The organism is Streptomyces sp. NPDC001889, from assembly GCF_053594535.1.
The window spans coordinates 224,952-281,022 of sequence record NZ_JBSFER010000003.1 but is presented as its reverse complement, the minus strand read 5'-3'; the positions used below and the strand labels follow the sequence as shown (position 1 = coordinate 281,022).

Annotated in this window: 51 protein-coding genes and 1 pseudogene (1 of these 52 running past the window's edge); 28 read left to right on the top strand and 24 right to left on the bottom strand. The window is 71.9% G+C overall.

The features are described from left to right. The 4 genes from ACWCRA_RS04770 to ACWCRA_RS04755 form a co-directional block, all read right to left on the bottom strand. Positions 1-163, bottom strand: the 5' portion of a protein-coding gene (locus ACWCRA_RS04770) for an O-antigen ligase family protein (protein ID WP_451066845.1). It extends 1,265 nt beyond the left edge of the window; 163 of the gene's 1,428 nt are visible here — the first part of the coding sequence; it begins with the start codon at positions 161-163; the stop codon falls past the left edge of the window. A 2-nt stretch (positions 164-165) separates the two neighbouring features. Next, positions 166-1,620 carry an exopolysaccharide biosynthesis polyprenyl glycosylphosphotransferase gene (locus tag ACWCRA_RS04765; protein ID WP_351546960.1) on the bottom strand — a complete coding sequence of 485 codons (1,455 nt, stop codon included), beginning with the start codon at positions 1,618-1,620 and terminating at the stop codon, positions 166-168. After that, a complete protein-coding gene (locus tag ACWCRA_RS04760) occupies positions 1,617-2,810 on the bottom strand; it encodes a glycosyltransferase (protein ID WP_351546957.1) in 1,194 nt (397 codons plus the stop codon). The genes ACWCRA_RS04765 and ACWCRA_RS04760 overlap by 4 nt, the downstream gene beginning before the upstream one ends. An 87-nt stretch (positions 2,811-2,897) precedes the next feature. After that, the gene (locus ACWCRA_RS04755) at positions 2,898-4,055 is read right to left on the bottom strand and encodes a DUF3344 domain-containing protein (RefSeq protein ID WP_351546954.1); all 1,158 of its coding nucleotides are present in this window, start codon (positions 4,053-4,055) and stop codon (positions 2,898-2,900) included. A gap of 485 nt (positions 4,056-4,540) precedes the next feature. Between ACWCRA_RS04755 and ACWCRA_RS04750 the strand changes: the two genes are divergently transcribed. The 6 genes from ACWCRA_RS04750 to ACWCRA_RS04725 all read left to right on the top strand — a co-directional run bounded on the left by ACWCRA_RS04750 (position 4,541) and on the right by ACWCRA_RS04725 (position 8,884). After that, on the top strand, positions 4,541-4,831 hold the full coding sequence (locus ACWCRA_RS04750; RefSeq protein WP_351546951.1) for a hypothetical protein: 291 nt from the start codon (positions 4,541-4,543) through the stop codon (positions 4,829-4,831). 319 nt (positions 4,832-5,150) lie between these two features. Continuing rightward, positions 5,151-5,561 carry a rodlin gene (locus ACWCRA_RS04745; protein WP_351546949.1) on the top strand — a complete coding sequence of 137 codons (411 nt, stop codon included), beginning with the start codon at positions 5,151-5,153 and terminating at the stop codon, positions 5,559-5,561. A 348-nt stretch (positions 5,562-5,909) separates the two neighbouring features. Then, positions 5,910-6,320 (top strand): rodlin, encoded by a 411-nt coding sequence (locus ACWCRA_RS04740; RefSeq protein ID WP_351546945.1) that lies wholly within the window; start codon positions 5,910-5,912, stop codon positions 6,318-6,320. A gap of 306 nt (positions 6,321-6,626) precedes the next feature. Beyond that, positions 6,627-6,818, top strand: coding sequence for a chaplin (locus tag ACWCRA_RS04735; RefSeq protein WP_351547132.1), 192 nt, complete (start codon positions 6,627-6,629; stop codon positions 6,816-6,818). 336 nt (positions 6,819-7,154) lie between these two features. Then, entirely contained in the window at positions 7,155-8,366 is a 1,212-nt protein-coding gene (locus tag ACWCRA_RS04730) for a pyridoxal phosphate-dependent aminotransferase (protein WP_351546942.1), read from the top strand. A 134-nt stretch (positions 8,367-8,500) separates the two neighbouring features. Beyond that, entirely contained in the window at positions 8,501-8,884 is a 384-nt protein-coding gene (locus tag ACWCRA_RS04725) for an SCO4983 family protein (RefSeq protein WP_351546939.1), read from the top strand. 330 nt (positions 8,885-9,214) lie between these two features. Here the strand turns inward: ACWCRA_RS04725 and ACWCRA_RS04720 are convergent, their stop codons facing one another. Continuing rightward, positions 9,215-11,059, bottom strand: a complete 1,845-nt coding sequence (locus tag ACWCRA_RS04720) for a phosphoenolpyruvate carboxykinase (GTP) (protein WP_351546936.1) — start codon at positions 11,057-11,059, stop codon at positions 9,215-9,217. A gap of 301 nt (positions 11,060-11,360) precedes the next feature. On the opposite strand from ACWCRA_RS04720, the gene trhA reads away from it, so the two are divergent. After that, positions 11,361-12,035 carry a PAQR family membrane homeostasis protein TrhA gene (gene trhA / locus ACWCRA_RS04715; RefSeq protein ID WP_351546933.1) on the top strand — a complete coding sequence of 225 codons (675 nt, stop codon included), beginning with the start codon at positions 11,361-11,363 and terminating at the stop codon, positions 12,033-12,035. 18 nt (positions 12,036-12,053) lie between these two features. After that, positions 12,054-12,665 carry a TetR/AcrR family transcriptional regulator gene (locus ACWCRA_RS04710; RefSeq protein WP_351546932.1) on the top strand — a complete coding sequence of 204 codons (612 nt, stop codon included), beginning with the start codon at positions 12,054-12,056 and terminating at the stop codon, positions 12,663-12,665. 67 nt (positions 12,666-12,732) lie between these two features. Here the strand turns inward: ACWCRA_RS04710 and ACWCRA_RS04705 are convergent, their stop codons facing one another. After that, positions 12,733-14,745: a thioredoxin domain-containing protein gene (locus ACWCRA_RS04705; RefSeq protein ID WP_351546930.1), complete on the bottom strand. Its 2,013-nt coding sequence runs from the start codon at positions 14,743-14,745 to the stop codon at positions 12,733-12,735. 180 nt (positions 14,746-14,925) lie between these two features. Here ACWCRA_RS04705 and ACWCRA_RS04700 point away from each other — a divergent pair, with 180 nt between their 5' ends. Continuing rightward, positions 14,926-15,492, top strand: coding sequence for a Uma2 family endonuclease (locus tag ACWCRA_RS04700; RefSeq protein ID WP_351546929.1), 567 nt, complete (start codon positions 14,926-14,928; stop codon positions 15,490-15,492). Positions 15,493-16,009: 517 nt separating this feature from the next. On the opposite strand, the gene ACWCRA_RS04695 is transcribed toward ACWCRA_RS04700, so the two are convergent. From ACWCRA_RS04695 to ACWCRA_RS04670, 6 genes and pseudogenes are all read right to left on the bottom strand, one after another. Beyond that, positions 16,010-17,686 carry a DUF262 domain-containing protein gene (locus tag ACWCRA_RS04695; RefSeq protein ID WP_351546927.1) on the bottom strand — a complete coding sequence of 559 codons (1,677 nt, stop codon included), beginning with the start codon at positions 17,684-17,686 and terminating at the stop codon, positions 16,010-16,012. Positions 17,687-17,688: 2 nt separating this feature from the next. Further along, entirely contained in the window at positions 17,689-18,714 is a 1,026-nt protein-coding gene (locus ACWCRA_RS04690; RefSeq protein ID WP_351546924.1) for a hypothetical protein, read from the bottom strand. After that, positions 18,704-19,966, bottom strand: coding sequence for an AAA family ATPase (locus ACWCRA_RS04685; RefSeq protein ID WP_351546922.1), 1,263 nt, complete (start codon positions 19,964-19,966; stop codon positions 18,704-18,706). Before ACWCRA_RS04685 ends, ACWCRA_RS04690 begins: the two co-directional genes overlap by 11 nt. Before the next feature lie 518 nt (positions 19,967-20,484). Continuing rightward, a pseudogene (locus ACWCRA_RS04680) lies at positions 20,485-20,601 on the bottom strand (DUF255 domain-containing protein); the annotation flags it as partial. A 250-nt stretch (positions 20,602-20,851) separates the two neighbouring features. Continuing rightward, entirely contained in the window at positions 20,852-21,286 is a 435-nt protein-coding gene (locus ACWCRA_RS04675) for a phosphatase domain-containing protein (protein ID WP_451066844.1), read from the bottom strand. 75 nt (positions 21,287-21,361) lie between these two features. Then, positions 21,362-22,741 (bottom strand): hypothetical protein, encoded by a 1,380-nt coding sequence (locus ACWCRA_RS04670; protein WP_351546917.1) that lies wholly within the window; start codon positions 22,739-22,741, stop codon positions 21,362-21,364. A 166-nt stretch (positions 22,742-22,907) separates the two neighbouring features. Between ACWCRA_RS04670 and ACWCRA_RS04665 the strand changes: the two genes are divergently transcribed. The 3 genes from ACWCRA_RS04665 (at position 22,908) to ACWCRA_RS04655 (ending at position 27,375) form a co-directional block, all read left to right on the top strand. Further along, positions 22,908-23,276 carry an ATP-binding protein gene (locus tag ACWCRA_RS04665; protein ID WP_351546914.1) on the top strand — a complete coding sequence of 123 codons (369 nt, stop codon included), beginning with the start codon at positions 22,908-22,910 and terminating at the stop codon, positions 23,274-23,276. A 104-nt stretch (positions 23,277-23,380) separates the two neighbouring features. Further along, on the top strand, positions 23,381-23,791 hold the full coding sequence (locus tag ACWCRA_RS04660; protein ID WP_351546911.1) for a hypothetical protein: 411 nt from the start codon (positions 23,381-23,383) through the stop codon (positions 23,789-23,791). 143 nt (positions 23,792-23,934) lie between these two features. Further along, positions 23,935-27,375 (top strand): tetratricopeptide repeat protein, encoded by a 3,441-nt coding sequence (locus tag ACWCRA_RS04655; protein WP_351546908.1) that lies wholly within the window; start codon positions 23,935-23,937, stop codon positions 27,373-27,375. A gap of 204 nt (positions 27,376-27,579) precedes the next feature. Here the strand turns inward: ACWCRA_RS04655 and ACWCRA_RS04650 are convergent, their stop codons facing one another. Then, positions 27,580-27,858, bottom strand: coding sequence for a hypothetical protein (locus ACWCRA_RS04650; RefSeq protein ID WP_351546905.1), 279 nt, complete (start codon positions 27,856-27,858; stop codon positions 27,580-27,582). Continuing rightward, entirely contained in the window at positions 27,851-28,732 is an 882-nt protein-coding gene (gene mca / locus ACWCRA_RS04645; RefSeq protein WP_351546902.1) for a mycothiol conjugate amidase Mca, read from the bottom strand. The genes ACWCRA_RS04650 and mca overlap by 8 nt, the downstream gene beginning before the upstream one ends. A 166-nt stretch (positions 28,733-28,898) precedes the next feature. Here mca and ACWCRA_RS04640 point away from each other — a divergent pair, with 166 nt between their 5' ends. After that, positions 28,899-29,303, top strand: coding sequence for a DUF4307 domain-containing protein (locus ACWCRA_RS04640; RefSeq protein WP_351546900.1), 405 nt, complete (start codon positions 28,899-28,901; stop codon positions 29,301-29,303). 352 nt (positions 29,304-29,655) lie between these two features. After that, on the top strand, positions 29,656-30,153 hold the full coding sequence (gene greA, locus ACWCRA_RS04635) for a transcription elongation factor GreA (protein ID WP_351546898.1): 498 nt from the start codon (positions 29,656-29,658) through the stop codon (positions 30,151-30,153). Positions 30,154-30,279: 126 nt separating this feature from the next. Here the strand turns inward: greA and ilvA are convergent, their stop codons facing one another. Further along, positions 30,280-31,515 (bottom strand): threonine ammonia-lyase, encoded by a 1,236-nt coding sequence (ilvA, locus tag ACWCRA_RS04630; RefSeq protein ID WP_451066843.1) that lies wholly within the window; start codon positions 31,513-31,515, stop codon positions 30,280-30,282. A gap of 154 nt (positions 31,516-31,669) precedes the next feature. Here ilvA and ACWCRA_RS04625 point away from each other — a divergent pair, with 154 nt between their 5' ends. Both ACWCRA_RS04625 and ACWCRA_RS04620 read left to right on the top strand, forming a co-directional pair. Then, positions 31,670-32,176, top strand: a complete 507-nt coding sequence (locus ACWCRA_RS04625) for a MarR family winged helix-turn-helix transcriptional regulator (protein WP_351546892.1) — start codon at positions 31,670-31,672, stop codon at positions 32,174-32,176. A 233-nt stretch (positions 32,177-32,409) separates the two neighbouring features. Beyond that, a complete protein-coding gene (locus ACWCRA_RS04620; protein WP_351546889.1) occupies positions 32,410-32,601 on the top strand; it encodes a DUF1059 domain-containing protein in 192 nt (63 codons plus the stop codon). A 198-nt stretch (positions 32,602-32,799) separates the two neighbouring features. Here the strand turns inward: ACWCRA_RS04620 and ACWCRA_RS04615 are convergent, their stop codons facing one another. Continuing rightward, positions 32,800-33,957 carry a cystathionine gamma-synthase gene (locus tag ACWCRA_RS04615; protein WP_351546886.1) on the bottom strand — a complete coding sequence of 386 codons (1,158 nt, stop codon included), beginning with the start codon at positions 33,955-33,957 and terminating at the stop codon, positions 32,800-32,802. Positions 33,958-34,193: 236 nt separating this feature from the next. On the opposite strand from ACWCRA_RS04615, the gene ACWCRA_RS04610 reads away from it, so the two are divergent. The 5 genes from ACWCRA_RS04610 (at position 34,194) to ACWCRA_RS04590 (ending at position 39,011) form a co-directional block, all read left to right on the top strand. After that, entirely contained in the window at positions 34,194-35,303 is a 1,110-nt protein-coding gene (locus tag ACWCRA_RS04610) for a hypothetical protein (protein WP_351546883.1), read from the top strand. Positions 35,304-35,584: 281 nt separating this feature from the next. Continuing rightward, the gene (locus tag ACWCRA_RS04605) at positions 35,585-36,673 is read left to right on the top strand and encodes a hypothetical protein (protein WP_351546880.1); all 1,089 of its coding nucleotides are present in this window, start codon (positions 35,585-35,587) and stop codon (positions 36,671-36,673) included. A 93-nt stretch (positions 36,674-36,766) separates the two neighbouring features. Beyond that, positions 36,767-37,435, top strand: a complete 669-nt coding sequence (gene msrA, locus ACWCRA_RS04600; protein ID WP_451066842.1) for a peptide-methionine (S)-S-oxide reductase MsrA — start codon at positions 36,767-36,769, stop codon at positions 37,433-37,435. Positions 37,436-37,717: 282 nt separating this feature from the next. Continuing rightward, the gene (locus ACWCRA_RS04595; RefSeq protein WP_451066841.1) at positions 37,718-38,398 is read left to right on the top strand and encodes a ClpP family protease; all 681 of its coding nucleotides are present in this window, start codon (positions 37,718-37,720) and stop codon (positions 38,396-38,398) included. Between the two features lies 1 nt (position 38,399). Then, a complete protein-coding gene (locus tag ACWCRA_RS04590; protein ID WP_351546871.1) occupies positions 38,400-39,011 on the top strand; it encodes a ClpP family protease in 612 nt (203 codons plus the stop codon). Positions 39,012-39,039: 28 nt separating this feature from the next. Here ACWCRA_RS04590 and ACWCRA_RS04585 read toward each other — a convergent pair whose 3' ends face one another. Beyond that, positions 39,040-39,387: a helix-turn-helix domain-containing protein gene (locus ACWCRA_RS04585; protein ID WP_451066840.1), complete on the bottom strand. Its 348-nt coding sequence runs from the start codon at positions 39,385-39,387 to the stop codon at positions 39,040-39,042. A gap of 531 nt (positions 39,388-39,918) precedes the next feature. Here ACWCRA_RS04585 and abc-f point away from each other — a divergent pair. Both abc-f and ACWCRA_RS04575 read left to right on the top strand, forming a co-directional pair. Continuing rightward, positions 39,919-41,547 carry a ribosomal protection-like ABC-F family protein gene (gene abc-f / locus ACWCRA_RS04580; RefSeq protein WP_351546868.1) on the top strand — a complete coding sequence of 543 codons (1,629 nt, stop codon included), beginning with the start codon at positions 39,919-39,921 and terminating at the stop codon, positions 41,545-41,547. 174 nt (positions 41,548-41,721) lie between these two features. After that, positions 41,722-43,233 (top strand): hypothetical protein, encoded by a 1,512-nt coding sequence (locus ACWCRA_RS04575; protein WP_351547126.1) that lies wholly within the window; start codon positions 41,722-41,724, stop codon positions 43,231-43,233. Positions 43,234-43,395: 162 nt separating this feature from the next. On the opposite strand, the gene ACWCRA_RS04570 is transcribed toward ACWCRA_RS04575, so the two are convergent. Beyond that, positions 43,396-44,658 carry a L,D-transpeptidase gene (locus ACWCRA_RS04570; RefSeq protein WP_351546865.1) on the bottom strand — a complete coding sequence of 421 codons (1,263 nt, stop codon included), beginning with the start codon at positions 44,656-44,658 and terminating at the stop codon, positions 43,396-43,398. Positions 44,659-44,922: 264 nt separating this feature from the next. Here ACWCRA_RS04570 and ACWCRA_RS04565 point away from each other — a divergent pair, with 264 nt between their 5' ends. Beyond that, positions 44,923-45,207, top strand: coding sequence for a hypothetical protein (locus tag ACWCRA_RS04565; RefSeq protein ID WP_351546862.1), 285 nt, complete (start codon positions 44,923-44,925; stop codon positions 45,205-45,207). 131 nt (positions 45,208-45,338) lie between these two features. On the opposite strand, the gene hutH is transcribed toward ACWCRA_RS04565, so the two are convergent. From hutH to ACWCRA_RS04540, 5 genes are all read right to left on the bottom strand, one after another. Then, the gene (gene hutH / locus ACWCRA_RS04560) at positions 45,339-46,883 is read right to left on the bottom strand and encodes a histidine ammonia-lyase (protein WP_451066879.1); all 1,545 of its coding nucleotides are present in this window, start codon (positions 46,881-46,883) and stop codon (positions 45,339-45,341) included. Between the two features lie 151 nt (positions 46,884-47,034). Continuing rightward, complete coding sequence (locus ACWCRA_RS04555) at positions 47,035-48,252, bottom strand: diguanylate cyclase domain-containing protein (RefSeq protein ID WP_451066839.1); 1,218 nt, start codon at positions 48,250-48,252, stop codon at positions 47,035-47,037. Between the two features lie 661 nt (positions 48,253-48,913). Next, complete coding sequence (locus ACWCRA_RS04550; RefSeq protein WP_451066838.1) at positions 48,914-49,777, bottom strand: enoyl-CoA hydratase/isomerase family protein; 864 nt, start codon at positions 49,775-49,777, stop codon at positions 48,914-48,916. Positions 49,778-49,837: 60 nt separating this feature from the next. After that, on the bottom strand, positions 49,838-50,929 hold the full coding sequence (locus ACWCRA_RS04545) for an adenylate/guanylate cyclase domain-containing protein (protein ID WP_451066878.1): 1,092 nt from the start codon (positions 50,927-50,929) through the stop codon (positions 49,838-49,840). Between the two features lie 296 nt (positions 50,930-51,225). Beyond that, positions 51,226-52,080, bottom strand: a complete 855-nt coding sequence (locus ACWCRA_RS04540) for a biotin--[acetyl-CoA-carboxylase] ligase (RefSeq protein ID WP_351558748.1) — start codon at positions 52,078-52,080, stop codon at positions 51,226-51,228. 253 nt (positions 52,081-52,333) lie between these two features. Here ACWCRA_RS04540 and ACWCRA_RS04535 point away from each other — a divergent pair, with 253 nt between their 5' ends. The 4 genes from ACWCRA_RS04535 to ACWCRA_RS04520 all read left to right on the top strand — a co-directional run bounded on the left by ACWCRA_RS04535 (position 52,334) and on the right by ACWCRA_RS04520 (position 55,234). Further along, positions 52,334-53,917 (top strand): acyl-CoA carboxylase subunit beta, encoded by a 1,584-nt coding sequence (locus ACWCRA_RS04535; protein ID WP_351558746.1) that lies wholly within the window; start codon positions 52,334-52,336, stop codon positions 53,915-53,917. A 47-nt stretch (positions 53,918-53,964) separates the two neighbouring features. Further along, positions 53,965-54,177 carry an acyl-CoA carboxylase epsilon subunit gene (locus tag ACWCRA_RS04530; protein ID WP_451066837.1) on the top strand — a complete coding sequence of 71 codons (213 nt, stop codon included), beginning with the start codon at positions 53,965-53,967 and terminating at the stop codon, positions 54,175-54,177. Between the two features lie 301 nt (positions 54,178-54,478). Beyond that, on the top strand, positions 54,479-54,607 hold the full coding sequence (mmpB, locus tag ACWCRA_RS04525) for a morphogenic membrane protein MmpB (RefSeq protein WP_351558743.1): 129 nt from the start codon (positions 54,479-54,481) through the stop codon (positions 54,605-54,607). Positions 54,608-54,619: 12 nt separating this feature from the next. Then, complete coding sequence (locus ACWCRA_RS04520) at positions 54,620-55,234, top strand: Maf family protein (protein WP_351558742.1); 615 nt, start codon at positions 54,620-54,622, stop codon at positions 55,232-55,234. Between the two features lie 50 nt (positions 55,235-55,284). Here the strand turns inward: ACWCRA_RS04520 and ACWCRA_RS04515 are convergent, their stop codons facing one another. After that, entirely contained in the window at positions 55,285-55,746 is a 462-nt protein-coding gene (locus ACWCRA_RS04515; protein ID WP_351558740.1) for a hypothetical protein, read from the bottom strand. Between the last annotated feature and the right edge of the window lie 325 nt (positions 55,747-56,071).

Here is a 56,071-nt window from a genome sequence, read left to right as displayed (position 1 = left end):
CGGCGGGCAGCGGGGCGGCCAGCAGCACCACCGTCGCGAGCAGCGGCAGCAGTTCCGCCCTCGGCAGCCACCGGCTCCGGACCGCACCGCTCCGGACTCCACCGCTCCGCGCGCCGGCGCCCGGCTCACCGGGAGCGAGGGGCGTCCCCCACAGCACCGTCATGCTCAACTGCCTCCGAGCCGGAAGAGCGAGGCCGCGGTCCGGGCGAGGATGCACAGGTCCTGCCAGGGCGACCAGGTCTCGATGTAGTGGTTGTCGAAGCGGGCGCGCTCCTCGATGGAGGTGTCGCCGCGCAGTCCGTGGATCTGGGCGAGGCCGGTGATGCCCGCGGGCATCCGGTGGCGGGCCCGGTAGCCGGGGTGGACACGGCTGAACCGGTCGACGAAGTAGGGCCGTTCGGGCCTCGGGCCCACCAGGCTCATATCGCCGCGCAGCACGTTCCACAGCTGGGGCAGCTCGTCGAGCGAGGTGCGGCGCAGCACGCTGCCGGTGGTGGACATCCGGCGGTCGAAGGCGACGTTCCAGAGGGTCGCCGACTCGTGTTCGTCCACGGGGCTGAGGGTGCGGAACTTCAGCAGGGTGAACCGCCTGCCGTGCAGCCCCACGCGCTCCTGCCGGAAGATGACCCCGGGCCCGTCGGCGATCCGCACGGCGAGCGCGCACCCCGCGATGACGGGCGCGGCGAAGAGCAGCGCGACGGCGGCGACGACCGTGTCGACGGCGCGTTTGACGGCCCGGGCCACGGGCCGGTCGAAGGGGTCGCGCAGGGGCCGTACGGAGAGTCCCCACAGGTGGTCGTGGCCCACGGCCCGCCGCCACGGATTCCCGCCGGCCGCGCCGGTCTCCACCAGCCAGAGCCGGCAGCCGTGCCGGGCGAACAGGCCGAGGAGCGCCTCGGTCCCGGTGTCGTCGCCGGGCGGGGCGGTGAGGAGGGCGTGCCGGACGGTGTTCCGGACGACCGCCCCGCGCACCTCCTGACGGGTGGTGAGCACGGGCAGCGGGCCGCCGTCGGCCGCAGGTTCGCCGAGCAGTCCGACGGGCCGCATGCCGTACTCGGGGTGGGCGAGCAGCGCCGCCGTCACCTGCCGGGCGAGGGCGCCCCGGCCGACGACGAGCACCGCGTCCGGTCTCCGCGCGGCGGCCCTGCGGCCGGCCCGGTGGACGAGGGCGCGGCCCGCGCAGCACAGCGCGGTCTGGACGAGGACCGCGAGGAGCAGCTCCCGGAGGCCGGCCGTGTGCCGGGGCGCGTACCCGGTCAGCGCCTCGGCGACGGCGAGCCACTGCACGAGCGCGAGCCCGGCGACCGCGGGGGCGTCGGCGAGCGCCGACGGGGTCAGGCCCGGGCGGTACAGGCCCCGGCAGGCGTGCACGGCCGGGGGCAGCAGGACGAGCAGGGCGAGGACCGGCAGGGGCCACCCCTGAGGTGGCAGCAGGGCCGTGGTGAGCGCCGGGGCGAGCACATCGGCGGCGAGCAGTCCCGCGACCGTCCCGTGCCGCCCGCCCCGGGCCCGCGCCCCCGGGGGCGCACCGCCCCGGCGGGCGGTTCCGCGCGGCGGGTGCAGGGTCGCGCCCCGGGCCCGGGGGGCCGCGTGGGGTGCGGGAACGCTCTCCGTGGTCATCGCGTGGCGCTCTTCCTCGTCAGGGGGTGGTGCGGGAGGAGTAGGTCCCGGTAGAGGTCCGACACGGCGGCGGCCGTGGTGCGCACATCGCCGGTCGCCCGCATGTGCGCGGCGGCCTCGCGGCCGAGCGAGCCGCGCAGCGCGGGGTCGGCGAGCAGCCGGGTGAGCGCGGCGGCGAGCGCGCCGGGGTCGTCGGGCGGTACGAGGCTGTGGGCGCGGTGTCCGGGCGGCAGGCTCTCCCCGGCGCCGCTCACATCGGTGACGACGACGGGCCGTCCGCAGGCCATGGCCTCCAGGGGGGCGAGCGCCATGCCCTCCCAGCGGGAGGGGAGGACGACGAGATCCGCCGCGCGGAGCCAGGGCCCGGTGTCGGGGACCGCTCCGGCGAAGAGGACCCCGGGCGGCGCGGTGCGGGTGAGGTGCTCGCGGTCGGGTCCGTCGCCGACGAGGAGCAGCCGGGCCCCGGGGACGGCGTCGAGCACCCGGGGCCAGGCGTCCAGCAGGATGTCCTGGCCCTTCTGGCGGCAGAGCCGCCCGACGCACAGGACGAGGGGCGCGCCGGCGGGGACCGCGTCGAGGGCGCGCAGACCGGAGCGGGCGCGGGCCCGCTCGGCGGCGGGGGCGTACGGGTCATCGGGGGTGTAGTGGCCGAGGTCGACTCCGTTGCGGATCACGGCCCAGCGCGCGGCGATCCCGGCGCGCTCCCCGGCGCGGCGCTCGCTCTCGCTGACGCACAGGGTGCGGGTGCTCCAGCGGGTGGCGTACCGCTCCCAGGCCAGGGCGGTGCGGGCGGCCCGCCCGGCGACGGCGTCGAAGGACCAGGCGTGCGGCTGGAAGACGGTCGGCAGCTTTCCCCGGACGGCGAGCCGGCCGGCGAGCCCGGCCTTGGCGCTGTGGGCGTGGACCAGATGGGGGCGGCTGTCGCGGACGATCCGGGCGGCGGCGAGGACTTCGGCGGGGAGGCGGGCGCCGGGGGCGCGGACCGCGTGCCACGGGTGGACCTCGGCTCCGGCGGCGCTCGCGCGTTCGGCGAGTTCGCCGCCGGGCGGACAGGCGACCACGGGGTGGACGCCCTCGGCGGCCTGCGCGCGGACGAGGTCGGCGACGACGCGCGCGACTCCGCCCTCCACCGGCTGCACCAGATGGAGAATCGTCGGTTGGCTCGGCTCGGTCCGGTGTTCGTGCGGCACGTGCGGCTCTCCGGGTGCGGGGAGGGGCGGAGCTGGGCTCGGGTGAGCGGCGCCGCGCGGTCCGGCGGCGCGGCGGGAACCGCCCGGTCAGCGGCGGGTGTCGGCCTGGACGAAGAGGACGCCGAGGCCGTATCCGTGGACCGCGGCGGTCTCGCCGGCGAACCGGAAGGTGAGGCCGGTGCCGCCGGAGGCCAGTGCGGGGGTGATGTCGAAGACGTCGGAGTCGTATCCGAGGGTGTTGGCGTGGTCGGGCCGGCGGGTGATCGCCGCGCCGGGCCCGGTGATGGTGGAGTTCATGACATCGGTGGCCGGGTTGGCGGCGTCGGTGAGCCCGAGGCCCTCGGCCCCGTCGGCGCGCACCCGTACGGTGTCGCCGTCCTGGCCCCGGTCGCCGTCGTAGGCGACGAATCCCGCGTGCCCCGCGGCCTTCTCCGGAATGCGCATTCCGGGAAGGGAGATGTCCTGGGTTCTCCGTCCGGCGCCGAGGGATTCGAATCCGTCCCAGAGGGAGAGGTGGCGCAGTGGTTCGCCGCTGTTCTCATAGGCGACGACCAGGGTCCAGCCGCCCCAGGTGCCGATGTCCGAATGCCCCATCGCCACATTGATCTGGGCCACCGTGTAGATCCCGGCACCGGCCCGGCGCACCAGGGGGGTGATGTCGGCGGATGCCTGGAAGGCGTCCATTCCGTCCGCGTTCCGGTGGGCGATCCGGGTATCGGCGAGTACCGCCTGGTACTGGCCGCCCTCCTCGGCGATCAGCACCCGGCCGTTGTCCTCGGGCGGCTTCTGCTCACCGGCGAGCAGATTTCCGCCCCAGTAGAGCCGTGCGTAGGTCACCGTCGAATTCTTCGGCACGGCGAGCCGGGCACGGCTGGAGTTGTAGGTATTGGGGTCGCTGTCCTCGTCGATGTAGAACATCTCGAAGTCGCTGTTGACCCCGTCGGCACCCGCTCGGGCCGTGGCGCACTCCCTGGTGGCGGGGGCTTTCGGGGCGCTGCAGGTGATCGAGGAGTTGGCCGCGCGGACGATGCCCCCGCGGTGTACGGCCTGATAGCGCTGAGCGAAGGGAATACGCGCCGATTCGGGCTGTCCCGACACATCGGCGGCCAGGGCTCCGGCGGTGGCGCGGGGCGCGTCGGACCGGTGCGCGGGAAGTGGTGCGGCCAGCAGCGGAGCGGCCGAGAGGGCCAGGAGGAACATCGCTCCCAGAACACCCCGTACGGCGAGGCCGGTCGGCTCTGACATGACTGGCTCTCCCTGTTCGATCAACATGACAAAAACAGGAGTGCAGTTTGTCAGAATCCGGTCGGAAAACACGCAGGACTCGCTTGTGCGGCCATATGGCCCCGCCCCGATTGCCCGGGCCGGACTTCGGCGGTTCACTGTGCCGCCATCCGTTCGGCGGGTCATTCACCGGGGCACGGGGCGGGAATTTCCGTTCCGGTGATTCACCGGGACACCCGGGGTGAATCCCGGGCGGGGCGGGTGACGCGCACCGTATTCCCGCGGAGTTCTTCGGGGCGGCTCCCGGACCGGGGCCGCGGGCCGGATGCCGCCGGTCTGCGGCATCCGGCGGACGGACTCATTTTCCGGATATCCGTTCGACATTCAGCGGATGATCGGACGGAAGGCTGATACGAGAATCGCCGTGGGGGTTTCCCCGGTGCCGGGGTCTCGTTGTCCAGGGCGACGGCGGCGACGGCCGCCGCCGGAGAAAGGGATGCGAAGAGATGAAGTACACCAGGGTTGCCGCGGTCATCGCCGGTTCGCTCGCCGCGCTCGGCGCCGCCGCTCCCGCGATGGCGGCGAACGGGCCCACCATGCCCACGAGCCTGAACGGCGGCCTGGACTCGGCCATCAGGCAGACCCCCCTGCTCAACGGCGGCAGCGGCGACGCGGTGACGGACGTGGCCACCACCGCCACCGAGCTGAACCAGGTCAAGGGCGACGCCCCGCAGAACGCGCTGAAGGCGGCGGGCGCCCTCACCCCGATGCTGGGCGGTGTCCAACTGGGCGGCTGACAGCCGCCGGCGGACGCGGGAGGGGGTGCGGCGATCGGCTGCCGCACCCCCTCCCCATGCCGTCCGTCAAATGAAGTGCGGCCGTACGGGTGGCGTACGGCCCCGGTCCACACCACCCGGGGCGCGGACGGGTACAGAGCGGGTCGGAGCCTCCGTGGTGACGACACGGGCGGTGTCCGCAGTGCCCCCCGATCGGTGCGATAAGCCGATGAGTCCGCCGCATGGGGGCCATTGGAGTGAACCGGCGGAACCAAAACCCCCGTGCGGAGTTGCTCAGGTCGCTCCACTTGCGGGCATCCACGAGACAGAAGGACGGAACATGCTCAAGAAGGTTATGGCGACCGCCGCGGTCACCCTCTCCGTGGCGGGCGCGGGCGCGGCGATGGCTCCGCAGGCTATGGCCATCGGCGACCACCAGGGCACCACCTCGGTCAGCGGCAACGACTCGTTCCAGGCGTACGGCAACTCCGAGACGCACGGCGACCTCAGCCCGCAGCTGAGCCTCGTGCAGGGCTCGCTCAACAAGCCGTGCATCGGCCTGCCGCTCAAGGCGAACGTCGGCTCGCTCATCGGGCTCATCCCGGTCACCGTCCAGGACGTCAACGTTCTTTCGTCGCCGCAGAACCAGCAGTGCACCGAGAACTCCACCCAGGCCAAGGGCGACGAGCCGCTGTCGCACATCCTCAGCAACATCCCGGTGCTCTCCGGCAACGGCGTCGCCAACCGCTGAACCGCCGCGCCGCCGCCCGCCGGGCGGGCGTGACGCGCCGCTCCCGTGTGAATACCCCGTCACCCTCGCGGTGCCGGGGTATTCGCGCTCCGGCGCGCCGGAGCGTCCGACCGCCGGCCGATTCAGTCCGCAGACGGGTGATCGCGAGATCCGTTCGGCCGTACGGCGCCCGGCCGGGTGTCCGCCGGGGCGACGCCATTCGAATGAATTCGCCTCGACTCTCCGTACGCCAGGGACACCTCACCGGCGGACATTGCGTCATTCGGGTGAACGGGCGGAACCAAACGGGCCGAGAGCAGTTGATCAGGTTGCTCCACGATCGATCGTTCACAGCGAAAAGGAACACAAGTGATCAAGAAGATTCTGGCAACCGCCGCGGTCACCGCTTCGATGGTGGGCGCCGGCGCCACGATGGCTCCCCAGGCCATGGCCATCGGCAACGACAACGGCACCACGTCCTTCAGCGGCAACGGCTCGACCCAGGCCTACGGCAACTCCGCCACGCACGGCGACATGAGCCCGCAGCTGGCACTGGTCCAGGGCTCGCTCAACAAGCCCTGCATCGGCCTGCCCGCGAAGGCGAACGTCGGCTCGCTCATCGGCCTCATCCCGGTCACCGTCCAGGACATCAACGTCCTGTCGTCGCCGCAGAACCAGCAGTGCACCGAGAACTCGACCCAGGCCAAGGGCGACGAGCCGCTGTCGCACATCCTCAGCAACATCCCGGTCCTGTCGGGCAACGGCGCCGGAAACAACTGAGCTTCGGCACCGAGGCCATGAGTGTGCCCCTGAGCGCGGCGCGTTCGGGGGCACACTCCATGACCGGTCCTTCCCCGCACATCGGAAAAGGCAATGCGCCACGGTGCTGCAAAAGAGTGACTTTTCGAACTGACGGCCATATCCAGGTTTCCATTCGGGAACCCCATCGTTACTAGGTCTGTGGGGGTGCCATGCACAGGAAACTGTCGACGCAGCGCGAAGGCCGCGGCTGCGTACAGCACCGCCGCTGAAAGGATCAATGAAATGAAGCACAAGAAGGCTGCTGCCGTTGTCGCGGGCGTCCTCATGGCGCTGGGCTCCGCCGCTCCGGCCATGGCCGATGCGGGTGCCAACGGCGCTGCCGTCGGTTCGCCCGGCGTGCTGTCGGGCAACGTGGTCCAGGTCCCCGTCCACGTCCCCGTGAACCTCTGTGGCAACTCGATCAACGTCATCGGCCTGCTGAACCCGGCCTTCGGCAACACCTGCATCAACGCCTGACATTACGTCGGCGTTCTCCGCCCCGGGGTGCGAGCCAATCGCGCCCCGGGGCTATTTCGTGCCCGATACCCGGACCCCGCCCGGGATGGTTCCCGGAGCCGTTCCCGGGGCCTCCCACGGTCGGGTGACCGGGTGCCGAGTGACGAGGACAACACCCCGGCGCCGATTCTCCGCCCGTACCGCATAAACCGCAGGCATGAAGCCCGCACGGCTGTCGCATTCCAAGGATGTTCACCCCTGGCACCGGCCCAAGCACCCGCGCCGGTATTCCCCCGCGCGACCGCTCCGGGCGAAAACGCTCAGCGGTCGCGGTTACACGCCCGTAAGCTCACCGGCATGCAGGTGATCCAGTCGACCAAGCTCGCAAATGTCTGTTACGAGATCCGGGGACCCGTCCTTGAGGAGGCGATGCGGCTGGAGGCGGCGGGCCACCGCATCCTCAAGCTCAACACCGGCAACCCGGCGGCCTTCGGGTTCGAGTGCCCGCCCGAGATCCTGGAGGACATCCTCCGCAATCTCGGTGACGCGCACGGCTACGGTGACGCGAAGGGGCTGCTCTCCGCGCGGCGCGCGGTGATGCAGCACTACCAGACCAGGGGGATCGAGCTGGACGTCGAGGACGTCTACCTCGGCAACGGCGTCTCCGAGCTGATCCAGATGTCGATGCAGGCCCTGCTCGACGACGGCGACGAGGTCCTCGTACCCGCTCCGGACTATCCGCTGTGGACCGCCTCCGTCTCCCTCGCCGGAGGCACGGCCGTGCACTACCGCTGCGACGAGCAGTCCGACTGGATGCCCGATCTCGCCGATGTCGAGCGGAAGATCACCGACCGCACCCGGGCGATCGTGATCATCAATCCGAACAACCCCACCGGCGCCGTCTACGACGACGAGATGCTGCGCGGGCTCACCGAGATCGCCCGCCGCCACAACCTGATCGTCTGCTCCGACGAGATCTACGACAAGATCCTCTACGACGGCGCCACCCACACCCCGACCGCCGCCATCGCCCCGGATCTGATGGTGCTCACCTTCAACGGGCTCTCCAAGAACTACCGGGTCGCCGGATACCGCTCCGGCTGGATGGCGGTCTGCGGACCGAAGGCCCATGCCTCCTCGTACATCGAGGGGCTGACCATCCTCGCCAATATGCGGCTGTGCGCGAACATGCCCTCCCAGCACGCCGTCGCCACGGCGCTGAACGGCCGGCAGTCCATCCACGACCTGGTGCTGCCGGGCGGACGGATTCTGGAGCAGCGCGATAAGGCGTACGAGCTGCTCACCCAGATCCCGGGGGTCACCTGTGTGAAGCCCAAGGGCGCGCTCTATCTCTTCCCGAGGCTGGACCCCAAGGTCTACAAGATCAAGGACGACCGGCAGATGGTCCTCGATCTGCTGCGCTCGGAGAAGATCATGGTCGTGCACGGTACGGGGTTCAACTGGCCGGAGCCCGATCACTTCCGGATCGTGACGCTGCCCGCGGTGAAGGAACTGGCGGACGCGGTGACCCGGATCGGCTCGTTCCTGGACGGGTACAGCCAGCCCTGACCGATTCCCGACCCCGTCCGAGCTGCGGAAACCGGTCGGCGCGGCACTATCGCGCCAGCACATCCGACTCGACTCAACTTTAGACATAATCCAAGGTAGGATGGTCTCCTGATAGAGAGCAGGAGGCCATCGCCATGTACGAGCCGATTCGCACCAAGTCCGTCCACTCGATGGCCGAGAGTGCCGCCTATCCCCACCGCTCGCGCGAGGAGGAGCTGGACATCCAGCTCGCCGGCCATCTCTCGGCGCTGCTGGCCGTCACCGACGAGCTGGCGCTGGAGGAGGCCGCCGAGCGCATCGCCGGCCAGATCACCCGGCTGCGCGACATGCCGCCGGTCCGGCACGCCCCGCCGAGCCGCGCCCGTACCGAGGATCTGCACCGCCGGGCCCACACCCTGGCCGGCCGTGCCCTGGTCGTCGCGGCCTCCCGCGCGGACACCACGGCCGCCATCCTCGCCGCCGAGCGGATGGACGCCCACGCCGCCGCGCTCGAGCGCCGGCTGGTCGGCGCCCACTGATCGGCCCTGGTTCACGGGCCGGGAAGGCGCGTGGACCGGGTGCCCCGCTGCGTCCTCGGACGAGGTCCCCCATCCCCCCTGGATTCCGTCCGAGGGCGCAGCCCCCTCTTCCCGCGGCCCCGCGGTTGTCCGTGGACGGAAAGAAGTGGCCCCCGGAGTCTGAGGGAGGACTCCGGGGGCCGGGACGCGGCGGACCTGAGGGACGCCACAGGTCAGGGCGGATGTCGGACGGTCCGCCGCGGGGTTTCGGTACCCGGCGCGACCGGCCGGGCGGGGGTGCCGCACGCACCGGCCGGGCCCCGGGGCCCGGCCGTCCGCGCGGTACCGGGCTCAGCCCAGGCGCGCGACCAGCGCGTGGTACTCGTCCCACAGCTCCTTCGGCGCGTGCTCGCCGAAGGTGTTGAGGTGGTCGGGGACGAGTGCCGCCTCCTCGCGCCAGACCTCACGGTCGACCTTCAGCAGGAAGGCGAGGTCCTCGGCGGGCAGGTCCAGGCCGTCGGTGTCGAGCGACTCGGCCGTCGGCAGAATGCCGATCGGGGTCTCGACGCCCTCGGCGCGGCCCTCCAGCCGCTCCACGATCCACTTCAGCACCCGGCTGTTCTCACCGAAGCCCGGCCAGACGAACGCGCCCGCGTCGTTCTTGCGGAACCAGTTGACGTAGTAGATCTTCGGGAGCTTCGCCGCGTCCGCGCCCTTGCCGACCTTGACCCAGTGGGCCATGTAGTCGCCCATGTTGTAGCCGCAGAAGGGCAGCATCGCGAAGGGGTCGCGGCGCAGCTCGCCGACCTTGCCCTCGGCGGCGGCGGTCTTCTCGGAGGCGACATTGGCGCCCAGGAAGACCCCGTGCTGCCAGTCGAAGGACTCGGTGACCAGCGGGACGGCACTGGCCCGCCGGCCACCGAAGAGAATCGCCGAGATCGGCACGCCCCGGGGGTCCTCCCACTCCGGCGCGACGGTCGGGCACTGCGCGGCCGGCACGGTGAAGCGGGCGTTGGGGTGCGCGGCCGGGGTGGCGGACGCGGGGGTCCAGTCGTTGCCCTTCCAGTCCGTGAGGCGGGCCGGGGCGTCCTCGGTCATGCCCTCCCACCAGATGTCGTTGTCCTGGGTGAGCGCGACATTGGTGAAGACGGCGTTGCCCCAGAGGGTCTTCATGGCGTTGGCGTTGGTGTGCTCGCCGGTGCCGGGCGCGACGCCGAAGAAACCGGCCTCGGGGTTGATCGCGTACAGCCGGCCGTCCTCGCCGAAGCGCATCCAGGCGATGTCGTCGCCGATGGTCTCCACGGTCCAGCCGGGGATGGTGGGCTCCAGCATGGCCAGGTTGGTCTTGCCGCAGGCGGAGGGGAAGGCGGCGGCGATGTACTTGGGCGAATCGGACTCACCCGCGGGCGGGGTGAGCTTGAGGATCAGCATGTGCTCGGCGAGCCAGCCCTCGTCGCGGGCCATCACGGAGGCGATGCGCAGCGCGTAGCACTTCTTGCCCAGCAGGGCGTTGCCGCCGTAGCCGGAGCCGAAGGACCAGATCTCCCGGGTCTCGGGGAAGTGCGAGATGTACTTGGTGGAGTTGCAGGGCCAGGGCACGTCCCGCTCGCCCGGGGCCAGCGGCGCGCCCAGGGTGTGGACGGCCTTGACGAAGAAGCCGTCATCGCCCAGCTCGTCCAGGACGGCCTGTCCCATGCGGGTCATGGTGCGCATGGAGACCGCGACATAGGCGGAGTCGGTGATCTCGACGCCGATGGCGGAGAGCGGGGAGCCGAGCGGGCCCATGCAGAAGGGGACGACGTACATCGTCCGGCCGCGCATCGAGCCGCGGAAGATGCCGTCCTCGCCCGCGAAGATGTCCTTCATCTCCGCCGGGGCCTTCCAGTGGTTGGTGGGCCCGGCGTCCTTCTCGTCCTCGGAGCAGATGAAGGTGCGGTCCTCGACCCGGGCGACATCGGTCGGGTCGGACGCGGCGTAGTACGAGTTCGGGCGCTTGACCGAGTCCAGCTTCCGGAAGGTGCCCTTGGCCACCAGCTCCGCGCAGAGCCGGTCGTACTCGGCCTCCGATCCGTCGCACCAGACGACACGGTCCGGCTGTGTGATCGCCGCGATCTCGTCGACCCAGGAGATCAGCGCCTTGTGATCCGTGGGTGCGGGGGTGGGGACGGTGGTGGGAGCCGCGATGTCGCGCGCCACGATCGCTCCTAAATAAGGGTTGAGGGTTTGCCCTGTGCTGTTCTCGTCTGTTGCCCCGTGGGGGCCGCGGCCCGGATGCTTCGCTGGCGCTCATCCGGTGCCGACCGCACTCATCTGATCATCCCGTGCTCCGCGCCCATATGTCCAGAGGGCGCCTCACGTGAGCATCGCCACTTGTGCCGGCCTCCGGCACCGGGAACTTCTGCACCTCTATCAACCGATTGCTCCGCGGAGAAGTCACTCCGGATGAGGGGCGGGCACCCCCACGCCTTACTTACGGTTGCGTAGGTACCATCCAGACATGACGTCTGCCGCGCCCGAAGTGACCGAGATCGAACCGCCTCCGGTGAAGCCGAAACTGCGCGGCTGGCTGCATGCCGGGATGTTCCCCGCCGTGGTGATCGCGGGACTGGTGCTCACGGCCCTCGCCGACTCCGGCCGGGCCCGGGTGGCCTGCGCGATCTATGTGGCCACCGCGTGTCTGCTCTTCGGGGTGAGCGCGCTCTACCACCGGGGGAACTGGGGCCCGCGCGGTGAGGCCGTGCTCCGCCGGCTGGACCACGCCAATATCTTCCTGATCATCGCGGGCACCTACACCCCGCTGGCCATGCTGCTGCTCCCCGACTCCACCGCCCGGCCCCTCATGTGGGCGGTCTGGGCGGCGGCGGCGGCCGGGATCGCCTTCCGGGTCCTGTGGGTCGGCGCGCCGCGCTGGCTCTACACGCCCTGCTACATCGCGATGGGATGGGCGGCGGTCTTCTTCCTGCCGGACTTCCTGCGGACGGGCGGGATCGCGGTGCTCGTCTGTGTGGTCGTCGGCGGGCTGCTCTACAGCGTCGGAGGCGTGGTCTACGGAATCAAGCGCCCCAATCCGTCACCCCGGTGGTTCGGCTTCCACGAGGTGTTCCACTCGCTGACGCTGGCCGCGTTCGTCGTCCACTACGTCGGGATCTCCCTGGTGGCCTACCAGAACTGACCACGGGACAATGGGCCCATGTCCCGTACCGCACACACCGCTCAGTCGCCGATGGGGCTGCGGGAGCGCAAGAAGCTCAAGACACGGATCGCGATCCGGCGGGCGGCCCACCGGCTGATCGCCGAGCAGGGGTACGAGGCCACCAGCGTCGAGCAGATCGCGGAGGCCGCCGAGGTCTCCCCCTCCACCGTGAGCCGCTACTTCCCGGCGAAGGAGGACATCGTCCTCGGCGACGGAGTGGACCCGGTGCTGGAGGCCGGGCTGCGGGCGCGGCCGGCGGGCGAGGACCCGCTGGACTCGATGCGGTACGTCCTCACCGGTGCCCTGGCCGGCCTCCTCGACGGGGAGCGGGCGGCGGCGGTCCAGCGCACCCGGCTGATGGTGGAGGTCCCGGCGGTGCGGGCGCGGCTGGACGAGTCCCTGGCGCGCACGGCGGAGCTGCTGGTCCCCGTCCTGGCGGACCGCGCCGGCCGCCCCCGGGACGACCTGGGCGTCCGGGTGTTCACGGCGGCGGTGCTGGGTGCCCTGCGCGAGGTGCTGCTGCACTGGGCTGCCCGGGGCCACCGCGACGACCCGGTGGAGCTGCTGGACCGGGCGCTCCGGGCGATGAAGGACGGGGTACGGCTGTAGTCGGCGGCGCCCCGGCGGAGGCCTCCGGCGGGCGCGGTCCGTCCGGCGGGGGCCGTCCGTCCGGCGGTCACTCCCCCGGGGCCAGCTCCCGCGCCAGGTCGGCCGGGTCCGTCACCGGCATCCGGCAGACGAAGCCCCGGCAGACATAGGCCGCGGCCCGCCCGTCCACCAGCGGCCGGTCCCGCAGCAACGGGAACTCCCCGCTGTCCGGCGCCCCGGCCGCCACCACGGCACCGGGCGCGGTGGCGAGCAGCGCCGTCCGGTGCAGCGCCTCCGCCGCCGGATCGCCCTCCGGACCCGCCACGGCGACCTCCCGGGGCCCGTCCAGCAGCGCCTCCGCGACGGCGAGCCCCCAGCCGATGAACCTCGGTGCCCTCGGACCCAGCGCCTTCACCACCCCGAGCGCCTCCTCCGCCGCCGTGCGATGGGCCTCGGACCCGGTGTGCGCGGCATAGGAGAGCAGCGCCCCGGCGGCGGCGGTCCAGCCGGAGGGGGTGGCGTTGTCGGTCGGGTCCTGGGGGCGGCGGATGAGCTTCTCCGCGTCGTGCGCGGTGTCGTAGAGCGTCCCGTTCTCGCCGGTGAAGCGGTCGAGGACGATGTCCAGGAGGAAGCCGGCGAACTCCAGCCACACCCCCTCCCCGGTGACGGCCGCCAGCGTGAGGAAGCCCTCGGCGACATCGGCGTAGTCCTCCAGCACCCCGGCGTTCGGGCCCACCCGGCCGTCCCGGGAGGTGCGGGAGAGCCGGGCGGAGGGGTCCAGGTGCACCCGTACCAGCAGATCGGCGGCCTCGGTGGCGCGCTCGATCAGATCGGGCCGGTCGAAGAAGGCACCCACCTCGGCGAGGGCGGCGATGGCGAGCCCGTTCCACGCGGCGACCACCTTGTCGTCGCGCTCGGGCCGGTGCCGCCGCTCGCGCGCGGACCACAGCCGCTCCCGGATCGCCGGACCGGCCTCCTCGCCCGGGAGCCGCAGAACGGACGAGCCGTGCTCGAAGGTGCCGGCCTCCGTCACCCCGTACAGCTCGGCGGCGCGCCGGCCGTCCTCCTCGCCGAGCACGTCGCGGAGCTGCCCGGGTGTCCACGCGTAGAAGGCGCCCTCGGTCCGCTCCCCCGCCGCGTCCACGCTGTCGGCGTCGAGCGCGGAGGCGAAGCCACCCTCGGTGGTGCGCAGCTCCCGCACCATGAAGTCGGCGGTCTCCAGCGCGACCCGGCGGGCGAGCGGGGAGCCGGTGACCCGCCACAGATGGGCGTAGACCCGGCAGAGCAGGGCGTTGTCGTAGAGCATCTTCTCGAAGTGGGGCACCACCCACTCGCGGTCCACCGAGTAGCGGGCGAACCCGCCGCCGAGCTGGTCGTAGATCCCGCCCCTGGCCATCGCCTCACAGGTGGCGGCGGCCATCTGGAGCGCCCCCTCGGCCCCGGTGCGGGCGTGGTGCCGCAGCAGGAACTCCACCACCATCGCCGCCGGGAACTTGGGCGCCCCGCCGAAGCCCCCGTGCCGCTCGTCGAAGTCCCGGCTGAGCGCGAGCAGCGCCTGCGCCAGCTCCTCCTCGCCGGGTGTGCCCTGCCCCCCGTGGGCCAGCGAACGCCCGCCCAGATCCCGGCTGATCCTCCGCGCCACCTCGTCCACCTCGCCCCGCCGCTCGCCCCAGGCGGCGGCGACCCCTTCCAGGACCTGCCGGAAGGAGGCCATCCCGTGCCGCGGCTCCGGCGGGAAGTAGGTCCCGAAGTAGAACGGCTCCCCCTCGGCGGTGAGGAACACGGTCATGGGCCAGCCACCGTGCCCGGTTGCGGCCTGCACGGCCTCCATGTAGACCGCGTCGACATCCGGCCGCTCCTCGCGGTCGACCTTCACCGCGACGAAGTGCTCGTTGACGTAGGCGGCGGTGGGGGCGTCCTCGAAGGACTCGTGGGCCATGACGTGGCACCAGTGGCACGCCGCGTAGCCGACCGACAGCAGCACGGGTACATCCCGCCGTCGCGCTTCCTCGAAAGCCTCCGGCGTCCAGGGCCACCAGTCGACCGGATTGTCAGCGTGCTGAAGCAGGTAGGGCGAGGTCGCGCTGGCCAGCCGGTTCATGCGGTCCAGCCTCTCACAGCGCCCCGGCCCGGCAGATGAGGCCCGCACGGGCCACCGCGCGCTGCCGATCCGCACTCGTGGCTCTGCCCGCTCTTCGGAACCGGGCGTACCGGCAGCGCGGAACAGTAGTCTGAGCCCAGCAGTGCCGGACCTGTCGAGGCTCCTCGGAGGAGGTACATCATGACCGCCGAGATGGTGGCACCCGCATGGATGCATACGCAGATCAGCGCGGAGCAGTACGACTCCTGGTCCGAGGAGCAGTGTGCCGGCATCGAGATCGTGGACGGGATGGTCGTCGTGAGCCCGAGCGCCTCCAAGCGGCACAATCGGCTGGCCCGGATCCTGGCCAATGCCCTGGACGCGGCAGCAGGCCCGGACTGGAACGCCGACACGGACTTCGACGTCCGCCTGCAGGACGTTCCCCTCACCAACCGCCGCCCGGACGTGGCTGTCTACCGGGCGGACACCATCGACCTCACACCCACCCGCCCCGAACACCTGCTCTTGGTCGTCGAGGTCGTGTCGCCCGGCTCGGAGACCACCGACCGGATCGTGAAGGTGGACCAGTACGCCAAGGCGGGCATCCCCTTCTACTGGCGGATCGAGCAGGCCGCCACCGGTCTCCCGATCATCTACACCTACGTACTCGACCCCGCCACCAAGGCTTACAGGGACGGTGAGATGTTCACCGGCACGGTGAAGGCCACCGCACCTTTCTCCATCGCGGTCGATCTTGGGCTCGCGTAAGGCACAGAGAAGCCGCCCCTCTATCGACCCTTGACCGTCAGCACCCGCATCACGGTGCTTCGCGGACCGATCAGGACATTCTCTGGCTACGGACCAGATGCACGACACGCGAATGCCACTCCGACTCGCACACGATCGTTCAGCCGCGCCCAGCCAAGAACTACTCGAGGGCAGGCTAACGGACGGCCGCACCCGCGGGGCAGCCGTCCAAACAGCGACCCCAGTCTTGGTCTCCAGTTGCGGTTCATCGACGCTGACGTGCTACGACCGCCCCGCTGCGCCAACCATGGCGCTGCAGGCAGGTACGAGCTGACGTGTTCGACCACCAGCCGACCATCCATGCGGACGTCACTGTCGGCGGCGATACAAGAGTTCACGGGAAAGTGGCCCGTCCTCACGAGTCGAGCGTAGAAGCTCGTGTGATGAGCCTGGCCGCGCGCGGGTCGGTGAGAGGCATCCCGCACGGCCCTGTCGGATCAGGGCTCGGGTAGGTGGTGATCGCCATGCCCGCGGCCTCTCACTCGGTGTCGATATCAGCCTCGCCGACCTCCTTGTCGGCCGACTTGATGCCCAGGCTTTCGATGAACTGCCTTTCCCGCGCCGCTAGTTCGTGCTGCCGGGCGAGGATGAACTCGGTGAACTCATCAGCCTTGAGGTGTTCGATGGACTCGAGGCTGACTCCGTGCGAGTCCAGGATGTCGGTCCGCCCTTCCTCCGCGAGCCTGATGAGCGCCTGCCGGATCGACACACGCGGCGGCGTCGTCATGACGATCCGGTTGGCAGGACTGGAAGCCCCGGGGACCCCGCTTTGGGTGATGACGTGTCGATAGGTTTCGCTGTGCGCCGTCGCCAGCTGTTCCAGCACGTTGGCGGTGTCGCCGTCGAGGTTCTTCCGATCCGGGAACGTCTGCAGGTCCCACAGGAGGTAGGCGCGCACGCGCGCGCTGCGCAGGTCGAAGCGTTCGGGGAAGGAACGGGCCCGCTCAGCGGCATAGCTAAGCCCACTCTCGCTTCGGGCGAAGGCCTTCATCTCCGTGATGAACTTCCGGACCTGGGTGGTGTTGGACCCGGCGAAGGTGCCCGCCAGGGACGTGGTCCAGAACCAGTGCCGCAGCTTGACCCGCTGCTCAGCTTCGACCTTGTCGGAGAAGTGGAAGAAGACGGCGAGCAGCATGATCTGGATGTTGTAGGGAACCAGGCGAGCCAGCGGTACCCGCACCTCCTCGCGCAGGAACTCGACCACCTGCTGGAGGATCAGGTCGGTGTCCTCCACCGCGGTCATGAGCTGGCCCTGGACCTTGCGGGCCATCGTCTCCCAGGAGGTGTCCCGCTGCACGTCCTCCTCGCCGGACAGCGCGAGGACGGTCTGGAAGATCGTCATGATCGGGATCTCGCCGAAGCCCGAAGCTGCGATCCGCCCCTTGATCTCCTCCATCTTGTCACTGAGCGTCTCCGAGGAGCCGATGGTCCCGTAGGTCAGTGCGGAGACCATCTGATCGGGACGCATCTTCTGGCCGCTGCTGTTGATCCTGGAGAAGACCTCGATCGCCTGCTGAAGAGTACCGCCCTCCATGCGCACTACGGAGACCTTGTAATTCTTCACCCGCTTCGCAATGCGCTCGCTCTCCTTGGTGAGGCGGCCGGCCTCCTCGCGGGAGTGGGGGACGTCGGACAGGGTCCGCGCGTATTCGAGAAAGTCCAGGGTCCCCAGTACAGACCGCATGGGCAGGAAGTGGCTGGGCACCGGCTCGCCGCTCTTCCAGTGGCGGTAGCGCACACCATCGTGTTCCGACCGGACGAGCGGCCGGTAGACCCACCACATCCAGTCCTCCTGACGCGCGGACGACGGGGCGTCGGCCGAGCGGTGGAGGACGCCGAAGAGCGTCGAGAGCCGCTGGTGACCGTCCAGGATGTAGGCGACCTTCGCCCCTTCCGGTGCCGGCGGAATCCTGCGACCACCGATGGTGTCGAGGCTTTCGAGCGGCATGGTGGTCTCCCAGATGAGCAGGCTGCCCATCGGATACCCGCGTTCCATGCTGTCGAAGAGCTGGAGCATCTGCTCGGGGCGCCACAGGAACGGGCGCTGGAACTTCGGTACCCGCAGCTCGCCCTGCGCGATCCGCTCCAGGACCTGCTCCAGGAAATGGACCTCCGGCACCACAGAGATATCCTTGACCACCTCGATGTCTCCCATGCTCAGACCACGCCCCGAATCGTTTCGAACATCGATCGCAATTCCTGTTTCGCTCGGGGGCCCAGGCCATCCAGGTCCCTCTCCGATATGCCGCCGCGCTTCACCTCTTGCAGAAACAGACCCGGCAAGTCCGTTCCAAATCCCTCTTGGAGGGTGATGAGATCCTGCTCCGCCACTTCGTCGTACAGATCACCGTGGCGCTGCGGGACGACGTAGGTGGTCCCCGCCTTCCCGGAGTGGCGCCCCTTCTGGCCGGCACCCATCTGCGGCTTCCCCTTGAATCCGTACTTCATGTCGAAGTGGGCTCGCTGCTCGGGCGAGAAAGCCTTGAGGGACTCCAGGCGCTTGGCCATGGAGGACATGCCGACGGCCCTCTTCGGCTGCCGGGCCAGAACCCGGTTGGGGATGTAGTTCTCCATCTCACGGAAGCTGAGGACGTGCGCACTAACGCCTTCGGCCACGGCGGCTTCGGCCTTCTCGTGATTGCCGGTCCGGTCCGTGGGGTGGAAGCTGTCACTGTCGATGACGAGGACCACACGCTTGGTACGGGAGAACTGCGCAGCCTGGTCGACTGCATGACGGGTCGCCCCGTCCTTGCCGCCTCCGTTGTACACGCCGAGGCGGCTGCCCTCCTTAGCGTCAATGACGTCCTCGCAGCCGAGCAGGCGCGCGAGCGCCTCGATCATCTGCCAGTCGTAGATCGCGTTCTCCACGACCAGCACGGCCGGCCGCTCCAGGTCGCGGATGTCCGCCGTGAGCGTCTCAGCTGCCACCCTGACCACGCCCGTGGCCCCCCCTTGCGGCGCCCAGGCCTGCGCCATGCTCGCCTTCTGCGCGAGCAGCAGGTAGCTCTGCGCCAGGACAGGGAGGTGACGCTCCAGGAACGTATGGACGGCGTCCACATCACGCGGGGAGATCGCCCACTCGTGCCGCGCCTCGCTGAAGAACGCGATCAGCTTCAATATGAGCTCTGCGTTCTCGTCGCCCTGCCGGCCCTTCAGCAGGTCGACGGGAATCTCAACGCGCATCGTCGATCCGATTCGCCTGCGCGTCCGCGAGGGCCCGCACCTCCTCGAAATCCTCCGCGAAGACTCCCCGCGGCCAATAGTCGAGATTGCCGAGGGCGTCCACCTCGATCTTCCACAGAGTGGCGGCCCCCTCGGCCTGCTCAACGAAGTAGATCTTCACGTCCTCCGGCGCCAGCTTCCGCTCCGCGACCCGCCGGCGAAGCCTCAGGAGGAAGTTCTCACTGTGCGTCTCCACCAGGAAGCGCACCTGCGACTCGTGCACGGCGTCGATGTAGAAATCGGCGATCGCGGCGTGCGCCGAAGGGTGGAGATGGAGTTCGGGCTCCTCCACGATCTCGATCACCGGCCCGGCGGGCGGTTCCACGCAGTCCGCAGCCCGCTGGATCACTATCGGCAGGAACTGGACCACACCGGTGCCGACGTCGTCGATGTGGACGACGAGATCGGGGTCGCGCAAGGAACGCAGCTTGGGGATGTACATCCCGGAGCCGACGTCGGTGACTTCGAGGCGCCACCCGGGCAGGATGCTTTCCAGCAGGGTGTTCACCTCACGGCCAATCAGACCGCGGCCGTACACCTCGTCCGCGGCGAGCATGCCAAGCGCCCTCTCGCCCCGATAGCCGACGCTGCTCAAGGTTCTGGCCGGGGACCGGAAGAAGCGCTCTGGACTCTTCCTGAACGGACCGAGATACCGGATCTCGTCGAGGCCTTCCCGAATGAGCCCGGTGACACCGCTGACACCGCCGACGGAGTCCGGCCAGTCGGCCGGATCGGGTAGCAGCCCGCGAAATCCGACTTTGGCCTCCTGGCCGTCGATAAGATACGCGCGCTTCTCCTGGGAGTAGGCGTCGATGCCGGGCATCCAGGAGAGGTTCGCGACCTCGGTCCCACAGGAGATCTGCACCGAGGAGACCAGCTGCAGTCCCTGGTTGGCGATGTTCTGGACCTCGGCGGTGGCGCTGATGGTCTCGCCGCCCTCGCGCCCGATCGACACTCCCAGGCGAATATGCCCATGGGGTGATGAGCCGTGGATCAGATCGGCGAACGAAGGAGTGAAGCCCTGGATCAGGTCCAGGTCCAGAGGGTAGGGGGAGTCGCCGCGGATACCGAGGGACAGGAGCGGGAGTGCTCGCACGACCGCACTCTTGCCAGAATTGTTCCGGCCGAGTACTACGGTGATCTTTCCAAGCTCCACCTCCTGTCTCTCCCTGAAGCAGCGATAGTTCTCCAGCGAGAACCGTTCCAACGACACCGGAGCTCCCGTTCGGTTAAACCATGTCTGGCGAGGCCGTGCCGACCTCAGGGAACACCGCGCCAGCTTGGCCGCAGCAATACTCTCAGACAGGGGAAGCTCGGGACCCGAGTTTCCACCTTCCAGTTGCGGAGATGCCCGACGTCTGTCTCGGAGCTCCAGCTATCTGGCGAGACCGTCAGCCTCTACGGAACAGTCCTTCCTCGGGACGGCAGAGGTGCTGCATGTGGCTGCGAGCACAGGTACCAGAAGGGCAGCGGGCATATCAACTTCCCCTCCCTGCCACGACCTGGCCCAGCCTTTGAACCTCCTGGAAAGGACCCCGTGGCCATCGCCTGCGGCCAGCAACAGCTCCGCCCCTTGATGCAGCTGCTGTCGGAGTCTTGCCACATACGTCAGCTTGGGTTCCTCTGAGACTCAGTACCTCCGCCTCCGGGTAGCCATCACGTCCTGGCTACGGCACCCCGCACCTCGAGCGGACGCGAGAGCTGCGGACTACTGGGTTCGTGGGTTCACTGGCACCAGTGGCGACACCGGGCCTCCCCGAAAGCCTCCGGCGTCCAGGGCCACCAGTCGACCGGATTGTCAGCGTGCTGAAGCAGGTAGGGCGAGGTCGCGCTGGCCAGCCGGTTCATGCGGTCCAGCCTCTCACAGCGCCCCGGCCCGGCAGATGAGGCCCGCACGGGCCACCGCGCGCTGCCGATCGGCGCCGGCGCGTCCGCCCGCTCCTCGGAATCGGGCGTACCGGTGGCACGGAGGAGTACGGCTCCTGGTCCGAGGGGCGGTGTGCCGGCGCCGGGATCGTGGACGGGAGGGCCGTCGTGGACCCGGGCGCCTCCAAGCGGCACCGGGTGGAGGACTGTTCCTCCCGGAGGCGCGGCGGGCTCAGTCGGCGAAGCGGCGGACGTATCTCCTCTGCCACGGTGTCTCCACCGCGTGCCGGCTGTAGTGCCGGCGCACGTATCCCACCGCCTCCGCCGGCGGGACGCCGTCCAGGACCGCGACGCAGGCCAGTGCCGTGCCCGTGCGGCCCCGGCCGCCGCCGCAGGCGAGTTCCACGCGTTGGGTCGCGGCGCGCGACCAGGTCTCCTCCAGGAGGGTGCGGGCCCGGGGGCGGCTGACGGGGAGGCGGAAGTCGGGCCAGCGGAGCCACTGGGACTCCCAGGGGACCTCGGGGGGTGCTCCGCCGAGGAGGTGGACGGCGAAGTCGGGGGTGGGGCCGGGGGGCAGGGGGCGGCGCAGGGCGCGGCCCCGGACGAGGCGGCCGGAGGGGAGGCGGAGGACGCCGGGGGCCTGCGGGTCCCAGAGTTCGTGGGTCACCCGGTCAACGTAGCCAGCGGGGAGCGCGGAGCGGATCGATACGCGATATCACCGTGATCCCGGCGGCCTCCGGGGTCAGCCCTTCGACTCGGCCACCAGGCGGGCGCGTTCGTCGAGTTCGCGGGCGGCGCGGACTCTCCGGTAGGGGGCGATGCGGCGGCGCATCGTACGGAAGTGCTCATCGCCGCGCGCGGTGGAGAGCAGGGTGTAGTCGTCGAGGAAGGTGCCCCAGGTCCCGCACGCCTCCTCCAGATGCCCCAGTTCCAGCTGGCGGTGGGCGAGGACCGCGTTGGAGTGGACCCTGCCCTGGCGCTCCTGGCGGGACTGGGCGCGGATGGACTCCTTGAGGGCGGCGATGGAGCCGGGCAGATCGCGGGTCTCGTAGAGCACATGGGCGACATGGAACTGGTAGGCGGCCCGGTCGTAGCCGCCGATCGACTCGCGGCGGGAGTCGGCGCGGGAGAGCGCGGCCTCCGCCTCCCGTAACCGGGTGAATGCCTGGTGCCGGTCCCCGACCATGGCGGCGGCGTGGGCCTGCTGGCCCCGGAGGAAGGCCAGCAGCCGCGGGCCGGCCGCGGGCGCGGCCTGGGCCGCCGAGTCCGCGAGGTCCAGGGATTTGCTGCCGTGACCGAGGTTGGACGCCTGGAGGCTCATCCCGCGCAGAGTGCGGCAGTACGTGACGTGGTCTCCTGCCTCTCCGGCGAGTTTCAGTGCTTTGACGTAGTACCGCTGCCCCAGACCGTGTTCGCGTTCGTACATGGCCATCCAGGCGGTGAGATAGGTCAGATCGGAGGCCGCGGAGAGCATGTCCCGGCGATTCTTCCCGCTGGCGGCGGCCCGCAGATAGGGCAGCACGGTGTTGACGAGAAAAGCCGCCGCCATGGGGCGGGCATGTCCTCCGCCGAGTTCGTCGAGTATGTCGGCGATACGGTCGGTCATGGTGCGCACCGTGGCGACTTCGCCCGCTCCGATACGGCTGGTCGGTTTCGTGATGCGCTCGGGATCGGGGTTGTCCGCGGCATGTGCCACTTCGGTGAATAGGGGGACGGTGAGAGCGGCCGAGTACAGTCCTGCGGTGAGCACTCCACGACGGGATGGGTCCATGTCTGCCCTTCCGAGATCCATAAGGGATTCGACAGTGTCTCTGCCGCCGGACCCTTTCGTGTCCTCCGGCTGCTGAAGACCCGCTTCAGCGTAAGTCAATGGACGCCCGAGCTTACGTTCGAGTGTTTCCAGAATGACCCTTCTGACCTGTTCCCTCGGCTGGGTCCCGGCAAGCCAGTGAGAAACGGCGGATTGCTCGTACTTCAGCGGCATCCCAATCTGCGCACCGGTGCGATTCACCGCGCCGGCGAGCTGTGTGCGCGACCATCGCGCCTGCTCAAGCAGTGCTTCAAGACCTGTGTTGCGCTGCTTCCGGGATGCCTGGGCCACATCAACTCCCCTGCCGTTCATGACTTTCACGGTCCCGCCCCTCCGCAACGGTACCCGTACGGACGCGTACGCAGTTAGCTCTGCACGGCCCACGATCACCAGTGGTCCGGAGAGGGCGACGCACCCTCGGCACCGGCGGACAGGAGGAGCTGTGATCTCCGTGGAAGAAGTCGATACCCGGCTGAGTATGAGATTGACCGTCCACCCCTCGGAGATCAGGCATATTCGGCGTGCGGTCCTGGATCACCTGCACGGCCGGGGGCTCGGGGAATCCGCCTTCGATATCGCCCTGGTGGTGACCGAACTGCTCGCCAATGTCCATGAACATGCCGATGGATTATGCGAACTGGAGATCGAGCCCCGGGACGGGTGGCTGGTCCTGAAAGTCCGCGACACCGTCATGGCGCCACCGACTCTGCGGCGCCGCTCGGTCTCCGCCGAGACCGGCCGGGGGCTCTTCCTGGTGGACGCGCTGACCGAGCACTGGGAAACCACCGTCATCGCCACCGGAAAGGTCATCACCTGCACCTTCCGTATCCCTCCCGGACCGGGCTGACCACTATCGCGTGATAACCGGAATCGGAGCCGTCGCCGCACAACTCACCCGGAGACCCCTGGCCCCGGAGAACCGGCGCGCCCCCGTGAGCGTCCTGTCCCTGTGTGGACCCACGACCTCGACCGCCCTGGGCCGCCGGCTGTCTGACCTTCCTCGCCGGCGGTCTCGCGGGGTACGGCGCCCACCGCCTGTCCCGCGCCGCCCGCCGCACCTGCAGACTGATCCTGCGGGAGCACCCGAGCATCTTCGACTGGTGGACCTGGCAGGCACCGCTCACCATCATCGCCGCGTCCTTCATCGGGCTGACCGCCTGGGCGATCCCCGCCGCACTGCTGCGGCGGGCACCCCGGTGGGCGCGGCGGATCGTCCCCGGCGCGGTGTTCACGCTCGCGCTGGCCGCGCTCGTCCTGTGGCACTTCGCCTGGCTGGGCACCCCGCTCAGGGCCGGAACCGACGGCGGGGCCTGTGCGGCCGACCACGTTCCGCCGTGGTGGCCCGCCTGGCTGCCCGAATGACCCGTATGCCCCGCCAGCAGCGGTTTTCCCTCCGTACGCATGACATGCACCGCACAGGATCGAGACCCGCATCCCTCGCTTCGGGGCCCCGCGCACAGGACACTTGACCGGGAAACAGAACCGGAGACACAAGGGGGACCCCTATGCGGGACAGCCACCGGAGCGAGGCCGAGCGGCTGTTGGCGCGCGCCGTCGAGGAGGAGGCTCGGCGCTCGGGCGGGCGGACGAACGCGCAGGTGCTGCTCGCGCGAGGGCGCGAGGCGCTGGACGCGATGGCGTCGAACGCCGCCGATGAGTACACCGCGTACGAACAGGCCCTGGCGGAGGCGGAGGCCGCGGGGAAACCGCTGTCCGCGCGGTTCAGCCGGGCGGAGCTGGCGACCCCCGCGCTGGTCACCGTGGTGGGGGCGGTGGCGGCGGCCGGAGCGGACCTCGCGTTCGGCACCTCCGCCGGAACCGCGCTGGGGGCCGGTGCGGTGGTGGCGGTCGCCGGGGCGGCGGCCACCGTCGCCCGGATCACCGCGTCGCACTGGCCCGCCGCCCACCGCAGGGCCGGGGCGCTCGGCCAGCCGGGCGGAACCGAGCAGTTGCGGCTCCAGTGGCTCACCGCCCTGGAGGTGCGCGGCATCCGGCCCTTCCTCGACCAGCAGCGGATGCTCGGCGTCGGCACCCGCCCTCAGCGGAAGGACTCCACGGGCCCGCAGTTGCGCGGACGGGACCGCAGCGCCGCCGCGCGCCGACGGTCCACGCTCGCCCAGTCCTTCGGCAGGCTGCCGGAGCCGGCGGGCCCGTTCAGCGGGCGGCGCGAGGAGATGAGCCGGATCACCCAGTGGGTGCACGCCTCGCGGGCGTCGACCGAGACCCTGCCGACGGTCGTCATCCTGCACGGAAGGCCGGGCGCGGGCCGCTCCACTCTCGCCGTGCGCGCCGCCCACCATCTGAAGGACCAGTTCCGGGGCGCGTGCGTGGTCGATCTGCGCGGTGCCAGCGGCCGGCCGCTCACCACCCGAGAGGCCCTGCTCCATCTGCTGAACCGGCTCGGCGCGCCGCGTGAGCAACTGCTCTTCCGGGAGCGGTCCTCCCCCGAGCAGCAGGTGCGGCGGCTCGCCGAGCTGTACCACCGGCATCTGACCGGGCTCGCGGTCACGGTGATCCTGGACGACGCGGGCGACCCGGCGCAGGTGCGGACGCTGATACCGGAGCGCTCGGACAGCCTGGTGCTGGTGACCGCCCGTGAGCCGCTGGAGCTGCCGGACGACACCCCGGCACGGGTGTACCGGCTGCCGGTGGAGGCGCTGGACGAGGCGGGGGCCGAGGAGTTGCTGCGGGCCGTGGGGGACCAGCCCGCGGGCGCGCCCTACGACGGGCAGTCCGGCGACCGCGTCCGCGAGCTGTGCGGCGGGCTGCCGCTGGCGCTGCGGATCGCGGGCTCCTCACTGGGGACGCGCACTCCGCAGCGGCTCGCCGACGATCTGGCGGCGGCCGGCGCGAAGGCGCCGGGGCAGGGGGCGGGTGCGGGTGCGGATGCCGGAGCCGGCGCGGAAGCCGGGGACGAGGGCAGGGCCGGAGGCGGTACGGAAGCCGGGGGCAGGGCCGGGGGCGGAGGCGGAGGCGGTACGGAAGCCGGGGGCGGAACCGGAGCGGCCGGATCGGCCACCCAGGGCGTACCGGACCCAGCGGGCGCACCAGGCGTACCGGACGCAGCAGGCACACCAGCCACAGCACTCGACCCGGTGGAGCGGGCGCTCTGGCTGCGCTACCGCGACCAGCCCGAACCGGGGCGCCGGCTGCTGCGCCGGCTCGCGCTCGCCGGGCGGGCCTCACTCGGCGCATCGGCGGCGGCGGCGCTGCTCGCCACCGACGAGCAGGAGTCGCAGCGGCTGCTCACCGCCCTGGCGGACGCGGCGCTGATCTCCCGGGCCCGCTCCAGCCGCTACCGGCTGCACGACAGCGTCCGCGCCTTCGCCCGGGCTCGGCTGTTCGACGAGGAGGAGGCGGCGGAGCGCACCGCCGCGCAGGAGCGGCTGATCCAGAACTACGCGGAGCTGGCCGGGGCCGTGATCCGGATGGTGGACGGCAAGATGTCCACCCGGGCCGGGCAGTTCGGCGCGCACGGCTTCCGCTCGCTGGACTCGGCGCTGCGCTGGCTGGACGACGAGTCCAGCTTCATCACCTCGGCGCTGCGGTACGCGGAGGGGGTGGATCAGCAGACGGTGCTCAACCTCCTGGGCGCGCTCGCCGACTACTGTCTGCTGCGCGGCGACCTCTACCGCCTCGGCGAGATCAGCGAGCTGTCGCAGGCCGTGGACCAGGGGCTGCTGGAGCGCTCGGTGCGCTGGCGCACGGGTATCGCGGCACGTCAGCTCGGCGAGCTGGACAAGGCCCGCACCACCCTCTCCTCGGTCGTCGGCCTCTACCGCGAGGCGCGGAACGACGCGGGCGCGGCGCTGGCGCTCTGTTCGCTCGGGATCACCCTGCACCACCAGGGCAATCTCACCGAGGCCGCGGCCCGGCTGACCGAGGCGGTCGAGCTCCAGTCGACGGACGAGCAGGCCGAGGACCGGGCGTGGTCCCTGCACGCGCTGGCGGCGGTCCGCCGGGACCAGGCCCATCTGGGCGAGGCGCTGGGGCTGCTCGCGACGGCGCTGGAGCTGCACCGGGAGGGCGAGTCGCTGCACGGCGAGGCGTGGACGCACTTCCAGCTCGGCCAGGTCTGTCTGCGGATGGGCGAGGTGGCGCGGGCCGAGAGCGAGCTGCGGTCGGCGCTCGATCTGTACGGCCGCACCGGGGACGCCCGCGGCGAGGCCTGGGCGCTGACCCAGCTCGCGCGGGCCCGGCTGGTGGACGGCGACCCGGCGGAGGCGGTGGAGCAATTGGAGCCGGCGCTCGCCCGGCACCGGGACAACGAGGACGCGCGCGGCGAGGCGTGGACGCTGTACTACCTGGGGCAGGCGCTGGAGGAGCGCGGCGACGCCGACCAGGCGGTGCGGGAGCTGGAGCGGGCGCGGACGATGTTCTCGCGGATGCGCGATGTGTACGGGCTGGCGTGCGCGCGCCACCACTCGGGCCGGGTCACCCGGGACCAGCGGGCGGCGCGGACCGGAAATCTGCGCAACTCCGGCTTCGCCCGGCAGCTGCTGATGGACGCGCGGGCCGACTTCCGGCGGATCGGGGTGGCCCACGGGGAGGGCTGGACCGCGCTGGAGCTGGCGATCGTGGACGCGGGGAACAACCGGGCCGGGCAGGCGCTGGGGCTCTGTGACGAGGCGGTGGAGCTGTTCGCGTCGTACGGGGACGAGCGGGGCGGGGACTGGGCGCGCTTTCTGCGGTGCACGCTGCTGCCGTTCGCCTCGCCGGGCGGGATCGTGGTGGGCACGGTGGTGGCGCAGGAGGAGCTGGCGCGGCTGCGGGCCGCCGGGCACGGCACCCGGGACGGAAAGCTGGAGGACTGCGCGCAGGCGCTCGCGGTGATGCTGGAGCGCGGGGTGCGTCTGGAGGACGGCTGGCAGGCGTGGGACCTGGGGATGGTGCCGAACCGGCACGCCCGGGAGGTGATGGGGGTCCCGGTGCCGGCGACGGGCTGAGCGACGTCACGCCGCGCGCCGGGCGCCGTGGGGCGCCTGGCGTCCGGCGTCCGGCGTCCGGCGTCCGGCGTCCGGCGTCCGGACAGGAAAATGCACCCGGGCACGGACGGGGCCGTACGTCGGTACGGCCCGGGTGCCCGGGTGCCCGGGTGTCGCCCGGTGGCCGGCCGCCGTCCGGTGGTCCGGGCGGCGGGCGGCCGGGGTTCAGACGCTCTTGGCCGGGGCCTTCGCCTTCGGTGCGCCGTTCTGCTGCCGGGGGGCCCCCGGTGCCGGGGCCGGGGTCCGGGCCTCCTCGAAGTCGATCCGGCCCATGTGCCGGTTCAGCGACTTCATCAGGAACCAGACGCCCACGGCCAGCGCCGCGAAGACCAGGAAACCGAGGACACCGGGGGTGACCTTGTTCTTGTCCAGCTCTTCGGCGGCCAGGACGACCGAGTCCATCATTGCGAGATTCAGGCTTCCGCTCACGCTCATATCAGGCATTCTCGCGGATGCCCGCGAAGAGGTCGTCCTCGGGGAGGGAGGTATCGACGAGCGACTTCGCCAGCTCGTACTCCTCGGTGGGCCAGACCTTCTTCTGGATCTCCATCGGAACGCGGAACCAGCCGCCGTCCGGATCGATCTGGGTGGCGTGCGCGATCAGCGCCTTGTCCCGGATCTCGTAGAAGTCGGCGCACGGAACATGGGTGGTCAGCGTGCGCTCGACGCGCTCGAACTCCTTCCAGCGCTCCAGCCACTCCCCGTACGGCGACTCCAGGCCGCGCTCCAGCAGCGCCTCGTGCAGCGCGACCGTGCGCGGGCGGTTGAAGCCCTGGTTGTAGTAGAGCTTCAGCGGCTGCCAGACCGGGCCGAACTCGGACTCGGGGAAGCGCTCGGCGTCCGCCGCGCCCTCGAAGGCGACCATCGTGACCTTGTGGGTCATGATGTGGTCGGGGTGCGGGTAACCGCCGTTCTCGTCATAGGTGGTGATCACCTGCGGGCGGAAGGAACGGATCAGCCGCACCAGCCGGCCGCCCGCGCTCTCCTCGTCCTCCAGGGCGAAGCACCCCTCGGGGAGCGGCGGCAGCGGGTCGCCCTCGGGGAGCCCGGAGTCGATGAACCCCAGCCACTCCTGCTTGACGCCCAGGATCTCGCGGGCCTCGTCCATCTCCTTCTTGCGGACCTCGTGGATGTTCTCCTCGATATAGCTGTCACCCTGGAGCCTGGGGTTGAGGATGGAGCCGCGCTCGCCTCCCGTGCAGGTCACGACCAGCACGTCCACCCCCTCGGACACATACTTGGCCATCGTGGCAGCGCCCTTGCTCGACTCGTCGTCGGGGTGGGCGTGAACGGCCATAAGTCGCAGCTGGTCAGTCAAGACTCGATCCTCAATGATTCGTCACGAATGGTCGGGTGCCGTCCGGCCGCTGCGGCGGCGCGGGGTGGCGGTCGGGGGCCTGAGGGAGGCTTCTATAGTGACCGAAACGGGGGACGGAAAATTCCGGCGTCCTCCTGTCAGGGAGGTTCTCCCGAGAGGAATGGTCATGACCGCCGTGCGCGAGCAGGTGCCCGAGAGCCGCTACGGCCGCTCGGCGGACGAACGGGCCGACCGGAAGCTCAAGATCCTGGGCGGTTTCCTGGGGGTCGGCTTCCTCGGGATGGTCGTCTGGTTCGGCTACGACTACGTCGCCGGGGAGAAGATCAGCGCCGAGGTGATCAAGTTCGATGTGACCTCGGACTCCGAGGTGCAGCTCCATCTGGAGATCCGCAAGGACGCCGACGCCACCGGCACCTGCACCGTGCGCTCCCGCTCCGAGGACGGCGCCGAGGTGGGCCGGCTCGATGTGCCGGTGACCGCCGAGGGCGACACCCGTATCGATCAGGTGGTCAGGATTCGTACGACGACCCTGGCGACCAGCGCCGAGCTGGCGCGGTGCTCCGCGCGCTAGGGAGTTTCTTTCGGATCGGGCCGGATCGGTGAGCGGGGTCCGGTGCCGTGGATCGCGAGGCGGAGGAGGGAGCCCACGCGGAGCGCCGGCGACCGGCGACAGCGCGGCGAGGCGCGGTGCCGGGGCTCGCGAGCCCGGCAAGATCCGAAAGAGACGACCTGGTTCCCGGCGCGAACCCCACGGCTCAAATATGACAGAGACCCACTCTGACCTGCGTTGACGCAGTTCTGATGGTTTTTGTCCTCCCCCTTCTGCCACGAAATTGTTAGGCTCGTGGTTTCGCCCATCCATGAAGGCTCCATGCTTCTGGGTAGGGCGTTGCTTTGTATCCCAGTACCTACGAGGAGCACCTGTGACCCAGACCAGCGAGAACGTCACCTGGCTCACCCAGGAGGCGTACAACCAGCTCAAGGCCGAGCTGGAGTACCTGTCTGGTCCCGCGCGCGTCGAGATCGCCAAGAAGATCGAGGCAGCGCGCGAGGAGGGGGACCTGCGCGAGAACGGCGGGTACCACGCGGCCAAGGAGGAGCAGGGCAAGCAGGAGCTCCGGGTGCGCCAGCTCACCCAGCTCCTGGACACCGCGAAGGTCGGCGAGGCTCCGGCCGACGACGGCATCGTGGAACCCGGCATGGTCGTGACGATCGCCTTCGACGGCGACGAGGACGACACGCTGACGTTCCTGATGGCCTCCCGCGAGTACGCCAGCTCCGAGATCGAGACCTACTCCCCGCAGTCCCCCCTGGGCACGGGTGTGAACGGCAAGAAGGTCGGCGACACCGCCCAGTACGAACTGCCGAACGGCAAGAAGGCCTCGGTGAAGATCATCGCCGCCAAGCCGTACGCCGGCTGACCGGCCGCACGCCCACGAAAGGGGCAGGACCGCCCGGTGCGGTCCTGCCCCTCCGTACGTTCCGGACGGCCCCCTCGGAGCCCGTCCCCCGACTCCCCGACTCCCCGACTCCCCGACTCCCCGGGGTCAGCCCATCACCGTGACCGTGTAGCCCGCCGCGCGCAGGGCCGCCGCCACCTCGTCGCAGTGGGCCGGGCCCTTGGTCTCCAGTTGCAGTTCGACCTCCGCCTCGGTGAGACCGAGCCGGGGATCGGTACGGACATGGCTGACATCGAGGACGTTGGCGTCGAGGACGGTGAGTGAGCCGAGCATCGCGGCGAGTGCGCCGGGGCGGTCGGTGAGACGGAGGCGGAGGGAGAGATAGCGCCCGGCCGCCGCCATGCCGTGGCGGAGGATGCGCTGCATCAGCAGGGGGTCGACATTGCCGCCCGACAGCACGGCCACCACGGGTCCCTCGAAGCCGTGCGGATCGCTCAGCAGGGCCGCCACCGGAGCCGCGCCCGCCGGTTCGACCACGAGTTTGGCCCGCTCCAGACAGAGCAGCAGGGCGCTGGAGAGTTCGTCCTCGGAGACCGTGCGGACCTCGTCGACCAGTTCGCCGATGATGCGGAAGGGGATGTCCCCGGGGCGGCCCACCTTGATCCCGTCCGCCATGGTCACGGGCGCGTCGACGGAGACCGGGTACCCCGCCGCCAGGGAGGGCGGGTACGCGGCGGCGCCCGCCGCCTGCACGCCGACCACCCGGACATCCGGGCGTACCGCCTTCACCGCCACCGCGATGCCCGCGGCGAGACCACCGCCGCCGATGCCCACCACGATCGTGCGCACCTCGGGGCACTGCTCCAGGATCTCCAGACCCACGGTGCCCTGCCCGGCGATGATGTCGGGGTGGTCGAAGGGGTGGATGAGGACCGCGCCCGTACGGTCCGCGTGCCGGCGGGCCGCGTCGAGGGTCTCCTCGATCACCTGGCCCTCCAGCCGCACCTCCGCGCCGTACTCCCGGGTCGCGGCGACCTTCGGCAGGGGCGCGCCGACCGGCATGAAGACGGTGGAGCGGACCCCGAGGAGGGTGGAGGCCAGCGCCACCCCCTGGGCGTGGTTCCCGGCCGACGCCGCGACCACTCCGGCGGCGCGCTCCTCCGGGCGGAGGCCGGAGATCCGCACATACGCGCCGCGCAGCTTGAAGGAGCCGGTGCGCTGGAGGTTCTCGCACTTGAGCAGGACGGGCGCGCCGACCAGCTGGGAGAGGTGTCTGCTGCCCTCCATCGCGGTGGTGCGCGCGACCCCGGCGAGCATCTTCCGCGCCCCCCGGACGTCGTCCGGAATCACGGGGCGGAAGGCATGGGGCGCACGGAAGCTCATGCGGTCAAGTCTCGCAGCTCATACGGTGACCGGCCGCCGCGGGCCCGGTGCGCGGAGTGCTTCCTATGGGTTTCACCAAGCCCGTCCGGACCGCCGCACAGCCGCGTACTCTGTCCCCCACCAATCGACCACCGCACGAGAGAGCCCCCTGGCCATGCCCACTTCTCAGGACATGACGACTCATCTCGATCCCGGCCTCCTCGATGCTCTCCAGCACCAGGTCGCCCTGTTCGCCCGCCGCGCGGAGCAGACCCGGCTCGGCGGCGTCGGCCAGGTCCGCAACTCGATGGACCGCGCCGCCTATCTGCTGCTCAACCGGCTCGACCGGGAAGGCCCGATGGGTGTGAAGGCGCTCGCCGCGGGGATGGGCATCGACTCGTCGACCGTCACCCGTCAGGTCGCGCCGCTCGTCGACACCGGCCTCGTCAAACGCACCTCGCACCCGGAGGACGGCCGCGCGGTCGTGCTCCAGCTCTCCCCGCGCGGGCAGGCCCGCCTGGAGGAGGTCCGTTCCTCCCGGCGGGAGCTGATGGCCCAGGTCACGGACGGCTGGACGGAGACCGAGCGGGAGTCGTTCTGCACCCTTCTCACCCGGTTCAACACCGCGCTCTCGGCCCGCCAGACCGGGCTGCCGCCGATGGACCCCACGGGAGCCACCTGACAGCAGCCACCGTCCGAGAACCGGCGGGACGACGACCGACCCGGGTACGCCGACCACCTGGGTAGCACCGCCCCGCGCCGGCGGCACCACGCGAAGCAGCGCCACCGGAAGCAGCACGAGCCGTATCAGTCGTATCAGCGGTATGAGCCGTATCAGCCGTATCAGCCCACGGAGGAGGGTCTACTCTGGAACAAGCGGTAATAAACGGTACACATCGTACCGAGGAGGTCGTCATGACGAGAAAAGTCGCCGACTGCCGCGCGTTCCCCAGCGAGACGAACTGCACCCTCACCATCGCGGGTGAGGAGGGGGAAGTCGTGCGCGCCGCGTCGGAGCACGCGGTGTCCGTGCACGGTCACACCGACTCCCCCGAACTGCGGGAGCAGGTCCGCGCCACGCTCAAGGACGAGAAGGCGCCCGCCTGACCCCGGGTTCCCCGGACACGAGTGAGCCGGCGCCCGGGCGGGCGCCGGCTCACCCCGTACCGCCGGAAAGCCGGCGCCTCGCCACGCGGTCAACGCCCTGAACGCGATCCCTGCCTTCCGCGCCTTCCGTGCTCTGCGTGCTCTGCGTGCTCTGCGTGCTCTGCGTGCCGTCCGTGCCTCATCCGGACCGTCCGTGCCTCATCCGGCGAGGGCCTGCTGAAGATCGGCCAGCAGATCGTCCACGGCCTCGATCCCCACCGACAGACGCACCAGATCCGCCGGGACCTCCAGCGCGGAACCCGCGACCGAGGCATGGGTCATCCGTCCCGGATGCTCGATCAGTGACTCCACCCCGCCCAGGGACTCACCGAGGGTGAAGAGCCGGGCCCGGTCGCAGACCGCGACGGCCGCCTCCTCGCCGCCCTCGACCCGGAAGGAGACCATGCCGCCGAAGGACTTCATCTGCTTGGCGGCGATCTCGTGGCCGGGGTGGTCCGGCAGCCCCGGGTAGAGCACCCTGGTCACCCGGGGGTGGCGGGTGAGCATCTCGGCGACCCGGCCCGCGTTCTCGCTGTGCCGGTCCATCCGCACGGGCAGCGTCTTGATGCCGCGCAGCACCAGCCAGGAGTCGAAGGGCCCGGCGACCGCGCCCATGGCGTTCTGGTGGTACGCCAGTTCCTCGCCGGTCTCCGCGTCGGCCGCGATCAGCGCGCCGCCGACGACATCCGAGTGCCCGCCCATGTACTTGGTCAGGGAGTGCACCACCAGATCGGCGCCGAGCGCGATCGGCTGCTGGAGATAGGGACTGGCGAAGGTGTTGTCCACGACCAGCCGGGCGCCGGAGCCCCGGGCGATCTCCGCGAGGGCGGCGATGTCGGTGATGCCCAGAAGCGGGTTGGAGGGGGTCTCCACCCAGATCAGCCTGGTCCTGGGGGTGAGGGCGGCGCGCACGGCCGCCGGGTCGGAGGTGTCCGCGACGGACCACTCGACGCCCCAGCGGGCCACGACCTTGGCGAAGAGGCGGAAGGTCCCGCCGTACGCGTCATTGGGGATCACCACGTGGTCGCCGGGGACGAGGAGCGCCCGGAGCAGGCAGTCCTCGGCCGCGAGCCCGGACGCGAAGGCGAGCCCGCGCCGGCCGCCCTCCAGCGCCGCGAGATTCTCCTCCAGGGCGGTACGCGTCGGATTGCCGCTGCGGCTGTACTCGTAGCCGCCGCGCAGTCCGCCCACCCCGTCCTGTTTGTAGGTGGACACCTGATAGATGGGCGGGACGACCGCGCCGGTCAGCGGATCGGCGGTGTTGCCCGCGTGGATGGCGAGGGTTTCGAGGTGCTCGGAGCTGTACTGGTGGCTCATGGCCCGAGCGTAGCGGCGCGGGCGCGGGGGGCAGAGCGTCAAGGGGCCCTGGTGGGCGGGGTTTCGGACGCGGACTGTCCGGATTCGGGCGGGGCGGGGGCACCAGGCGGTACGGACCCCGGCGGAGGTGGTCACGGCGGGCGGTACGGACCCCGGCGGGGCGGCGGGGGCGGGGGCGGTGGCGGGCAGTCGCCACGGCGTGGATCGGGGCCGGTGACGTCCGGGACAATGGCGTCATGGAGATTCTCTGGTTCCTGATCGCGATGGGCATGCTGGCCGCGATCATCGGTCCGTATGTGCTGCGCCGGCGCGGTGGTGTCGGCATCCACCAGGTCGCGCCCGGCTCGCCCGACGCCGCAGATCCGGAGACCTATGGCTTCGTCCGCCAGGAGGAGCAGGACATCCGTCTCCCCGGGCCGGACCAGGACCTGCTCGATGTGCTCGACGTGGTGCAGCGGACACAGGACTGGCGGGCCGCGTCCCAGCTGCTCGCCGGGACCCCGAAGGGCAGCGAGGTCCGCTGGCAGCGGGTGCAGGCCTTCGCCGGGGCGGCCTCGCTGGAGCTCCGGCAGAAGCCCGGGGTGGGCGGCGCGTGGCTGCGGTCCTGGCGCTCGGAGTCCCCGAAGGACGCGGGCGGGGCGCAGGTCCACGCGGAGTTCCTGGTGCAGCAGGCGTGGCGGTCGTCCAGCGTGGGGGCCGACGACTTCCGGATCATCCTGGAGGAGGCCCGCTCGGTCTGCGGCGACGCGGCGCTCCTCTCCCCCGGTGACCCCGTCCCGTTCATCGTGGAGCTGGCCGTCGCCCGGGGCCTGGGCTATACGCACGAGCAGTTCGACCAGGTGTGGGCGAAGGTGATCGACCGGGCGCCCCAGCACATGGGCGCGCATCTGGCGGCCCTGCACTACTGGTGCGAGAAGTGGCACGGCAGCCGTGAGGAGGCGGACCACTTCGCGACGACGGCGGCGGCCCGCGCCCCGCAGGGCTCGCTGCTGGCCGCGCTGCCGCTGTTCGCGGTGTACGAGCACATCCCCGACCTGGTCATCATGCAGAACTTCCACCAGAGCGCGGTGGTGTCCAAGGCGGTGGAGGGCGCGCTGTTCGCGGTGCACTCGGCCCGCCAGGACGATCCGGTCCTCGCCCATGTCCGGCATCTGCTGATCCTCTTCCTCGTCCGGTCGGAGCGCTGGGCCGAGGCGATGCACCAGCTGGTGCGGGTGGACGGGCACGTGGGAGCGCTGCCGTGGACCCAGAGCGAGGACCCGGCCGCGGAGTACACGGTGTACCGCAATCTCGCGGTCGCGGGATACGAGGCGAACGGCGGGAGCCCGGCGACGCTGTCCCGCTGACACGGGAGACCCGGCGGGTGCCCGGGGGCCCGGGCCCCCGGCGCCGTACCCCAGCGGCAGCCGGGCACCCCGTCTCCGGGCTCCGGGCTCCGGGCGCCCATCCGGGTATCACCCCGAGGAGTTGCGGCCGGAGCACGGGTGAGGTGATACTCCTCCTCCCCCGCGCCGCTCCACCGCTCCACCCTCCGGGCGCGGCGGTGTCCCCGCCGGGTCTCCCCGCCGGGCTCCCTGCCGGGCGGCGGCCCGCGGCACGGCCCGCGGTCACGGAAAGGTCCGGCTCCATGTCCCTTTTCTCGCGCCGTACGCCCCCCGGGACCGGAGCCGGGGCAGCACTCGCGCCGGGACTCGGCCCCGGGCTCGCGCGCCGGCTGGGGCGCAGACTGGACCGGCCCGTCGCCGCCGCGCGCCTCGCCGAGCTGGGTCTGCTGCCCCGGGACCGCCAGGACACCCGGCGGGCGGCGCCCGATCCCGGGCTCGACCGGATGGTGGCGGCGGCCCGCGCGGGCGACTGGCGGCCCGGCGCGGACTTCCTCGCCGGGACCGGCACGCTCTGGGAGCGGCGCACGGCGGTGATCGCGGAGCTGGCGGGCGCGGCCGGCAGGGACGATGTCTGGCTCCAGCACTGGCGGGCGGAGCGCCCCGAGGACCCCGGGGCCGCGGCCGTCCAGGCCAAGGCCATGATCGATCTGGCCTGGGAGATCCGGGGCGGCGGTCATGCCGCCCACACCTCCCGGGAGCGTTCCGAGGGGTTCGTCCGGATTCTGAGCCGGGCGGGGCGCGAGATCACCCGCGCCAAGGAACTCGGCGGGCCCGACCCGTCACCCTATGTAGCGGACATCTGGCGCGGAATCGGGCTCGGCCGCCCGCACGAGGAGATGCACCGGCTGTGGGCCGAGACGGCCGGGCGGGACGCGCACCATCTGATGGCCCACCGCGGCGCCCTCCAGTACTGGTGCGCGAAGTGGCACGGCTCCCGCGAGCTGGCGTTCTCCTTCGCGGAGCGCGCCATGGACTCGGCACCGCCCGGCTCGCTGCTCACCTCGCTCTGGCTGACCGCCTGGTGGGAGCACCGGCCGGAGCACCGCTCGGATCAGGCGGCCCGCAGGGAGTTCCGGGCCCCGGAGGTGGAGGAGGCCGCGGACCGGCTCCAGGAGGACGCGGCGGCGGCCGACCCCGGCCACCCGTATCTGGCGGAGGTCCGGCATGTGCTGGCGTACCTCTATGTCCGCCAGGGGTACGCGGACCAGGCGCTGGAGCACTTCCGGGCGGTCGACGGCCATGTGGGGGCCTTCCCGTGGACCCTGGCGCCGGACCCGGCGGAGCTGTACTGCGCGTTCCGGGATGTCGCGATCAATATGACGGGCGGCTGACCGGCGGGCCCGGGCCCGGAGCGCCGGACCCGGGGAATTCCGGGCCGGGGCCGTTCGTTGTTTCCCATGGCCGGCAATCCCAAGGAGCCCCGCATGTTCCTGTCCCATCGCACCCCCCAGCTCCCCACCCCCGATGAGGCCCTGAAGGGCCGCCCGACCCCGGCGTTCTCCGTCCCGGACCGCCACACCGTCCTGGGCAACGCCCTGCTGGGCCCCTACCCGGAGGGCCTGGAGACCGCGGACTTCGGCCTGGGCTGTTTCTGGGGTGCCGAGCGTGTCTTCTGGCAGATCCCCGGCGTCTGGACCACCCTCGTCGGCTACCAGGGCGGTCACACCCCGAACCCGACCTATGAGGAGGCCTGCTCCGGCCGGACGGGCCACACCGAGGCGGTCCGGGTGGTCTTCGACCCCTCGGTCGTGTCGTACGAGCAGCTTCTGAAGGTCTTCTGGGAGGCCCACGACCCGACCCAGGGCTTCCGCCAGGGCAATGACGTGGGCACCCAGTACCGCTCGGCGATCTACACCCACTCCCCCGCCCAGGAGGCCGCGGCGAAGCGCTCGCGCGAGACCTACCAGCAGGTGCTGACGGGCTCGGGCCACCGCAGCGACATCAGCACCGAGATCCTCCCCGCGGAGGGCCGCCCGTTCTACCCGGCGGAGGCCTACCACCAGCAGTACCTCGACAAGAACCCCGGCGGGTACTGCGGCATCGGCGGTACGGGCGTGTCCTGCCCGATCGGTGTGGCGAAGGCCGAAGGCTGAGCCCCTCCGTCCCCCGCTGCGGGCACGCGCGCCCGCGTCAGGGCTCCGCGCGCCCGCCTCCGGCACCGAGGGCGTGACCGGCCAGTGCCCGGGTGAATCCGGCGCGGCGCCGGGCGCCCGGCGCGACCGTCACGGCACCGGCGCGCCGGGCCGTCGACCGGATTCCCGCAGGCCCCGGACCGGCTCTGCCGTCGGCGAATCTGCCACGGGCCGAGAAAGGGGACACCGCGCCGCCACCCGGCCAAGAGTGGGGACATCAGCCATCCACGGCAAGGAGGCGCCATGTCCCCCCGCACCACCTCATCCTCATCCGGCCCCCGAGGCAGCGGCTGGGACCCGGGCCGCGCGGCCCGGGCCGCCGCCGGCGACACCACCGCGACGGCCTTCGACGACCAGCTCGCCGACCGGCTGCTGATGCAGCGGATCATCTTCCTCGGCACCCAGGTCGACGAGGTCTCCGCGAACCGGGTCTGCGCCCAGATGCTGCTGCTCTCCGCCGAGGACTGGAAGAGCGACATCACCCTCTGTGTGAACAGCCCCGGCGGCTCCGTGACGGCGGGGCTCGCCATCTACGACACCATGCGGCTGATCCCCAACGACGTCGCCACCCTCGCCATGGGGTTCGCCGCGAGCATGGGGCAGTTCCTGCTCACCGTCGGCACCCCCGGCAAGCGGTTCGCGCTGCCGAACGCGCGGATCATGATGCACCAGCCGTCGTCCGGTATCGGCGGCACCGCCGCCGACATCGCCATCCAGGCCGAGAACCTGGAGTTCACCAAGAAGGCCATCGAGCGGATCACCGCCCGGCACACCGGCCAGAGCGAGGAGACGATCTCCCGAGACGGCGACCGGGACCGCTGGTTCACGGCCGAGCAGGCGAAGGAGTACGGCATGGTCGACCGGGTCGTCGAGACGCTGGACGAGATCAAGCCGGTGGGCGTGCGGCGACGGGTGGGGCTCTGACATGGGGCAGTACACGATCCCGACCGTGGTGGAGCGCACCCCGCAGGGGGAGCGGGCGTACGACGTCTACAGCCGGCTGCTCGCCGAGCGGATCATCTTCATCGGCACCGAGATCGACGACGGGGTGGCGAACGCGGTCATCGCGCAACTGCTGCATCTGGAGTCGGCGAGTCCGGAGAGCGAGGTCGCGCTCTATCTCAACTCCCCCGGCGGCTCGTTCACCTCGCTGATGGCGATCTACGACACGATGTCGTTCATCCGCGCCCCCATCTCCACCTTCTGCGTGGGGCAGGCGGCGTCGACGGCGGCCGTGCTGCTGGCGGGCGGGGACCCGGGGCGGCGGTTCGTGCTGGAGCACGCCCGGGTGCTGCTGGGGCAGCCCGCCAGTGGCGGGCGGCAGGGGGTGATCTCGGATCTCGCCCTGGAGGCGCAGGAGATGGCGCGCATCCGCTCGCAGGTGGAGGAGGTGCTGTCGCGGCACACGCACCACGAGGTGGGGGCCCTGCGGGCGGACATGGACCGCGAGAAGGTGTTCACCGCGTCGGAGGCGGTGGCGTACGGACTCGCGGACGAGGTCCTGAACCGGCGGACGGCCCCGGTGTTCCCCGCCTGACGCGGGCCGGGGCCGAGCCGGGCCTCGTTCAGGCCGCCAGCAGTACCGCGCCCCGGGGCGGGACGCGGCGGGCTCCGGCCAGGTCGTCCTGGACCCGGTCGAGCAGACCGCCGAGACCGAGACCGAGCGCGTGCGCGGCGGCGGCGAGCACCTCGGAGGATGCCTCCTTGCGCCCGCGCTCGACCTCGGAGAGATACGGCATCGAGATCCGGGCCGCCTCGGCGACGTCCTTGAGGGTGCGGCCCTGGGCGAGCCGCTCGCGGCGGAGGGCTTCGCCGACGAGGTGGCGCCAGAGGGGTTCGCCCCGGGAGGGGGGAGGGAGGGGGCGCAGGGGGAGGGGGTGGGGGCGGGGCCGGGGGTGCGGGTGGCTGCTCACCTTCCCAGGTTAGGAGAATCGCGCCTGCGGGGAGGGGGGTTGCGTTCCGCCCCACGCGAAACCCGGGGGTTGGTGGCGCGGGGGTGCGGCCCGGCCCCCGGGTTGTGGCACCCGCGCCGTGCGGGAACCCGCGGCGCGGGGTCCGTCCCCGCACTCCCCCAGAGCTGCCTCTGGGAGGTGCCCCCCGACGGGCTGGAACACCCCCGGCCTCGCCGGCGGGCCGAGCCACGGAATCCAGCCCCTGCGGCAGTTGAGGCGCGGGGGGGCCGGACCACGCGGGGGGGCCGGACCACGCGGGGGGCCGGACCACGCCGGGGGGGGCGCGTCGGGTGCGAGGTCCTGGGGGCGGGCGGAAAAGGCCGGGCGCCCGGGGGCAGGGGGTCGTTAAAGTGGAGGGATGGGTCCGCACAAGCCGTACTTCTTCATCTGATCCCGCGCGGGACGCCCGCGCCACCACACCTCCCCGTGGCGGCGCCCGCCGGCGTCCCCTTTCCCGGCCCCGACCCCGCCACCACCCCCAGGGAAAGCCCCATGCGCGAGCGCGCCCAATTGACCATGAAGAACGTCTCCAAGGCGTACGGCACCCGCCCCGTCCTCGACCGGATCGCCCTCACCGTGCGGCCCGGCGAGCGCGCCGGGGTCATCGGAGAGAACGGCTCCGGCAAATCCACCCTGCTCCGGCTGATCGCCGGGGCCGAGACCCCCGACGCCGGGGAGATCACCGTCAGCGCCCCCGGCGGCACCGGACATCTCGCCCAGACCCTGGCGCAGACCTTCGGGCTCGGCCCCGGGCACACCGTCCGGGACGCCGTCGACAGTGCCCTCGCCGAGCTGCGCGCCCTGGAGCGGCGACTGCGCGACGCGGAGAAGGCACTGGAGACGGAGGACGGCGGCGCGGCCCTGGAGGCGTACGGAGAGCTGCTCACCGCCTTCGAGGAGCGCGGCGGCTACGAGGCCGACGCCCGGATGGACGCCGCCCTGCACGGGCTCGGCCTCGCCCGGATCGGGCGGGAGCGCCCGCTCGGAACCCTCTCCGGCGGCGAGCAGTCCCGCCTCGCCCTCGCCGGCGTGCTGGCCGCCGGCTCCGAACTGCTGCTGCTGGACGAGCCGACCAACCATCTGGACCGGCGGGCGACCGAGTGGCTGGAGGAGCGGCTGCGGGCCCACCGGGGCACGGTCGTCGCCGTCACCCACGACCGAACCTTTCTGGAGCGGATCGCGACCACCGTCCTGGAGGTCGACCGGGACACCCGGGCGGTGCGCCGCTACGGCGACGGCTGGGCCGGCTACCGGTCCGCGAAGGCCGCCGCCCGCCGCCGCTGGGAGCAGGACCACCGGGAGTGGGTGGACGAGGTGGCCGCGACCCGCGCGCTGGTCGCGGCGGCCGGACAGCGGCTCGCGAGCAGCGGCGGCGACCCGGGCGAGGGCTTCGGCAAGCACCGCCGCTCGCACGAGGCGAAGCTCTCGGGGCGGATCAGGGCGGCCCGGCACCGGCTGGAGCTGCTGGAGCGGGAGCCGGTCCCGGAGCCCCCGGAGCCGCTGCGGTTCCGGGCGCGGCCGGTGTCGGCGGGCCACGAGGGGGAGCTGACCCGGCTGACGGACATCGCCGTCGGGGACCGGCTGCGGCTGCCGGGGCTGCGGATCGAGGCCGGGCAGCGGCTGCTGGTCACCGGCCCCAACGGCGCGGGCAAGACGACGCTGCTGCGGGTGCTCGCGGGCGAGCTGCGCCCGGACCGGGGCACGGTGCACCGCCCGCCCCGGGTGAGGGTCGGCTATCTGGCGCAGGAGCTGCCCGCGACGGCCTCCCCCGAGCCGCTGCTGAGCGCCTACGCGGCGGGCGGCCGGGGGCTTCCCGGGGAGTACGAGGAGGAGCTGCTCGGCCTCGGGCTGTTCCGCCCGGAGGATCTGACCGTCCCGGTGGCGGCGCTCTCGGTCGGCCAGCGGCGCCGTCTCGAACTGGCCCGGCTGCTGCGGGCGCCCGCCGATCTGCTGGTGCTGGACGAGCCCACCAACCATGTGGCGCTGAGCCTGGTGGAGGAGTTGGAGGAGGCGCTCGCGGCCTACCCGGGGGCGGTGGTCGTGGTCTCGCACGACCGGCGGTTCCGCGCCGGGTTCTCGGGGGAGCGGCTGGAGTTGCGGGCCGGGCGCGCGGCCTGCTGATCGGGGCCCGTACACCCGCCGGAGGGGTCCGCTGCCCGCCGTTAGGGTTACGGGGTGGGGATCAGCGGACAGCGGACACAGACGGCAGAAGCGGCGGAGGCCGTACCGGAGGCGGCCGGGCGGGACGCGCCACCAGCACCCTGGTGGCGCGTCCCGCTGATCGTGACGGCCGCCATGGTGCCGCTGTACGCCGGGTGGGCGTGGTGGCTGGCCACCGGCGGCGGGGATCTGGCGGCGCAGTTCGCGTGGACCGCGTTCATGGAGTCGCATCCGGGCTCGGCGTACAACCTGTCCTGGTACGGCGGGATGCACACGGTCAGCTACAGCGTGCTGGCGCCGCCGCTGATGGCCGCCGTCGGTGTGAAGACCGTGTCGGTGGGCGCGGGCCTGCTGGGCACCTGGGCGCTGGCGTGTCTGGTGGTGCGCTGCGGGCTGCGGAGGCCGCTGTGGCCGGCGCTGCTGGGAGCGCTGGCGGTCTGGTGCAATGTCGCCTCCGGGCGGACGACGTTCACGCTGGGTCTGGCGATCGGTCTGGTGGCGCTGGTGTACGCGCGCCGGCCCGCGGTCTCGGCGGCGGGCGCCGCGCTGGCGACGCTGGCGAGCCCGGTGGCGGGCCTCTTCCTGGTGGTCGTGGGCGCCGCGCGGCTGCTCCAGCGGCAGTGGGTCGTGGCGGCGGCGCTGCTGGTCCCGCCCGCGCTGGTGGTGGGCGCGACGACGGTGCTCTTCCCCTTCGACGGGGAGATGCCGATGCCGTCGGGGAAGCTGTGGATGCCGCTGCTCGCGTCCGCCGCCGTGGTGCTCGCCGTACCGGCCGAGTGGCGGACGGTGCGGTACGGGGCGGGGGTGTACGGGCTGGGGGTGGTCCTCACCTTTCTGATACCCACCCCGATCGGTACGAATGTGGAGCGGCTGGTGGGGCTCGCGGGGCCGCCGGTGCTGCTGGCGGCTCTGCTGGCGGCGGGCGGGGCGCGGGCGCTGCTGCGGCCGTGGCTCGCGCGGGCGGTGCTGGCGGCAGTGCTGGCGGTGAACACCTTCTGGGTCGTGGACAAGACCGAGGACGACCTCGGGGTCTCCACCCATGTCCCGTCGTGGGCCCGTCAGACGGACGGGGTGGTGCGGGAGCTGAAGCGCCTCGGCGCGGACCGCACCCGGGTGGAGGTGGTCCCGGCCCGCAACCACCGGGAGGCCACGCTGATGGCACCGCATGTGCCGCTGGCGCGCGGCTGGAACCGGCAGTTGGACAAGGAGCGCGGGCGGCTGTTCTACGACGGTTCGCTGAGCGAGCGCACGTACCGGCAGTGGCTGGACCGCTGGGCGGTGGGTTTCGTGGTGCTGCCGCACGGCCGGATCGACGGCCCGGCGAAGGGCGAGGCGGAGATCGTCCGGAGCGGGCCGGAGTGGCTGGAGCCGGTGTGGGGGGACTCCGGCTGGACGGTCTACCGGGTGCGGGACGCGGTGCCGCTGGTGTCGTCGCCGGGGACGGTCGTCGGCGGCGACCCGGGTGAGCTGGTGGTACGGATGCCGGCGGCCGGGTCGGTGACGGTGCGGGTGGCGTACTCGCCGTGGCTGCGGGCCGAGGGGGCGTGTCTGCGCCAGGAGGGCGAGATGACACGGCTGACGGTGGAGCGCGCCGGGGAGTACCGGATCGGCTCGCCGTACCGGCTGCCGGGCTCCGACGGCTGCTGAGCGGCCCCGGCGGGAGCGCGGGAGCGGAAGCAGCGGCGGGAGCGGCGGCAGGCGGCGGCACGGGCGGCGCACGAAGACGGCGAACGAAGACGGCGAACGAAGACGGCGAACGAAGACGGCGCCCCTCCGGGGAGGGGCGCCGTCTTCGTCGGTGGGTGGGGATCAGGCCTGCGAGCCCGCCTTCCACTTCGCCCAGTCCATGTTCCAGCCGTTGAGGCCGTTGTCCGGGGCGATCGTCTTGTCCTTGGAGTTCTTCACGATGACGACGTCACCGATCAGGGAGTTGTTGTAGAACCAGGCGCCGGGCTTGTTGGGGTTGTTGGCGCCCTGCTGGTCGTCGAGACCGACACAGCCGTGGCTGGTGTTGGCCTTGCCGAAGACCCCGTTGCCCCAGTAGCTGCCGTGGATGAAGGTGCCCGAGGTGGAGAGCCGCATCGCGTGCGGGACATCCTTGATGTCGTACTCGCCCTTGCCGTCGGAGTCCGTGAAGCCCACGGTCGCGCCGTTCATCCGGGTCTCCTTGAACTTCTCGGAGATCACCATCTGACCGTTGTACGTGGGGGTGGCGGGGGCGCCGGCCGAGATCGGGATGGTGCGGATCGTCTTGCCGTCCTGCTGGACCTTCATGGTCTTGGAGGCGGCGTCGACGATGGAGACCTGGTTGCGGCCGATCTTGAAGGTGACCTTCTTCTGCTGGACACCGACGACGCCGGGCGAGGCCTCGACCCCGTCCAGGGCGAGGTCCAGCGTGACGGTGGAGCCTTCCTTCCAGTACTGGTCCGGGCGGAAGTCCAGCCGCTGCGAGTTGAACCAGTGGCCCACGATCTCCTGGCCGCCGGTCGAGGAGACCTTGATCCCGGCCTGGACGGCCTTGCGGTCGGTGATCGGCTTGTTGAAGTTGATCGAGACCGGCATGCCGACGCCGACGGTGGAGCCGTCCTCGGGCGTGAAGTTGCCGATGAAGCTGTTGGTGGGCGAGACCGTGGTGAAGGAGGAGTTCTCGTGGGCGGTCAGACCGGCCGCGTCCTTCGCGCTGACGGAGAGCTTGTAGCTGGTGGAGCGCTCCAGCTGGGCGTCCGGCTTCCAGCTCTTGCCGTCGGCGGCGAGGGTGCCCTTGACGCTCGTCCCCTTGGCGTCGGTGAGCTTGACCTCGGTGAGTGTGCCCTCGCTGACGGTCACCTTGGCGGCGTTGTTGATGCTGGCGTTGGTGACGCCGTTCTTGGGCGTGACGGCTATTCGGGCCTTCGAGACCTTCTCCGCCGCCGCCTCGTCGATCTGCGCCTGGGTCTTCTTCGAGCTCTGGGAATCCCCGCCCTTGTCACCCTCGTCACTGCAGGCCGACAGCACCAGCACACCGCTGAGCACCGCGGACGCGGCCATGAGGCCCTTGCGCCGCTTGCTGTCCGTCATCACACGCTTCTCCATCGTCGCCGATTTCCCCTGGACCGAACACTCAGTTGAACACCCATATCGGGCTTCCCGGTTCCTTCTCCCGCAAGGATGTGGGCAACGCCACTCGCTGGATGTCCGCACCGGGGCAACCGTCGTGCGCCATCATCTTCCCGGAGGAGCCCCCGGAGCCGTGGGCGGGGGGCCCGCCGGCGCCCCCGGTTTCCCTTTGACGTGCTCTTTTCACTAGCATCTTGCGTATCCGGTCAACTCAAGGACGCCTCAAGGGAGATCGTGTCCGTGTCCGTCGCACGCCGACCGCTTCTGACCGCCATCGCCGCCGGCACCCTGCTCTGCGCACTGTGGTTCGTTCCGTCAGCGAACGCCTCCGCCGAACAGGGCCCCGCGCAGGGACGGCAGAGCGGTTCCGCCGCTTCCCCCGCCCAAGAACTCCGGCTCGCCGAGACAGGCAGCTTCGACACCACTCCGTATCTGATCGGTGGCACCGCGTTCCTCGGTGTCGGCGTCGGGTTCGTGACCTATGCGGTGCGCCGTCGCGACGGCGCGCCGGTGCGCGAGATGTGAGAGAGGACGAAGGGCCGGTCCGGGGTGGGTGCGGACCGGCCCTTCGCCCTCTCCTCGCGCTCTTCCCGCCTGCGGTACGGGGCGGTTCGGGTACGGAGCCGGTTCGGTACGGGGCGGTTCGGTACGGGCGGTCAGCCGAGGGGGCCGGTGACCGGCTCCACCGCCGCGACGAGCCCGCCCGCCCGGACGAACGCGTCGGCGGCCTCCAGATCGGGGGCGAGGAACCGGTCCGGCCCCGGGCCCTGGACACCGGCCGCGCGCAGGGCCGCGATCGCGGCCCGTGAGGCGGGCGCCGGGGTCAGTCCCGGCCGCAGTTCGATCGCGCGGGTGGCGGCGTACAGCTCGACGGCGATGATCCGGCCGAGGGCGGCGACGGAGGTCCGCAGCTTGCGGGCGGCCGACCAGCCCATCGACACATGGTCCTCCTGCATCGCCGACGAGGGGATGGAGTCGGCGGAGGCGGGCACGGCGAGCCGTTTCATCTCGCCGACCAGGGCGGCCTGGGTGTACTGGGCGATCATCAGACCGGAGTCGACCCCGGGGTCGTCGGCGAGGAAGGGCGGCAGGCCGTGGCTGCGGTTCTTGTCGAGCAGCCGGTCGGTGCGGCGCTCGGTGATGGAGCCGAGGTCGGCGGCGGCGATGGCGAGGAAGTCGAGGACATAGGCGACCGGCGCGCCGTGGAAGTTGCCGTTGGAGGCCACCCGGCCCTCGTCGGGGAGGACGACGGGGTTGTCGACGGCGGCGGCCAGCTCACGCCCGGCGACCAGCCGGGCGTGGTCGAGGGTGTCCCGTCCGGCCCCGGCGACCTGGGGGGCGCAGCGCACCGAGTACGCGTCCTGGACGCGGGGCGCCTCGTCCTGCTGGAAGTGGCCGGTGAGCCCGGAGCCCCGGAGGACGGCCCTCATATTGGCGGCGGAGACGCTCTGGCCGGGGTGCGGGCGGATGGCGTGCAGCTCGGGGGCGAGGACCTTCTCGGTGCCGAGGAGCGCCTCCAGCGAGAGGGCGGCGGTGATGTCGGCGGAGGTGTACAGCAGCCGGAGGTCGGCGATGGCCATGATCAGCATGCCGAGCATGCCGTCGGTGCCGTTGAGGAGGGCCAGGCCCTCCTTCTCGCGCAGCTCGACGGGGGTGATGCCGTGCGCGGCGAGCAGCTCGCCCGCGGGGCGGACGCTCCCGTCGGGGCCCTCGGCGTCGCCCTCGCCCAGGAGCGCCAGGGCGCAGTGCGAGAGCGGCGCGAGGTCGCCGGAGCAGCCGAGGGAGCCGTACTCGTGCACGAGCGGGGTGATACCGGCGTTGAGCAGGTCCGCCATGGTCTGCGCGACCTCGGGGCGCACCCCGGTGTGCCCGGAGCAGAGGGTCTTGAGCCGGAGGAACATCAGCGCGCGGACGACCTCCCGCTCGACGCGCGGGCCCATGCCCGCCGCGTGCGAGCGGACGATGTTGCGCTGGAGCCGGCCGCGCAGACCGTGGTCGATGTGCCGGGTGGCGAGGGCGCCGAAGCCGGTGGAGACGCCGTAGACGGGCTCGGGGCTCGCGGCGAGCGCCTCCACGACGGAGCGGGCCGCGGCGAGGGCGGTGCGGGCCTCGGGGGAGATCTCGACGCGGGTGTCCCGGCGGGCCACCGCGATGACGTCATCGGCGGTGGTACCGGATGTCCCCACCACGACGGTATGCATATCCATATTCAGCAGCGTACGGATTGAATTGGCTCATGTCATCAGCCGGGATGGAGCGGGAGGCTTGGGGAGTTTCCTTCGGATCGGGCCGGATCGGTGAGCGGGGTCCGGTGCCGGGCTCGCGAGCCCGGCACGATCCGAAAGAGACGGCCTAGGGCTCGCTCCATGGCTCCGGCTCGCCGGGGGCGTCCTCCGCCGGGACGCCGCGGAAGGCGCGGCGCTCCTGCCAGGGGTGGCGGGGCGGGGTGTCCGCGAGCCGCAGTACGGTGCCGTCGCGGCCCGCGACCACGGGCTGCGGGGAGCGGGCGGCCTTGGCGCGGTACTGGGCGGCGTCCGCCAGGCGGAAGAGCCTGCGGGCGGTGCGGACCTGGCCGATCGGGTCACCGGTGGAGGCGACTCCGCAGGCCACACCGTCGCCGAGTTCCAACGCCGCCGCCCGGAGGCAGAGTTCACCGGCGACCCGGACGACCTCGTCGGCCGGGGGGCCGACGGAGAGCAGACAGAACTCGTCCCCGCCGAGCCGGGCGGCGAGCGCGCCGGGCAGCATCGCCCCGCAGAGCGAGAGCACCGAGCCGAACCGTTCGAGGAGCCGGTCGCCGACGGCGTGCCCATGGGTGTCATTGACCTGTTTGAGGCCGTTGAGGTCGCAGACCACCAGGCTGACGACGGAGCCGTCGGCGCGGTGCCGTTCCAGCGCCTCGTCGAGCCGCATGTCGACGGCGCGGCGGTTGGCGAGACCGGTGAGGGGGTCGGTGAAGGCGAGCCTGCGGACCTCTTCGAGGCGCTCGGTCTGGGCGATGCCGGAGGCGATGACCGAGGCGAGGACGGTGGCGAAGTCGGCGTCCTCGCGGTCGAAGAGGGGGGCGCCGAGCGGGCGGGCGACGTACAGCTCGCCCCAGGCGCGCCCGTGCAGCACGATCGGCGCCACGACGCAGCAGCCCCGGCCGCGCCGGCGCAGCGCGGCCACCCGGCCGTCCCCGGGGGACGAGGGGTGCCGGTAGCCGCGCCCGGTGGGGGCCGCCGGGGCGGGGGCGGGGCGGAGGGGGCCGTCGGCGGACTCGACCCAGGCGTCCGGTTCGCCACCGCCGGCCCACTGCTCGTGCAGGAACTCGGTGATCTCGGGGAAGCGGTTGACGGGGTAGGTCTCCGACTCGGGGAACTCGTCCTCGCCGGGGGCCCGTTCGCCGGCGTTGACCAGCACCTTGAGGCGGCCCAGCTCGCGCTCCCACGCCGAGAGCGCGGCGAAGGACCCGGCGAGTGCCGAGCACGCCCCCAGGGCGGCGGCCCGCCAGAAGTCGCGCGCGGTGTGCGCCGCCGCCATCGCCTGGGCCAGTGCCACCACGGCCCGCAGCCGCCGATCCTCAGCCATCCCCCCAGCTTAGGGACGTTTGCCCGCTTTTGATCCCTTGACATGGACCATACCCGCGCGGGGGGCTGTGCCACGGGCCGGTCCCCGATCCCCCCGGGAGCCGCGTCGAACGGCCCGAGATCGCTGGGGCCACCTGTGGCACAGGGTCCGTCCTCAATCGCCGGACGGGCTGGGTTCACCCGGGCCACCCGTCGCGCGAGGGCCGTCCTCAAGCGCCGGACGGGCTGGGTTCGCCCGGGTCACCCGCGGCACAGGGGCCGTCCTCAAATGCCGGACAGACCGGACCATTCAGCCCCTCCGGCGATTGAGGAGCGGGGGTTCGGGGGCTGGCCCCCGACCACGACCCGCAGCATGCGGGCACCTGTGGACCAGCGTCCGTCCTCAATCGCCGGACGGGCTGAAACTCCTCGGGTCACCTGTGGACCAGCGTCCGTCCTCAAGCGCCGGACCGGCTGAAATTGCTCGGGTCACCCGCAGTACAGGCTCCGTCCTCAAACGCCGGACCGGCTGAAACTGCTCGGGGCACCCGCGGCACAGGGGGGCCGTCCTCAAACGGCGGACGGGCCGGAGATGCCCGGGGCGCAGGGGGCGGCACCGGGCGGCGGGGTGCGAGAGGCGAGTGTTCGGGGTCGGGGTGGACCGAGGCCGCGGGCCGCGGGGGTCATTCGCCCGGCCAGCGCGGGCTGCGCTTCTCGTTGAAAGCCGCCACCCCCTCCCCCCGGTCCCCCGAGAACGCCACCGCCCGCCACGCCGCATCCTCCACCTCCAGCCCCGCCCGCAGATCCACCCCCTGCCCCAGCCGCAGCGCCCTCTTCGCGGCACGCAACCCCACCGGCGAGTTCGCGGCGATCCGGGCCGCCAGCGCCAGCGCCTCCGTACGGGCGTCGCCCTCGGCGAGCAGGTCGACCAGCCCCAACTCCCGCGCCTCCGGCGCCTCCACCCGGCGGGCCGTGAAGATCAGCTCCGCCGCCCTGGCCGCGCCCACCCGGCGCGGCAGCAGCTGGGTGCCGCCACCCCCGGGGATGACCCCCACGGAGACCTCCGGCAGCCCCACCACGGTGCTCGCGTCACCGACGATCACATCGCAGGCGAGCGCCAGCTCGTACCCCCCGCCCAGCGCGAAGCCGTGCACCGCCGCGACGGCCGGCATCGGCAGATCGAGGACCCCGGTGTACGCGGCACGGGCGGTGGGCCGCTGGCGCACCAGCTCGGCGTCGGTGAGGGAGTTGCGCTCCTTGAGGTCCGCCCCGACGCAGAAGGCGCGGTCGTGCGTGGAGGTGAGCACCACCACCCGTACCCCCGGGTCGTCCGCGAGCGCCGCGCACGCGTCGGCGAGGGAGCGGGCCATGGCGGAGGAGACGGCGTTCATGGCGCGCGGCCGGTCGAGCACCAGCTCGGCGACATGGTCGCGGACGCGGACGAGGACGTACTCCCCGAACCGCTGCCCGGCCTCCGCCCCGGCCTCCGGCCCTGCGCCCGGCTCGTACCGCTGCTCGTACCGCTGCTCGTCATCGGAATCGGACATCAGGGCACCCTCCCGGTTAACGACGGTTCACCGGATCATAGGGGCACCCCCACGGGCGCGTCAGGGTCTGCGGGAGAGCAGCCAGGGCTCCACGACCCCGAGCCCGCGCACCGGCCGCTGCCACATCGGCTGGAGCGCGAAGCGGTACGAGGGCGCCTGCCCGCCCTCCTTCTCCGCCGCTGCCGCCTCCTCGGCGGCCAGCGCCTCCGACGCGGGCGCGTCCCCCGTGCGGATCAGCCCCTCGGCGAACGCCCCGTCCACCAGGACGGCGTCCTTCGGCGCTATCGACGTGAGCCGGCTCGCCAGGTTCACCGTGGTGCCGAAGACATCGCCCATCCGCGTCGTGACCGTGCCGAAGGCGATCCCGACCCGCAGGGCGGGCATCGTCTCGTCCTGGGTCATGGCGTCTATCAGCCGGAGCGCGATCTCGGCGGCGGTGCCCGCGTCGTCCGCCGCGTACAGCACCTCGTCCCCGAGGGTCTTGATCAGCCGGCCGCCGTGGGCCGCGACCAGATCAGCCGATGTGGTCTCGAAGGCCTCGACCAGCTCGCCCAGCTCCTCCTCCTCCAGACGGCGGGTCAGCCGGGTGAAGCCGACCAGGTCGGCGAAGCCCACCGCGAGCCGGCGGTCGACCATCTCCTCGTCGTCCGCCGCCTGCACCACCCGGCCGGTCGCCGCCGCGAGCTGCCGGCGCCAGACGTAGCGCAGAAACTCCTCCAGCTCCGGCAGCAGCAGTTCGATCAGCGGATAGGTGACCTCGGTACGGGTCATCCCGGGCTCGGGCGGCTCGGTCAGCCCCTCCAGGAAGGAGTCGATCTGCCACTCCGCCAGCCGGGCGGTGGTCTGCCCGGTCGAGCGCGCCACCTGGATCGCCATGGGCTCGCTGAGCAGCCCCGCCTCCACCAGACCGGCGAGCCGCCGCAGGGCCAGCACATCGGCCTCGGTGAGCGCCTTCGCCTGGCCGATGTCGGCGAAACCCATCGCCCGCCAGAAACGGGAGGCCAGCTCCATGGAGACACCGGCGGTGCGGGCCGCCTGGAAGGGGGTGTAGCGGCGGTCCGCGCCGAGGATCAGCGCTTCGAGCCGGATGGCGAGCGGGTCGTCGGTGGGCTCGGCGGTGTGGTCGACCGCGTGGTGCGGCGTCGGATGCACCGACGAGCCGGACGCGCCGGAGGACCCGGACGGGCCCCCGGGGGCGCCGCCCGCGGCCCCGGGGTCCGGGGCGGCGCGGCGGGACGGGCCCGGCGGCGGAACGGACCCATCGGACGCGCTCGCGCCGGATGTGGTGTCGTCGCCGGTCACCAGCCGCCTCCTGCCCGTTCCCTGCGCACTGTTCTGCCGTTCTCGATCTGTCGCTCGATCGCCTCAACGATACGGCAGGTGTGCCCTGGCTCACGTCCCCGTGGCCGTTCGGGTTCATCCGGCGGGCCGCACGGCGGGCCCGGGGCTCAGCCGGCCGGCCGCAGATGGACGATGTCGCCCGCGCCGACCGCCTCCCGCTCCCCGTTCTCCAAGGTCAGCACCAGTCTCCCGGCCCCGTCCAGCGCCACCGCCTCCCCGGTCAGCGAACGGTCCCCCGGCAGCTGCGCCCGTACCGTGCGGCCCAGGGTCGCGCACCCCGCCGCGTAGGCGGGCTGGATCTCCGAGAGCGCCGGGTCGCCGCCGGCCGCGCGCCACTTCCCGTACCACTGCTCCAGGGAGCGCAGCACGGCCCGCAGCAGCGGGTCGCGGTCGGTGGAGACGGCGTTCGCGAGGGCGAGCGAGCCCGCCGTGGGGACGGGCAGCTCATCGGAGCGGAGGGTGACATTGACGCCGATGCCGATCACCACGGCGTCGTCACCGGCCCGCTCGGCGAGGATGCCGCCGGCCTTGCGCTCCTGGCCGTCGACCTTCACCAGCAGGTCATTGGGCCATTTGAGGGAGGTGTCCACGCCGGCGGCCCGGCTCAGCCCGGTCGCGGTGGCGACCCCGGCGAGCAGCGGCAGCCAGCCCCACTGCTCGACGGGCACGCCGGGGCCCGGCCGCAGCACCACGGAGAGGAAGATCCCCGAGCGCGGCGGCGCGGACCAGGTCCGGTCGAGCCGGCCCCGGCCGGCGGTCTGCTCCTCGGCGACGAGCACCGCGCCCTCGGTGAGCGGGGTGCGGCGCACCAGGTCGGAGTTGGTGGAACCGGTCGTGGGCACGACATCGAAGGAGGTCCACAGCCCGGCGGGGCGGAGCAGGGCGCGGCGCAGCGCGGCGGTGTTCAGCGGCGGGCGGTCCAGGTCGGACCAGCGGCCGGGGGGCGCATTCTCTGGCGTCATGCAAGCCAGGTTAGGTGTGGTAAACGCCGCACTGCCGAACCGTATCCACGCCGATACGCTACGACTCGGTAGCTCAGCGGACGACAGCATTCAGCCGAGTCGCCGTACCGCTCAGCAGCCCCAGCAGCCCCAGCAGCCCCGCAGCCCCAGCGTTACGCGAACACCACCCACCAAGGCAGCAGCACGCCACCGAGCCAGCCGCACAGCCGCTCAGCCGCACCGACGGCTGACCAGCCAGGGGAGCCGCATCCCGATGTCCGAGCCGGAACAGACCGACCTCCACACCACCGCAGGAAAGATCGCGGACCTTCGGCGCCGCGTCGACGAGGCCACCCACGCCGGCTCCGCCCGGGCGGTGGAGAAGCAGCACGCCAAGGGCAAACTGACGGCCCGTGAGCGAGTGGATCTGCTGCTGGACGAGGACTCCTTCGTCGAGCTGGACGAACTGGCCCGGCACCGCTCCACCAATTTCGGCCTGGAGCGCACCCGCCCGTACGGGGACGGGGTGGTCACCGGCTACGGCACGGTCGACGGGCGCCCGGTCGCCGTCTTCTCGCAGGACTTCACGGTCTTCGGCGGGGCGCTCGGCGAGGTCTTCGGACAGAAGATCATCAAGGTGATGGACTTCGCCCTGAAGACGGGGTGCCCGGTCATCGGCATCAACGACTCCGGGGGCGCCCGCATCCAGGAGGGGGTGAGCGCGCTCGGGATGTACGGGGAGATCTTCCGCCGCAACACCCACGCCTCCGGGGTCATCCCGCAGATCTCGCTGGTGGTGGGCCCGTGCGCGGGCGGCGCCGTCTACTCCCCGGCGATCACCGACTTCACGGTGATGGTGGACCAGACCTCGCACATGTTCATCACGGGACCGGATGTCATCAAGACGGTCACCGGCGAGGACGTGGGCTTCGAGGCGCTCGGCGGCGCCCGCACCCACAACACGACCTCGGGCGTGGCGCACCACATGGCGGGGGAGGAGAAGGACGCCATCGAGTACGTCAAGTCCCTGCTCTCCTATCTCCCGTCGAACAATCTCTCCGAGCCGCCCGCCTTCCCCGAGGAGGCCGACCTCGCGCCCTCGGCCGAGGATCTGGAGCTGGACTCCCTGATCCCGGACAGCGCGAACCAGCCGTACAACATGCACACGGTCATCGAGCATGTGCTGGACGAGGGCGAGTTCCTGGAGACGCAGGCGCTGTTCGCGCCGAACATCGTCACCGGCTTCGGGCGGGTGGAGGGGTTCCCGGTCGGGATCGTGGCCAATCAGCCGATGCAGTTCGCGGGCTGTCTGGACATCAACGCCTCCGAGAAGGCGGCCCGGTTCGTCCGCACCTGCGACGCCTTCAACGTCCCGGTGCTGACCTTCGTCGACGTCCCCGGGTTCCTTCCCGGGGTGGACCAGGAGTACGGCGGGATCATCCGCAGGGGCGCCAAGCTGATCTACGCCTACGCCGAGGCGACCGTGCCGCTGATCACGGTCATCACCCGCAAGGCGTTCGGCGGCGCGTACGACGTGATGGGCTCCAAGCACCTGGGGGCCGATCTCAATCTCGCCTGGCCCACCGCGCAGATCGCGGTGATGGGTGCCCAGGGCGCGGTGAGCATTCTGCACCGCCGGACGATCGCCGCCGCCGACGACCCGGAGGCGGTGCGGGCCGAGCTGATCCAGTCGTACGAGGACACTCTGCTCAACCCGTACACGGCGGCCGAGCGCGGCTATGTCGACGCGGTGATCCTGCCGTCGGACACCCGGGCGCAGATCGTGCGGGGCCTGCGGCAGCTGCGGAACAAGCGGGAGAGCCTGCCGCCGAAGAAGCACGGGAACATTCCCCTGTAGGCCGGTGCTTCCCCCACCGTGGTGACCCTCACCGGAAAGGCAGCTCGATGATCAAGGTCGTACGGGGCAATCCCACCCCGGAGGAGTTGGCCGCCGCCCTCGCGGTGGTCCGGGCGCGGGCCGCTGCCTCGGCGGTGGCCGGGGCGGCGGAGGGCGCCGCGCCGCCGCCCCAGCAGTGGTCGGACCCGGCGATGGTCGCCCGTGGCCGGCACCCGCTGCCGGGCCCCCGGGCCTGGGCCCGCACCTACTGGCCGGTGTAGCGGGCCGCTCCAGCACCGCTCCGAGGCCCCACCGGGTGTGCCCGGGCCCTGCCGGGGATCGGCCGGGGGTACGCCGGAGCCGCGCCGGGCCGCTCCGGAGCGCTGCGAAAGCCCCGCCCGAGCCCGGCCCAAGAGGGGCCCGGGCCCCGCCGGACCCCCTGGCGGGGCGCGCTCCCCGACGGCGCGCTCGCGGGCTCTATCACGCGATTCGAACAGCCTTCGGTATGTGCTCCGGACCACCCGGCCGGTTGAGTACCCGTACTCAGGCGCGGCCCCGGCGGCCGGGCGCACCATCGGAGACATGCTGTGGTCGGACCCCGAGAACGAGCCCCCGAAGGAACTGCGGGAGACCCAGGCGATGATGCGCCGGGCGGGCCTGCTGCTCGCGCTGGCCATGGTCCTTGGGATGTTTGTCATCGGTCTGCGCTGAGCGCCGCCTACCATGGCGTGCATGACCGCCCGAACCCCGCGACTGGTACTCGCCTCCGCCTCCCCCGCCCGTCTGCGTCTGCTGCGTGAGGCGGGGTTCGCGCCCGAGGTGATCGTGAGCGGTGTCGACGAGGACGCCCTGAGCGCCCCGACACCCGCCGAGCTGGCCCTGGTCCTCGCGGAGGCCAAGGCCGCCGTGGTGGCCGCCCGGCCGGACGCCGCCGGCGCGCTGGTCATCGGCTGCGACTCGGTGCTGGAACTGGACGGCGAGGCGCTGGGCAAGCCCGCCGACGCCGAGGAGGCCACCGCCCGCTGGAAGGCGATGCGCGGGCGCTCGGGGGTGCTCCAGACCGGGCACTGTGTCACCGACACCACCACCGGGCGGATCGCCTCGGCGACCGCGTCGACGACGGTCCGCTTCGGCGAGCCGACGGACGCGGAGATCGCCGCCTATGTCGCCAGCGGGGAACCGCTGCACGTGGCGGGCGCGTTCACCCTGGACGGCCGCTCGGCGCCGTTCATCGACGGGATCGACGGCGACCACGGCAATGTCATCGGACTGTCGCTGCCGCTGCTGCGGGTGCTCCTGGCGGAGCTGGGCCACTCGGTCACCGATCTGTGGGCCTAGGGAGTTTCTTTCGGATCGGGCCGGATCGGTGAGCGGGGCCCGGGCTCCGCTCAGGGAGCGGCGGGCCGGGGCGGGGCCGGTTCGGGCACGGCGGCGGGCGCCCGGTCCGCTCCGGCGCGGAACTGCTTCCCGTAGGCGACCAGGACGGCCACCACCCCACCCATCCCCACCATCAGCACCGCGAAGGCAGACCACCCCACCAGCCCCACCGTCACCGCGCCCAGCACGGCGTGCACCACGGCGGCGGCGATCAGCAGCACCCGGCCGGCGCGGCCGGGCGCCCGGTCCCGTACCCCCGCGAGCAGGGAGACCAGCGCGCACCCGGCCAGGAAGACCCCGGCCGCGCCGCCCGCCACCCAGGTCCCGGCGGCCGTCGCGGCCGGGTCCAGCCCGTCCAGTGACATGCTCTGGCCGTCCACGAACGTCGCGAGGACCCCGTGGATCACCACCAGTCCGACGGCCTCCACCAGCAGGACCAGCGCGGCCACGACCGCGATCGGTCTGCGTATCACAACGCCCCCCAACCCGTTGGTCACCGTGAGTGCCCAACGACGACAGCGCGCACGCTACTAACGGGTAAACCCGGCCACAAGGGCCCCGGCACACACCTGTCAAGCTTCCGCCACCGCAGTCACCGCAACGGGCCCCACAGCGGGCCCCGTGGCTGACACCGCCGCAAAGAATCACTCGCCCGTTCGTAGGGACCCCACAAAGAAACACGTCCGGCGGCTGGGCTCCCGAACAGAGACCTGCGCCACACAACACGGCTACGCTGCATGACGGAAGCCCGTCGTACCGTGGTGCGACAAGGGATTTCGCGACTTGCGCGAGCCTCGA

Coding starts and splice junctions, on each gene's coding strand:
- ACWCRA_RS04615 (WP_351546886.1), bottom strand. CDS start 33,957: ATGAGCCACCAGTACAGCTCCGAGCACCTCGAAACCCTCGCCATCCAC.
- ACWCRA_RS04610 (WP_351546883.1), top strand. CDS start 34,194: ATGGAGATTCTCTGGTTCCTGATCGCGATGGGCATGCTGGCCGCGATC.
- ACWCRA_RS04695 (WP_351546927.1), bottom strand. CDS start 17,686: ATGGGAGACATCGAGGTGGTCAAGGATATCTCTGTGGTGCCGGAGGTC.
- ACWCRA_RS04590 (WP_351546871.1), top strand. CDS start 38,400: ATGGGGCAGTACACGATCCCGACCGTGGTGGAGCGCACCCCGCAGGGG.
- ACWCRA_RS04595 (WP_451066841.1), top strand. CDS start 37,718: ATGTCCCCCCGCACCACCTCATCCTCATCCGGCCCCCGAGGCAGCGGC.
- ACWCRA_RS04520 (WP_351558742.1), top strand. CDS start 54,620: ATGGCGTGCATGACCGCCCGAACCCCGCGACTGGTACTCGCCTCCGCC.
- ACWCRA_RS04620 (WP_351546889.1), top strand. CDS start 32,410: ATGACGAGAAAAGTCGCCGACTGCCGCGCGTTCCCCAGCGAGACGAAC.
- trhA (WP_351546933.1), top strand. CDS start 11,361: ATGACGTCTGCCGCGCCCGAAGTGACCGAGATCGAACCGCCTCCGGTG.
- ACWCRA_RS04535 (WP_351558746.1), top strand. CDS start 52,334: ATGTCCGAGCCGGAACAGACCGACCTCCACACCACCGCAGGAAAGATC.
- ACWCRA_RS04665 (WP_351546914.1), top strand. CDS start 22,908: ATGAGATTGACCGTCCACCCCTCGGAGATCAGGCATATTCGGCGTGCG.
- ACWCRA_RS04625 (WP_351546892.1), top strand. CDS start 31,670: ATGCCCACTTCTCAGGACATGACGACTCATCTCGATCCCGGCCTCCTC.
- ACWCRA_RS04710 (WP_351546932.1), top strand. CDS start 12,054: ATGTCCCGTACCGCACACACCGCTCAGTCGCCGATGGGGCTGCGGGAG.
- ACWCRA_RS04670 (WP_351546917.1), bottom strand. CDS start 22,741: ATGAACGGCAGGGGAGTTGATGTGGCCCAGGCATCCCGGAAGCAGCGC.
- ACWCRA_RS04755 (WP_351546954.1), bottom strand. CDS start 4,055: ATGTCAGAGCCGACCGGCCTCGCCGTACGGGGTGTTCTGGGAGCGATG.
- ACWCRA_RS04700 (WP_351546929.1), top strand. CDS start 14,926: ATGACCGCCGAGATGGTGGCACCCGCATGGATGCATACGCAGATCAGC.
- ACWCRA_RS04650 (WP_351546905.1), bottom strand. CDS start 27,858: ATGCCTGATATGAGCGTGAGCGGAAGCCTGAATCTCGCAATGATGGAC.
- ACWCRA_RS04705 (WP_351546930.1), bottom strand. CDS start 14,745: ATGAACCGGCTGGCCAGCGCGACCTCGCCCTACCTGCTTCAGCACGCT.
- ACWCRA_RS04575 (WP_351547126.1), top strand. CDS start 41,722: ATGGTGCCGCTGTACGCCGGGTGGGCGTGGTGGCTGGCCACCGGCGGC.
- ilvA (WP_451066843.1), bottom strand. CDS start 31,515: ATGAGCTTCCGTGCGCCCCATGCCTTCCGCCCCGTGATTCCGGACGAC.
- ACWCRA_RS04530 (WP_451066837.1), top strand. CDS start 53,965: ATGATCAAGGTCGTACGGGGCAATCCCACCCCGGAGGAGTTGGCCGCC.
- msrA (WP_451066842.1), top strand. CDS start 36,767: ATGTTCCTGTCCCATCGCACCCCCCAGCTCCCCACCCCCGATGAGGCC.
- ACWCRA_RS04550 (WP_451066838.1), bottom strand. CDS start 49,777: ATGTCCGATTCCGATGACGAGCAGCGGTACGAGCAGCGGTACGAGCCG.
- ACWCRA_RS04735 (WP_351547132.1), top strand. CDS start 6,627: ATGGCGCTGGGCTCCGCCGCTCCGGCCATGGCCGATGCGGGTGCCAAC.
- ACWCRA_RS04605 (WP_351546880.1), top strand. CDS start 35,585: ATGTCCCTTTTCTCGCGCCGTACGCCCCCCGGGACCGGAGCCGGGGCA.
- ACWCRA_RS04725 (WP_351546939.1), top strand. CDS start 8,501: ATGTACGAGCCGATTCGCACCAAGTCCGTCCACTCGATGGCCGAGAGT.
- ACWCRA_RS04640 (WP_351546900.1), top strand. CDS start 28,899: ATGACCGCCGTGCGCGAGCAGGTGCCCGAGAGCCGCTACGGCCGCTCG.
- hutH (WP_451066879.1), bottom strand. CDS start 46,883: ATGCATACCGTCGTGGTGGGGACATCCGGTACCACCGCCGATGACGTC.
- abc-f (WP_351546868.1), top strand. CDS start 39,919: ATGCGCGAGCGCGCCCAATTGACCATGAAGAACGTCTCCAAGGCGTAC.
- ACWCRA_RS04745 (WP_351546949.1), top strand. CDS start 5,151: ATGCTCAAGAAGGTTATGGCGACCGCCGCGGTCACCCTCTCCGTGGCG.
- mmpB (WP_351558743.1), top strand. CDS start 54,479: ATGCTGTGGTCGGACCCCGAGAACGAGCCCCCGAAGGAACTGCGGGAG.
- ACWCRA_RS04750 (WP_351546951.1), top strand. CDS start 4,541: ATGAAGTACACCAGGGTTGCCGCGGTCATCGCCGGTTCGCTCGCCGCG.
- ACWCRA_RS04570 (WP_351546865.1), bottom strand. CDS start 44,658: ATGGAGAAGCGTGTGATGACGGACAGCAAGCGGCGCAAGGGCCTCATG.
- ACWCRA_RS04690 (WP_351546924.1), bottom strand. CDS start 18,714: ATGCGCGTTGAGATTCCCGTCGACCTGCTGAAGGGCCGGCAGGGCGAC.
- ACWCRA_RS04555 (WP_451066839.1), bottom strand. CDS start 48,252: ATGGCTGAGGATCGGCGGCTGCGGGCCGTGGTGGCACTGGCCCAGGCG.
- ACWCRA_RS04730 (WP_351546942.1), top strand. CDS start 7,155: ATGCAGGTGATCCAGTCGACCAAGCTCGCAAATGTCTGTTACGAGATC.
- ACWCRA_RS04765 (WP_351546960.1), bottom strand. CDS start 1,620: ATGACCACGGAGAGCGTTCCCGCACCCCACGCGGCCCCCCGGGCCCGG.
- ACWCRA_RS04655 (WP_351546908.1), top strand. CDS start 23,935: ATGCGGGACAGCCACCGGAGCGAGGCCGAGCGGCTGTTGGCGCGCGCC.
- ACWCRA_RS04540 (WP_351558748.1), bottom strand. CDS start 52,080: ATGACGCCAGAGAATGCGCCCCCCGGCCGCTGGTCCGACCTGGACCGC.